The sequence below is a fragment of the Rhizobium sp. Leaf262 genome (assembly GCF_001422245.1).
Classification (GTDB): Bacteria; Pseudomonadota; Alphaproteobacteria; order Rhizobiales; family Rhizobiaceae; genus Agrobacterium.
On the sequence record NZ_LMMM01000001.1, the window covers coordinates 458,490 to 516,160 of the forward strand.

Sequence of the window (57,671 nt, forward strand, 5' to 3'; positions counted from 1 at the left end):
ACGCCGGGGCCTTTGATGAGGCCTGCGATGCGTTTGAACAGCGTGGATTTACCCGCCGCGTTGGGGCCGATTACGGCCGTGATGCTTCCGGCTTCCAGCATATCCATGCTGACATTGGACAGCACCGTGGTGCGACCGTATTGGGCACCGACGTCCTGAAGGGCAAGGGCTACCATGCGCGTCTCCTGTTGGAGAAGATGAGAACGAAGAAGAAGGGAACGCCAACCAGCGCCGTGATCACGCCAATCGGCAGGATCGCGCCGGGGATCAGCATCTTGCTGACGACGGAGGTGACGGAGAGCAGCAGCGCTCCGCAGATCACAGATCCCGGCAGGAAGAAGCGCTGGTCTTCCCCCACCACCATGCGGGCGATGTGGGGACCGACGAGACCGACGAAACCGATGGTGCCAACGAAGGAGACGGGAATGGCGGCCAGGAGGCTGACCGTCAGCATGGTCTGCAAACGCAGGCGGCGCACATTGACGCCCATGCTGGCGGCCTTGTCGTCGCCCAGCCGCAGCGCGGTCAAGGCCCAGGCGTTTTTCATGAACAGCGGCACGGTCAAAACCAGAATGGCTGCGGTCACATAGACCTTTGCCCATGTCGCTTTCGTCAGGCTACCCATGGTCCAGAACACCACGGCCGCCAGCGCCTGTTCAGACGCCAGATATTCCAGCAGCGAGAGGGCGGCATTGAAGGTGAAGACCAGCGCGATGCCGAGCAACACGATGGTTTCGACCGACACGCCGCGCATGGTCGAGGCAAAGTGGATGAACATGGCGGCCAGCATCGCCATCAGGAAGGCGTTGATGGGGACCATATATTCCACGGCACCGGGAAAAATCGCCACGCCGCCAACGAGCGCCAATGCTGCGCCGAAACTCGCCGCCGCCGAAATGCCCAGCGTAAAGGGGCTGGCCAGCGGGTTGGAGAGAATGGTCTGCATCTGCGCACCTGCAACTGACAGCGAGGCCCCGACGGTAACCGCCATCAGCGCAATCGGCATGCGGATGTCCCAGATGACGACGCGCAACTGGTTGGCAACGGCTGCAGGATCGAAGATCGCGCTGATGACCTCCGACAGCGAATAGCGCGCCGGGCCGAGCGCCATGTCGGTCGCAATGCTCAGACACAGCGCCACGACGAGGCCGACGAGGATCAGGATGCGCCGACCGGCCAGAGCGCGATATTGATCGCGCCCCGTCGTCTCGACCTGTGTTTCCGCGATGGGTGCCATTTAGTTCGAGCCTTTTTCAAGTGAAACGAAATATCCCGGCTTGTACGTCACCGGCAGGAATTTCTGGTGAAACTCTTCAAAATTCTTTTCCGGGTTCAGATCGGCAAAGAGGTCCGGGTGAAACCATTTTGCAAATTGCTGGATGGGGAAGAACTCGTAGGGCGCGCCATAAAACTGGTGCCAGACGGCGTGGACATTGCCTTTCTTCACCGCATCCAGTTCCGGGAAGGGCGTGCGCGTCATCAGTTTGGCCAGACGTTCGCGAGACAAGGCCATATCGGCACCCCGCCCCACCGGCACAAACTGGTTGATATCGCTTTCCGCCGCCCAGTTGGAACCGGTCACGATGACATGCTCGGGGTTGGACACCAGCAATTGCTCTGGGTTGAGATCACCGAAGGTGGTCTTTATGACATCTGCGGCAATATTATGCCCACCGGCCTCTTCCACCATGGTGCCGAAATTGACGGGACCGAAGGTGCGGCAGCAGGTGTTTTCGCCCGATATGCCCGGTGCCCGTTCAATGAAGACGCCGGGACGCTTGAGGTCCTTGACGGAGGCCAGCCTGTCGGTGACCAGCGCAATCTGGGCGCGACGATAGGCGATGAACTCTTCCGCACGTTGCCCGGCACCGAAAATCGTGCCGAGGACGCGGATGGAATTTTCGCTGTTCTTTTCCGGATCGAGGCGGAAGTCGATGTAGACGACCCTGATGCCGGCTGCTGCGGCCTTTTCCTCAAAGCCGCTTTCCTTGGCGGTTTTTTCCACCTCCAGATTGAGCGTGATGACATCGGGCGAGAGCGAGATTGCCTGTTCGAGGCTGAATTCGCCCTGTGGCAGGTAGCCGAAGAGCGGCAGTTTTTCGATCTGCGGAAAGCGCTCGACATAGGCCTTGTAGCTATCGGGGTCTTTCTTGATGAGATCGTCGCGCCAGCCGACGATCGTGTCGAACGTCTTGTCGCCCTTCAGCGCAGCGATCACATGCACCTGGCGTGCCTCGCCGACGATCACGCGTTTCGCCGGGCTGTCGATCTCGACCTTGCGACCGGCGGAATCGATGATCTCGGCTGACAGCGCGGGCGTTGCGATCAATGCAACGACGAGGGCGGCGATCCGCTTGAAAGTCCTGAACGGCATGGGCAATCCTTTCGATCTCAAATGCATTGTGGCGAAGCCACGCTTGCGGCTTCGCCCTATGTCCGATCAGCGCTCCCCCAACGCCGTTCGTCCGTTATTTGTCGTCCTTGAGCGACACGAAGTAGCCGGGCTTGTAGTCAAGCGGCAGGAAGCGGGCGTGCAGTTCCTTGAAGGTCGCTTCCGGGTCAAGGTCCTTGAAGAGATCAGGGTGCAGCCACTTGGCAATTTCCTGAATGGCCACGAACTGGTACGGATTGTTGTAGAACTGGTGCCAGATGGCGTGGACATTGCCGTCTTCGACAGCCTTGACGCCGGTAAAGGCCGGGCGCTTGGTCAGGTCTTCCAGCTTGCGACGGGCTTCTTTCAGGTCTGCGCCGTAACCAACACCCACCCACTTGCCGCCGGGAACATAGGCATCCCACTTGCCGCCGGTGATGATGATCTGGTCAGGATTGGAGGCGATGACCTGCTCGGGATTGACCGTGCCGAAGGTGCCGGGAATGATGTCCTTGGCCATGTTAATGCCACCGGCGATCTCGACCATCTTGCCGAAATTCTCGTTGCCGAAGGACATGCAGCAGTCATCGGAGTAACCACCGGCACGCTCGACGAAGACGACCGGGCGCTTGGGCTTTTCCTTCTCCAGAACGTCGGTCACGCGCTTGATGCTGTCGGCGCGGAACTTGATGAAGTCTTCGGCCACATCTTCCTTGCCCATCAGCTTGCCCATCACGCGCATGCTTGGCTCGGTGTTTTCCATCGGCTTTTCACGGAAGTCGACGTAAACGAGTGGAATGCCGACCTTGCCGAGTTTTTCGATGTAACCGGCTTCTTCGGTTGCCGTCTTGGCGTCGATGTTCATGAGGATGACGTCGGGCTTCAGCGCAACCGCCTGCTCGATATCGAAGGTGCCGTCCTTCATGCCGCCGAATGTTGGAAGCTTGGCGATATCGGGATATTTCGCAAGATAGGCCTGATAGGACTCAGGATCGGCCTTCGGCAGATCGTCGCGCCAGCCGACGACGTGTTCGAAAGGATTGTTCTTGTCGAGCGCGGCCAGAAAGTAAATCTGGCGGCCTTCACCCAAAATGACGTGCTTCACTGGCACATTCACTTCGACATCGCGCCCGGTCACGTCTTTGACGGTTACTTTTTCGGCAAAAGCGGGCAGAACGGTAGACACGAAAAGACCCATTGCAAGAATGGCGGATTTGCCTGTAATGCGCATCGAAATTGTTCTCCAGTAAAACTGTCCGCGCTTTATTATTTTATGATAAGCGTGGTCAAGTTTTATCTTTTAGAGTATTTCGAAACTGGCAATCGTGAAGGTTGGACGGCATGGATAGTGCAAACAATTACGGGAACAATTTCGGTCTGCGCGATGAAATCAAGGCCTATTGGTCGGCACGCGCAGCCACCTTCGACCTGTCTCCCGGCCATGAAATCTTCTCCGAAGACGAGCGGACTGCATGGCTGCGTCTGGTCGAGAAACATCTGGGGCGCGGCAACGGCAAAACTGCACTCGACCTTGCGTCCGGCACCGGTGTCATTTCGCATCTGATGGACGATCTCGGCTACCGCGTCACGGGTCTGGACTGGGCCGAACCGATGCTGGAGCGTGCCAAGGCAAAAGCCAGGAGCCGCAACCGTGCGATTACGTTCCGCATGGGCGACGCCGAAAACACCATGGAGCCGGATGCCGCCCACGACGTCATCATCAACCGCCATCTGGTCTGGACGCTGGTCGATCCGAAAGCGGCCTTTCAGGAATGGCTGCGCGTGCTGAAACCCGGCGGCAGACTGCTGATCGTCGACGGTGATTTCGTCAATGTCAGTCTTGCCGAAAAACTGCTCAAGAGCCTCGCGGCCAAGCTGCTCAAACTCGGCCTGCTGAAGGAGGAGCCGGTGCATATGCCAGCGGAGATGGCGGGCACGCACAACAGCATCCTGTCGCGGGTCTACTTCTCACAGGGCGCACGCGCCGAAGCGGTGGCAGCGCTGTTGCGGGAGGCGGGCTTCGAAAATGTGGTGATCGACACCGATTTGCGGGCCATTCACAAGACGCAGGCCAAGAACTGGAACGTGCTGAAGGCTGCGGCCAGAGGTATCCAGCATCGTTATGCGATCTGCGCGAGGAAGCCGGATTGAGGAGAGAGGCCGCGCGATCACCGCAGCCGCCATTCAGACAGGCTTCGCCGTTCACGCGGCACGATGTGCCCGTGGTGTGTTCTGACGTCTAAACCCGGAGAGCCACGCAAATGCGGTGAAGTCTCTGGTATGGTGGTCTGCGGCATCCGCATTTGCGTGGCCTTGGTCGTCCGGTCTTGCTTTTCTGGATTTCGTGCGTGGTGCCAGCCGTTTAACGTCCTGGTACCACGCACGTCCTCCAAAGTGTCATTCGCCTGACCGCACGCGCGCCCGTGCGGTCAGGTATAAAGGCAGTGTCCGGTCTCTTTTCGGGACCACCGGGCTTGCCAGATACTGGTGTTTCGAGAGCGAGCCGCACGTTACAGCCGCCAAGGCAACACCAACCTCCACACGCCACAATGTCTCGCGAACACATTATGGCGTTGGACGCAGGCGAATTATGCGGGCGGTCTAGCCGTCATTGAGAAAAAAACGGAGGTTTTTCGCGTTTTTCTTCGAAAAAATGACAAGTCTTTGAAATAAAATCAAAATTTCTTAAATGAGGAAGCCCGATTCAAAGTCGGGCTTCCTGAAGGTTTCAACCGGCCTTCGCCATCGTCTTTGCAGCCATACGGGCGCGGATGGACTCCACGTCTGCTTTGGGCGTGGCGGCAAAAAGGGTGCGGGTGTAGCTGTGTTGTGGATTTGAGAAGACATCCTCACGGGTGCCGTATTCCACCGCTTCGCCGAAATACATCACCATGACTTCGTCGGCGATGTACTTCACCACCGACAGATCGTGGGAAATGAAGACGTAGGTCAGGCCGAACTCGTCCTGAAGGTCGGACAGCAGGTTCAGCACCTGTGCCTGAACCGAAAGGTCGAGGGCCGAGACCGGCTCGTCCAGCACCAGAAGCTTCGGGTTCAGCATCAGTGCACGCGCAATGGCGATACGCTGGCGCTGGCCGCCGGAGAACATGTGCGGATAGCGGTTGTAATGCTCCGGTCCCAGACCGACGCGCACCAGCATGTCATTTGCCTTCTCACGACGTTCGGCAGCCGACATCTTGGTGTTGATCAGCAGCGGTTCGCCCAGGACATCGCCAATCTTCTGGCGCGGGTTGAGCGAACCATAGGGGTTCTGAAACACGATCTGCACCTTCTGGCGCATTTCTGCGGTCAGATGGCCCGGACGCGTGTCCACCTTCTGGCCGTCGATCAGCAACTCGCCTGATGTCGGCTCGTCGATGAAGGTCAGCATGCGGGCAAGCGTGGACTTGCCGCAGCCGCTTTCGCCGACGATGGCCAGTGTCTTGCCGGTTTCGAGCTTGAAGGACACGCCCTTGACTGCATGGATGGTCTTGGATGGCTTCATGAAGCCGCCAGCCATATGGTAATCGCGCTTCATATTGCGGATTTCAAGCATGGTGTTGCTATTGGTCATGCCGTTTCTCCCGCAACTGAAGGCGCTGGTGCCGGTGTGCCATCGAAGAATTGCGATACGGTGGTCAGGCGATCGCCCGTCGCGTTTTCCGGAAGGGCAGCCAGAAGCGCCTTGGTGTAATTGCTCTGCGGATTTTCAAACAGAGACAGCACGTCGGCTTCCTCCATCTTCTTGCCCTTGTACTGAACGACGACACGGTCGGCGGTTTCTGCCACCACGCCCATGTCGTGGGTGATCATGATGAGACCCATGCCGTTTTCGGCCTGAAGCTTCATCAAAAGGTCGAGGATCTGCTTCTGGATCGTGACGTCGAGCGCGGTCGTCGGCTCATCGGCGATGAGGAGCTTCGGATTGCAGGCGATGGCAATCGCGATCATGACGCGCTGGCATTGGCCGCCGGACATCTGGTGCGGGAAGTGCTTGAGCCGCTCCTCCGGGTCAGGCAATCCGACGAGCTTGAACAGCTCGATCGCGCGGGCGTGGCGCGTCTTCTTGTCCATGCCCATGTGAATGCGCAGCACTTCTTCCAGCTGGAAACCGACCGTAAAGCAAGGATTGAGGCTTGCCACCGGCTCCTGGAAGATCATGGCAACATCCTTGCCGATCAGCTTGCGGCGCTCAGCAGCGGTAAGCTTTTGGATGTCGCGACCTTCGAACAGCATGCGGTCGGCGGTGATCTTCGCCGTCCAGGGCAAAAGGCCCATCACGGCCAGCATCGAGACGGATTTGCCCGAACCGGATTCGCCGACAATGGCCAGAACCTCTCCCTTTTCGACGGAGACGGAGATGCCGTCGACAGCACGGAACCAGCCCGTGGCGGTTTCAAATTCGACGACGAGATTATCGATTTGCAGAAGTGCCATGTCAGGACCTCTTCAGTTTCGGGTCAAGCGCGTCGCGCAGACCATCGCCCACCAGATTGATGGCGAGAACGGTGACGAGAATGGCAATGCCGGGGAAGGTGACGACCCACCATGCGCGCAGAATGAATTCGCGTGCTTCGGCCAGCATCGTGCCCCATTCCGGGGCAGGGGGCTGTGCGCCCATGCCAAGGAAGCCGAGCGCGGCTGCATCGAGAATGGCGTTCGAAAACGACAGCGTTGCCTGAACGATCAGGGGTGCCGTGCAGTTGGGCAGAATGGTGCGGAACATCAAACGCAAAGGCCCTGCGCCTGCCAGCCGCGAGGCGGTGACGTAGTCCTTGGACTTTTCTGCCATGACAGCTGCGCGGGTCAGGCGCACGAAATGCGGCTGCAGAACCAGCGCAATCGCAATCATGCCGTTGGTCAGTCCCGGACCGAGGATCGCGACGAGAACCAGCGCGAGCAGCAGCGAGGGGAAGGCCAGGATGATGTCCATCAGACGCATGATGACCGTATCCAGCCAGCCGCGATAGTAACCGGCGAGAACGCCGATCACGACGCCTGTCGACAGCGACAGGGTGGTGACGAAGACGCCGATAAACAGCGAATATTGCGCACCATAGATGAGACGCGACAGGATATCGCGACCGACCGGGTCGGTGCCCAGAACATGCGACATGTTTCCGCCTTCCAGCCACACAGGCGGTAGAAGAACGGCGTCACGATACTGCTGGAACGGCGAATGCGGGGCGATGACGCCTGCAAAGACAGCGATGATGACGAGTGCGACGAAAACGTAGAGGCCGATAACGGCACCCTTGTTTTCGGAAAAATAGAACCAGAATTCCTTCAGCATCTGCTTGCGCATGGCGGAAGAGGAAACCGGCTCGGCTTTGTTGGTGATGGCGGTATCGGCCATGAAACGATCCTCTTCTTTAATGCCGGATGCGCGGATTGATGAGGCCATACATGAGGTCAACGATGAGGTTGACGACCATGATGATGCCTGCAATCAGCAGGAGACCGCCCTGAATGACAGGGTAGTCGCGGCGGAAGACGCTATCGACCATCCATTTGCCGATGCCCGGCCAGGAGAAGATCGTTTCGGTGAGGATCGCACCGGCCAGCATGACGCCGACCTGAAGGCCGATGGTGGTGATGACGGGGATCATGGCGTTGCGCAGCGCATGAATGCCGATGACGCGGAAGGGCGACAGGCCCTTGGCGCGGGCCGTGCGGACGTAATCTTCCGACAACACTTCCAGCATGGCAGAGCGCGTCTGACGCGCAATGACGGCCAGTGGAATGGTGGCAAGCACGATGGAGGGCAGCGCCAGATGGCTGAGCGCGGAGGCAAAGGCACCCTTCTGCCCCGACAGCAGCGAGTCGATCAGCATGAAGCCGGTGACCGGCGGGAAGAAGAACATCAAAGAGATGCGTCCCGAAACAGGCGTCCATTGCAGAATGCCCGAAAACAGGATGATCAGCAGCAGGCCCCACCAGAAGATCGGCATGGAGTAGCCGACCAGCGCTATGCCCATGACGCCCTGATCGAAGATCGACCCGCGCTTGATGGCAGCGATGACGCCGGCGGGAATGCCGATGACGATGGCCAGAAAGATGGCGCAGAACGACAGCTCGACGGTTGCCGGAAACAGCGCGAAGAACTGGTCGATGATCGGCGATTTGGAGACGATCGATGTGCCGAAGTCACCGTTGAGGATGCCCTTCAGATAATCGAAATACTGGATGACCAGCGGCCGGTCCATGCCTAGCGCAGCGCTGATCTGCGCGTGCCGCTCCGGCGACATGACGCGTTCGCCCGACAGAAGCGCCACGGGGTCGCCCGGCAGAAGCCGGATGAACAGGAACGCGATGATAGAAACCCCGATGAAGGTCGGGATGAGCACGGCGATACGCCGCACGAGAAAGCCAATCATGAAAAACCTTCGATCTGTTCCGCCTGGAACCTATGCGCTGGCAGTAGCGACCTTTTCGGTCTGCTTCTTTGTTGTTTAGGGATGTTTCAGAACGCAAGTGCCGCGCGCCTTGGAACAAGGCGCGCGGCATTTTTGTATGCGTAGAACTGTTACTCGGCAATATCCACGTTTTCGAACGTGAAGTCACCCAGCGGGCTCTGGACGAAGCCAGTGACTTCCTTGCGCATCGGAACGACGGACAGGGAGTGGTCGATGGTGGCCCAAGGTGCCTGCTTCTTGAAGACGACCTGTGCTTCTTCGTAGAGCTTGGTGCGCTCAGCCTGATCGGTGGTGATCTTGGCCTTCTTTACAAGAGCGTCGAAGTCCTTGTCGCACCACTGAGCACGGTTGTTGCCACCAACGGCATCGCAGCCGAGCAGCGTGTCGAGGAAGTTGTCCGGGTCACCATTGTCGCCGGTCCAGCCGAGGAACACGGCGCCGTCACGGTCCTTTGCCTTCGAACGGTCGAGATATTCGGCCCATTCGTAGGAAACGATCTCGACCTTCACGCCGATCTTGGCGAAATCATCCTGGATGACTTCGGCAGCGCGGCGGGCGTTGAGCATGTAAGGACGCGAAACGGGCATCGCCCAGACCTTCATCGACAGGTCCTTGACGCTTGCGTCTGTCAGCATCTTCTTGGCTGCTTCCAGATCGTATGTGTCGTCTTCGACCTTGTCGTTGTACGACCACATGGTTGGCGGCAGAGGGTTCTTGGCAGGTGTTGCCATGCCCTGGAACACGGCATCGACAATGGCCTTCTTGTTGATCGCCTTGTTCAGCGCCTTGCGGACTTCAGGCTTGTCGAAAGGAGCCTGCGTCGTGTTGTAGGCGAGGTAGGCAACGTTGAGGCCTTCCTGCTCCAGAACCGTCAGGGTCTTGTCTTCCTTCATCGACTTGACGTCGGCAGCGTTCGGGTAAGGCATCAGGTGGCATTCGCCAGCCTTTAGCTTCTGGAAACGAACGGCGGCATCTGTGGTGATGGCGAAAACGAGATCGTCGATCTTCGGTGCGCCGCCCCAATATTCCTTGTTCGCCTTGAAGCGGATGACGGCATCCTGCTGGTAACCGACGAAGGCGAAGGGACCGGTGCCGACAGGCATCTGGTTCAACTGTGCCTGCTTGCCTTCAGCGGCCAGCTTATCGGTGTATTCCTTCGACATGATCGAAGCGAACGGCATGGCGAGGTTGGCGAGGAACGGTGCTTCCGGGCGGTTCAACGTGAACTTGACCGTCATGTCGTCGACCTTTTCGACCGACTTGATCAGCTTGGGGAAGCCCATGCCTTCGGCATATTCCCAGGACGTGCCCGGTACATACTGGTGCCATGGATTGTCGGTCTTGATCTGGCGCTCGATGGAGAAGACGACGTCGTCGGCGTTCAATTCACGCGTTGGCGTGAAGAACTCGGTCGTCTGGAACTTTACGCCCTTGCGCAGCTTGAATGTGTAGACGGTGCCGTTCTCGGAAACTTCCCAGCTTTCGGCCAGGCCAGCAACAGGCTTGGTGGTGCCGGGTTCGAATTCCAGCAGGCGGCTGTAAACGGTGTGGGCCGAAGCATCGAATGTGGTGCCGGCGGTATAAAGGCCCGGGTCGAAACCTTCCGGGGAACCTTCAGAGCAATATACGAAGGTTTTTGCGCTTGCAGCGGCAGGTGCAAAGCACGTCGCCGAAAGCAAGGCTGCAGCGATTAGGCCAAGTTTGTATCTCATCAAAGAGCTCCCAATTTTTGTATCCGGCTCGCTTATTCCGCGACTACCGATGCAACGTGGTTATAAGAAACTTTGCACATACTCAAGCGGGCAACTGAAACGATTCAAGTCATTTTTGACCAAATGTTCAACTTCCCGCGATTTTGATACTAATTTAGGCGGAATGCTTAGAAACTTTGTCTAGCAAATTAGCGATTTATGACCGCATTTTTGTGCAGCGGCGCAATAGTACGACAAAAGCGCCCTCGGTAACCGGGGGCGCTTCCACAATGGCGGGCGTTGAAGGCGGGGTCAAGCCGCGGAAATCTTGTCTCCGACGACGCGCCAGTTGACGAGATTTTCCAGGACGACCTTGATGTGCTCCGGCTTACGGTTTTCGTAATCGACGTAATAGGCATGTTCCCAGATATCGATGCCGAGATAGGCGGGCCTGCCGACGGCCACCGGGTTGTTGGCATCCTCATAACCCACAAGCGCGAGCTTGTTGGCGTCATCGCGGGTCAGCCAGACCCAGCCCGTTCCGAAAACTTCGTCTGATGTGGCAACGGCCTTTTCGATAAATTTGTTATAGTCGCCAAAAGCAGCATTCAGTTCTTCGGCGGCCTTGCCTTCCGGGCGGTTGGGGCCACCGGGCGTGAATTGTTCCCAATAGACGACGTGATTCCAGGCCTGTGCGGCGTTGTTGAAAATCTTCTTGTCGGCAGTCTTGCCAGCGGAGGCCTTTACGATTTCTTCAAGCTCCATATCCGCGTAGGGGGTGCCCTTTGCCAGCGTGTTCAGCTTGTCGAAATAGGCCTTGTGATGTTTGCCGTAATGAAGGCTGACGGTTTTGGCGGAAATATGCGGGGCAAGCGCATCTTCGGCGAAGGGCAGCGCCGGTTGCTTAAGGGGCAGGGCGGCCCGCGCGATCGAGGGCGCGGACAGGGCAGATGCGGCGGCGGTGGCCGCTGTTGCCGCCATGATGGCGCGTCGTGTCAGTAACATGTGTCATTCTCCTCCGGTGGATTCCACTGGCAAACCGGCTCACTCCTGAAAAGTTGCTTTTGCGCCTTGCTTCTTTTCTCCATTTCGCGATTTTGTTACCCAAGCAGTTGCTGATACGAAATGAGGAGAAGGTCATGCAATCACAGACAAAGCCGGGTGAGGAGCGCGCACTCGTTCTGGAAGAGTTGGGCAAGCTGTCTCTGCGCCCGTTTCCAATCGATGAGCAGGTTGGTCCGCACGATGTCCGCATCGCCATTCACACCGTAGGCATTTGCGGCAGCGACGTGCATTATTACACACACGGCGCCATCGGCAATTTTGTCGTGCGCGAGCCGATGATTCTCGGCCATGAGGCGTCCGGCACCGTAACCGAAGTTGGCTCTGCCGTGACCAACCTGTCGGTGGGGGATCGTGTCTGCATGGAGCCGGGTATTCCCGACCCGATCAGCCGCGCAAGCCGCATCGGCCATTACAATCTCGATCCTGCCGTCCGTTTTTGGGCAACGCCGCCCATTCACGGTGTATTGCGGGCATCTGTCGTCCATCCCGCAGCCTATACGTTCAAGCTGCCTGACAATGTCTCCTTTGCCGCAGGCGCGATGGTGGAGCCGCTGGCTGTGGGCGTGCAGGCGGCAACTCAGGCCAAGGTCAAACCGGGCGATATCGCCGTCGTCATTGGCGCTGGTCCGATCGGTCTCGTCACCGTGCTGGCCGCGCTCGCCGCCGGTTGCGCCCGTGTAATCGTCTCCGATGTCGATCCGGTGAAGCTGGATATGGCGCGCGGTCTTGGACCTGTGGAAACGGTCAATGTGCGCGAGCACAATCTGGCCGAACAAGTGCTGAAATCGACAGACGGTTGGGGCGCGGACGTGATTTTCGAATGCTCCGGTGCCGAAGCCGCCATTACCCATGTGTTCGAACCACTGCGGCCCGCGGGCACCGTGGTCTTCGTGGGCATGCCGACCAAACTTGTGGCCTATGATGTGGTGGCCGCGCAAATTCGCGAAGCGCGTGTCGAACATGTCTTCCGTTATGCCAATGTGTTTGGCCGCTGCGTCGACATGCTGGCATCCGGTGCCATCGATGTCGCGCCGCTGATTACCCGTACGTTTGATTTCGAAGACAGCATCAAGGCCTTCGATCTGGCCGCATCGGCCCCTGCCGGAGAGGTCAAAATGCAGATTCTCATGCCGCAATGATGATTGAGGGTTGCACGAAAATTATCAGCCGTTAGCTTGAGCACCGGTGGCGGGTGGAGGCTCAAACCGCCTAACTGTATCGATGCAGGAGGATCAGTTCATGAAGACAATCAAAGGACCGGGGATTTTTCTCGGACAGTTCGCAGGCGATGCCGCGCCGTTCAACACGTGGGATGGCATCACCAAATGGGCGGCTGATAAGGGTTATCTCGGTGTGCAGGTGCCCACATGGGCCGGACAGTTGATCGACCTGAAAAAAGCGGCGGAATCCAAGGATTATTGCGACGAATTTGCCGGTGTCGCACGTCAGAACGGCGTTGAGGTCACCGAGCTTTCCACTCACTTGCAGGGCCAGCTGGTAGCGGTTCACCCGGCCTATGACGAAGCCTTTGACGGCTTTGCCGCACCCGAAGTGCGTGGCAACCCCAAGGCACGCCAGCAATGGGCCGTGGAGCAGGTCAAGCTTGCGCTGAAGGCATCGCGCAATCTGGGCATCAATGCCCATGCCACCTTCTCCGGCGCGCTGGCGTGGCCCTTTATCTACCCATGGCCGCAGCGCCCTGCCGGTCTTGTGGAAACGGCTTTCGATGAGCTTGCCAAGCGCTGGACGCCGATCCTCGATTATGCCGACGAGCAGGGCGTTGATGTTTGCTACGAGATTCATCCCGGTGAAGACCTGCATGATGGCGTGACCTTCGAGATGTTCCTGGAGCGCGTGAAGAACCACAAACGCGCCAACATGCTCTACGATCCCTCGCATTATGTGCTGCAATGCCTGGATTATCTCGACAATATCGACATCTACAAAGACCGCATCAAGATGTTCCACGTCAAGGACGCCGAGTTCAACCCGACGGGCCGTCAGGGTGTTTACGGCGGTTATCAGGGTTGGGTCGAACGGGCCGGACGCTTCCGTTCGCTCGGCGATGGGCAGGTGGATTTCGGCGCGGTCTTCTCGAAAATGGCCGCCAATGATTTCGACGGCTGGGCCGTGGTCGAGTGGGAATGCGCGTTGAAGCACCCGGAAGACGGTGCAGCGGAAGGCTCCGAATTTGTCAAGGCGCACATCATTCGCGTCACCGAAAAGGCGTTTGACGACTTCGCCTCTGGCGGCACTGATGATGCCGCCAATCGCCGCATGCTGGGCCTTTAAGAGAGTATTCGAGGATAATTCATGGCTATTGAAGGAAAGACGACCGACAAGGCGAGCAAACGCATCCGCCTTGGAATGGTGGGTGGCGGCGCAGGCGCCTTCATCGGCGGCGTGCACCGCATGGCGGCACGGCTGGATAACCGCTTCGAACTGGTGGCGGGCGCCTTGTCCTCCACCCCTGAAAAATCCAAGGCCTCCGGCCTGGAGCTTGGGCTGGATGAAGACCGTTGCTACGGCTCCTTCGAGGAGATGGCGGAAAAGGAAGCGGCACGCGAGGATGGCATCGAAGCCGTCGCCATCGTCACGCCCAACCATGTGCACTACCCGGCGGCAAAGGCCTTTCTGGAACGGGGCATCCACGTCATCTGCGACAAGCCGCTGACCTCCAATCTGGAGGACGCCAAGAAACTGAAGGCCGTGGCCGACAAGTCCGATGCGCTCTTCGTTCTGACGCATAATTACACCGGATACCCGATGGCGCGCCATGCGCGTGAGCTGGTGGAAAGCGGCGCGCTGGGCGATATCAGGCTCGTGCAGATGGAATATCCGCAGGACTGGCTGGCGGAACCCGTGGAGCAGACCGGTGCCAAGCAGGCGGTGTGGCGCACGGACCCGGCGCAATCCGGTGCCGGTGGATCAACCGGCGATATCGGCACCCACGCCTACAATCTCGGCTGCTTCATTTCCGGCCTCGAAGCCGATGAGCTGGCAGCGGATGTGCACACATTCGTGGACGGTCGCCGTCTTGATGATAACGCCCACGTCATGTTGCGCTTCAAGCCCAAGGACGGCAAAGCGCCTGCCAAGGGTCTGCTGTGGTGCAGCCAGGTGGCTGTGGGCAATGAGAACGGCCTGAAGGTTCGCATTTACGGCACCAAGGCTGGCATCGAGTGGACGCAAGCGGACCCGAACTATCTTTGGTTCACAAAGCTGGGCGAGCCGAAGCAGTTGATCACCCGTGGCGGAGCCGGTGCCGGTGCAGCCGCTGCCCGCGTCAGCCGCATTCCATCCGGTCACCCGGAAGGTTACCTCGAAGCTTTCGCGACCATCTACACCGAAGCCGCTAACGCCATCGATGCACGGCGCAACGGCACGGAACTGGACAAGGCCGTGATCTATCCGACCATCGACGATGGCGTCAAAGGCGTCGCCTTTGTCGAGGCATGCATTGCCTCCTCGAAGCAGAATGGTGGATGGGTAAAGTTGTGAGGTGAATGGGGTGGGTCACACCAACGGCACGTGATGTCAGGTGTGGCTTACCCCTTCCTTCTCACGGGCATCCCCTCTCACAGGGGAGATGCCCGGCAGGGTAGAACCCACGACCTTATCTATCCAGCGAAGCGTTCTAAATCACCGGATAGAGCGACCAGAAAAACAGCTCGTGTTCCTGATCACGATCATGCTGTTCCGACTCGTCCTTGACCTTCTGCTCTGGGTTGGAGCCGCGCTCGCGGCTCAACTTGTCTTCCTGGGCCTTGCGACCAAGTCCGAACAGGTCGAAGGAAAGCATATTGAAGCCAGCAACCATTTTCCGTTCCTCTTCGTCACAAACTTTAACAAGGTGTAAAGTTTTGCGCGTTGCCACGATTTCGTCAAGATTGCCGATGGAATTAGTCTGTTATATCAGTGGATGACTCGCGACATTTCATTCTCCTGAATGGCTAATATACAAAGTTTCATTCTTCGCTCTGGAATCGTCGCCGTCATCAGCTTTTTGGAACGCGGTAAATCTCCACGACCGCGCGTAGTCCCTGATCGAGATCATTGGGTTGATCGGCGGCATCGAGAGCGCGGCTGTAAGCGGTCAGATTTGCCAGGACTGACTCTTCATTTGCGCGTGGCCCGGTGTGATTGAGGCGTATCAGCCGTTCGGTTCCAGGACCGACGCCGGGGCTCAGATCTGCACCGGCGATAACGCGTCGAGACAGAAAGGTGTCGCGATCGATTGAGGATGGGAGCACGGCGGTGGTCACCAGGGCAGAAGCGGCATGGTCCTCTACCCACAATTGCGCGCCGAGCGCCGAGAGGCCGGAACGGGTCGCACGCTTTGCCAGATCGTGTCGCTTCACCACCTGCTCCATGCTTTCCGCTTCTATCCGGTCGAGTGCGGCCTGCAGGGCAAAGAACTCCAGTGGCGATGGTGTTCCGGGCAAGGCGAGACGACCGGTGTCCAACCATTGTTCTTTCTGGTCCATCAACGACAGTATGGAGCTGCGAGGTGCTGTATCACGTTGCAGATGCCGCCATGCCTTCGGGCTGATGGATAGCGCGGACAGGCCTGCCGGGCCGCCAAGGGATTTTTGTGGTCCGATGACCGCGATGTCGATGCCCAGCCGATCCACGGCAAGCGCGTGCCCGCCGATTGACGCCACCGCATCGACGATGGTGAGGATGCCACGCGCTCTGGCGAGTGTGACGATGTCCTCCAGCGGGTTGAGGATGCCGCTGGCCGACTCGGCATGCACAAGGGCAAGTACGGTGACGCCTGGATTTGCATCGAGCGCAGCCTGGACCGCCTGCGCGTCGACAGGGCGGCCTGCTTCTGCCGTGAGATTAACGACGTCGGATCCGCCACGTTGCAGCCAGTTGCCGAACCAAGTGCCATAGGGGCTGGTAACGATGTTGAGGGCGCTAAGCCCCGGCCGGGCAAGGCTTGTCGCCACCGCTTCCAGCGCGACCACAGCCTCGGCCTGTATCAGCAGCACGTCGTTCCTCGTGCCCATCAACGCGCCCAGCCGCTCCGCTACGGAAGCATATCGATCCGCAGGGAAGGTGGGGATGTCCAGAAGATGGCTCCAGTCACGGTTGGGCATGGTCGTGCTCCCTGTCGGTCGACAATCTCGGTACGGCTGCAATCAGACGCCGGGCGGTATCGGATTGCGGGGCGGAAACGACGCGCTTCGTTTCGCCATACTCCACGATCTCCCCGGCCTCCATGATGGCGACACGGTGGCAGACGGCGCGAATGACGGCAATGTCGTGCGAAACGAAAAGGCAGGCAAGTCCGGTTTCCTGCTGAATCGAAACCAGCAACTCAAGAATCTGGGCACGCACCGAAACATCGAGGGCGGATACGGCCTCGTCCATGACCAGAAGCGATGGCCGGGTTGCCAGTGCCCGGGCAATGGCCACCCGCTGGCGCTGTCCGCCTGACAGTTCGAGGACAGGGCGGCCTGCAAATGTCGGGGAAAGACCGACCCTTTCCAGCAACTGGCCAATCTCCGCGTCACGCGCCTGCCGTGCAACGATGTGGTGGATGCGTAAAGGCTCGGCTATGGCGGTTTCGACCGTGGAACGTGGGTTGAAGGCGGCGTGCGTATCCTGAAACACCATCTGCATGTGACGCCGCGCGTGGCGAAGCTGACTGCCCGACAGGTCCAGCCAGTCTTCACCACGGAAGATGACCTTGCCCGCATCGGGTTCGATCAAACGCATGACGAGGCGGGCCAGCGTGGATTTTCCACAGCCGGACGGGCCGGCGAGACCCAGCGTCTCTCCCATCCCTATGGAAAAGGACACATCGCGCACGGCACTGGTTTCCCGGGTTCCCGACCTGTAGGTTTTGCTCAGTGCTTCCACGGACAACAGCGCTGCCATCAGGGATTGCTCCTGATCAGCGGTGGGGTCGTCAAATCGAGATGCGCACCGAGCAGACTGTTGGTATAGGCATCCTTCGGATGAGACAGGATGGTGGAGGCGGGGCCGGTTTCCACCAGACGACCTGATTTCAACACGGCAATATCGTCCGCCAGTCGGGAGGCGAGCGCGATGTCGTGAGTGATGAAAATCAGCGTCATGCCATTTTGCTCGACCAGACGGTTTAGCAGTTGCGCGATCGCGGCCTGGGTAATGGTGTCGAGCGCACTTGTCGCTTCATCGGCAATCAGAATGCCGGGATTGGCGGCGATGGCGGCAGCAATGGCCACACGCTGCCGCTGGCCGCCGGAAAGCTGGTGCGGATATGCTTTCAACAACCCGCTGGGGTGGGGCAATTGCACCTCATCCAACAGATCGCGGGCGCGCGCAAATCCCTGTTGCCAGGACAGGGCCAGATGTCGAACGGCACCTTCGGCCACCTGCTCGCCAATGGTCAGAACCGGGTTGAGGCTGGCGCCGGGATCCTGAAAGACGTAGCCGATGTCACGCCCCGGTCGCGGCACGGCGTTGGACCACGAAACGGTTCCCGACAAGGTCGATCTTTGCGGTAAAAGACCCGCCAGCGCTTTTGCAAACGTGCTTTTCCCGGAGCCGCTTTCGCCGATGATGGCGAGCTTTCTTTTGGGCTGAAAGGACAGAGACAGGTCCTGTAAGGCGGGTCTGGACGCCCCCGGATAAGATACTGTCAGGTTCTGGATCGTGCAGAGCGGCGACTGACTCATGGTCGCGCCACCTGTCTGGCGAGCGCCTTGTTGATGCCTTCGGCAAGAAGATAGACGCCCAGAACCGTGATCAGCAGACCCAGGCCAGGAATGATGGAGAGATAGGCGGCGGAACGCAGGACGTTACGTCCTTCCGCAATCATCGAGCCCCAGGTGACGACATTGGGATCGCCGAGCCCCAGAAAGGAAAGTGCTGCTTCGGTGAGGATGGCGGCGGCGACGATGATGGCGGCAAGCGCCAGAACCGGCGGAAGGGCGTTCGGCAGGATCTGTCTCAACGCGATCTCCAGCGGATGCATGCCGATGGCTCTGGCGGACGCAACGTAGTCCCTTTCACGGATCGACAATACCTGTGCCCTTGTCAATCGGGCCGGATCGGCCCAGGCGCTGAGCGCAATGGCCAGAACCACGATGGGCGTGGATGCGCCGATGGTGCTGACAAAGGCGAGAGCGAGAAGGAAGCTGGGGACGATCTGGAATGCATCGGTGACCCGCATCAAGGCCTCATCGATGAGGCCACCGGCAAAACCGGCAAGGGTTCCCATGACTGTGCCGATGAAGAGGGCAGCGGCGGCGGCACTGATGCCGACGGTCAAGGATATGCGTGCGCCGTGGAGCAGCCCTGCGGCGACATCGCGACCAAGAGTGTCTGTGCCCAGCGGATATGCCGGGTTGGTGAAGGGCGCGATGAGCGGCTGAGCGACAATCGACAGCGGATCCTTCAGGAAAATCCAGGGGGCGAGGAGACCGGCACCTGCAATGGCGATGAGAATGAGCAGACCGAGAATGCCCTCGCCGCTGCGTGGAATATCTCGCAGCATTTTCATGACCTACCCCCGCGCGCGCCGACCCGTGGATCAAGCGCCCCGTAAAGAAGATCGACCACGAGGTTGACGAGGATGACGAAGACGGCACTGGTCAGAATGATACCCATCAAAAGCGGGGTGTCGCGTCCGCTTACGGCTTCCTGCGCCAGACGACCGAAACCGGGCACGGCGAACACGCTTTCGACAATGACGCTACCGCCCAGCATGGCAGCCGATTGAAGGCCGAGAACGGTGACAAGCGAGAGCGCCGCGTTGCGGGCGACGTGCCGAAGCACGATTCTTTGCTGCGACAGACCTTTCGAACGGGCAAAAGCCACGAAATCCAACCGCCAGATGTCCGCCATGGCGCTGCGCATGACCCGCAGGAACAGCGCCAGATAGATGAAACCGAGACTGGCGACGGGAAGGATGAGATGTCTGGCTATGTCGAATGCGCGCTCCAGCCCATGCTTGCCGGAAGCAATCGTTTCGATGCCCGATGTGGGGAACCAGCGCAGCTTGACGGAAAACGCGATGACCAGCACAAGCCCCAGCCAGAAGCCGGGCATGGCGTAGAGCGCGAGCGACAGTGTCGACAGACCCCGGTCGCGCAGGCTGCCGGGTTTTGCCCCGGCGATGATTCCGAGTGTGGAGCCCAGCGCAAAAGACAGCGCGGTGGCGCTGCCCATCAAAAGTAGGGTGTTGGGAAGACGTTCCAGAATGAGCGATAGGACCGGGCGGTCGAAGGTGACGGACCAGCCCAGGTCCAGTCGGGCAACCGAGGAGAGATAGAGCCAGAGCCGCGCCAGCATCGACTGGTCCAGTCCATACTGGCTTCGGAGCGTCTCCCGCAGGGCCGCATCGCCGCCACCAATGGAGACGAGATAGGCATCGACGGCATCGCCCGAGGCGTATTCGAGCAGCAGGAAGGTCAGAAGAAGAACGATGGCCAGCACGGGGATGGCGCTCAGGAGACGACGACCGATGATCCGTGTCGCACCTTTCACCGCTATGCCTGCAAGACCGTGTCTGCCCAGTTGGAAACGGCCCAGCGCGGATTGCTGGCAACGTTCTGGACGGTATCGCGCGCCACGGTGATAAAACCCCATTCCGCGACATTGATGAGCGGCAGGTCCTGTGTCACCTCTTGCTGGAATTGCTTGTAAAGCTCGGTACGCGCCTTTTCATCGATCGTTTCGGCAGCTTTGTCGATCAAAGCGTCCAGCTGCTTGTTTTCGTAGCCACCCTGATTGGAAAAGCCGACGCCCGCAGGGGTGCCGGATTTGACGAGAATGGTTGTGGAAATGGCGGGATCGCCGCGAAAAACCGGGGGTGCAACGGCCAGGTCGAAGGCGTGGTCGGTATAGACTGCCTTCTGGTGGGCGGCGGCATCATTATTGACGAGTTCAGCATCGATGCCGATTTCGGCCAGAGCCTGACGCAGATAAGCTCCGAACTGTTTGGTCTCGTTGAAATAGGGGGCGGGCAGCAGCTTCAGGGAAAAACGGGTGCCTTTGGCATCGCGCTTGTAACCGGCCTCATCCAGAAGAGCATTGGCCTTATCGACGTTGAAATCATAGATTTCGACTTCGGGCGTGTAGAATTGCGGTGCGTTTTTCGGCACCGGACCTGTCGATGCCTTGGCGTAACCGAGAAAGACGGTATCGACCACGAGCTTCTTGTCGATGGCGTGGGCAATGGCCCTGCGGACCTTGATGTCCGACAGCTCCTTGCGGCGATGATTGATTTCGACGACGAGCTGGTAGGTGAGCGCTTCATAACCATCCGTGATGACCTTGAGGCCGGGTTCCTTGGCGATGCGGGCAAGATCGGATAGTGGAACAGCGGAAAAGGCTGCCAGCTGTATCTCCTCGGCTTCTAGCGCGGAGGCCGCACCGGCGCGGTCAGGTAGCACGCGGTAGACAATCTCCTCAAGCTTGGGCGCGTCCTTGGCCCAGTACGTATCGTTACGCGTCAGGCGGTAATATTCGCCGGGTTTGTATTCTGCAAAGACGAAGGGCCCTGTGCCGACGGGTTTTGTGTTGGCCGGGTTGGTGGCAATATCGGTGCCTTCGTAAAGATGTTTGGGAATGACGCTTGTCACCACCGGCAGCGCATTGCGCAGAAGCTGGAAAGGCGTCGGCTTTGAAAAGCGGAAGATGGCGGTATGCTCATCTGGCGTATCGACCGTCTCCAGATTGGCGAAGATGAGGCGGCCCAGATTCTGGAGAGGTTTCCAGACCGAGAGGGCGGAAAAGGCGACATCGGCCGAAGTGAACGGCTTGCCATCATGCCACGTGACGCCTTCACGCAGCTTGAATGTTGCGCTGAGCCCATCGGCAGACCCTTCCCATGACGTCGCAAGTCGCGGCTCCAGCCCGTTTTCGCCCTTGTACGACGCCTCGGCAAGTGGCTCCACGATCTTGCTGGAAATGTAGAAGACGCCATTTGACGCGACGATAGCCGGATTGAGATTCTTCGGCTCGGAGTCTGCCGCCACGACAAGACGTCCACCCCCTTCTGCCGCCCATGCTGAGCCCGGTCTCACCAAGGTGGTCGACGCCGCCAGCAGGGCTGCGGTCTTGATGAGGGAGCGACGGGAGAGCGAGGTGAGCGGCATGGATAACTCCGGAAATGGAACGGGCATGGGTAAGGCCACGGGGTGCAGTGTAAGGCTTCGGCAAGCCCAGTGTCCACGAGAATCCAAAGGCGCGACAGCAATGTTTTATTCGGCTTTGGTAGCGCCGGGATCAATCTTGCCAAGGCTTTCACGAAAAGGGAATTGTTTTACCAGGAGAGATGCGGTGCGATGACGGTGGCCCTTGGCAGTCCCGGAACGGGTCATCTCGGACGGAGTCGGAGAAGAAATATTAGTTATCGCTAATTATTAGTCTTCTAAATTACAGTGAATGCTTATATATTATTTCTCCCAGTGGGTTAGATTACAGTCAATGTCAACATGCCCACAAGGAGGAGGAAAAAATCATGAGGAACTTAACGTCTACCTTGTTAGTGACCGCCTGTCTTGTTCTTCCATTAAACGCCCATGCTCTGGATGTGAGCGTGGGCGGAGTGAGCGCCAGCGTTGGCGGAAATGATAGCGGCGGCGTTAGTGCCAGCGCTTCCGTGGGAGGAAGCGGCGGTGTCAACGCCGGTGCAGATATCGGTGGTCGAAGCGGCGGGGGGCTGGGTGCCGACGTCAATGCCTCGGTGGGCGGCGCGGGCGGCATCAACGCCAATACCAGTGCCAGTGTTGGCGGCAGGAGCGGCGTGAATGCCGATGTCAACGCGTCCGTCGGCAATGTAAACGCCACGGCGAATGGCGGGCTGGGACGTTCCACCGGTGTCGGCGTGAATGTTGGCATAGGCACGCCGGGCACACCCAGCGGGCCGATCAGCCCCGGCGCGACGCCTCCGGGAGCCGTGCGAGATGCCATCATCTCCTATAACAACATGTCCCGGTCTCAGCAGGTAAGGTTGTCGAAGCGTTGCGTGGATATTCTGGGCGGCGGCTACGATGCTGCTTTGACGCAGCTGTGCAAAATGATCCGCACCGCGTCTCGTTAAAGAAATCAGAATGTAAAAAGGGGCGTTCGCGCCCCTTTTCCATGCCCGTGGTTATGCACCGCTATTCTTGCGGCCAATGGACATAATGCGTTCGCGCAGCACTTTTGCGAGATTGCGGGTGTTGCGATACATGTGGACCTGCGCTGCGACCTGCCGCACATCGCGGTCGCTGTTTTGCGTCAGCCCGATCACCAGAGTTCCCATCGCTGCTTTTTCAGCCCAGAAACCGTCCAGCGCGCCGTCTTCATCGGCCCCGCAGCTGTCCGTGCGCAAAATATTGGCGTCATCCAGATGCCATTCCGTGAGCCGTTGCAGCAGGAGCTTGTCAACCGCATGACGCTGGTGCGTCTCATTGACAGCCAACTTCCAGACATAAGCCTCACCCATCGTCATGAAGACGACCGCAGAGGCGATCGCGACTCCATCGAGATTGAGCGTGTGGATGCGCACTGCGTCTATCTCGGCCAGATTGGTGATGGCCTCACGGGCGAAGGCCGCCCGATATCTGTCGCTGACCAGTGCCGAACGCTTGCGGCCTTTCGAACCGCTGGCTTCCAGCGCCAGAAACTCTTCCGTGCGCAGCCTTATGTCCTGCGGCTGTCTGGCGATATCGTGCGAAAGAGTTCCGGCTCCGGTCGCCTCGAGCTGCTTCCAGTGGCTTTGCAATGTCTGCAATTGTTGCGGCGACAGCGTCTGTTGAAGATAGAGGGTGGCATCGACCTTGCTTTCCAACATCATGCGTCCGTGTGGCTCGGCGGTGGCAAGCGGCAGGTTGCGGCTAAGCGCGATCGCCTTGATCATGCGCACGAAAGCGCCGTTGAGGCGCAACTGCGGCAGAACCAGAATGTCCGGCAGGCGCAGCTCTGGCTGGGAAAGCGCATCGAGTAGATTGTCTATGGTCTCGGCAGCACCTTCCGAATCCACCAACGGTGTGCCGAGAGGACCAAACGGATTGGCCCATGCTCTCAAAATCGAAGGACCCACGGAAAAGCCCGGCTTTTCCACGGTGAAGGGCATGAGAAAACGCATGCGGCTGCGCGCTCCGTTTTCGTCGCGCATCAGGGCAAAGCGGACGGATTTTTCGTCCACACGCGGCATTGCGGGCGCCAGAAGCTTTCCAGTGAAGAAAATATTGGGTTCCATCACCCGGTTGGAAAGGAAATCCAGCTCTTCCTGCAGCTCATAACCTAGCTGGGCAGGGTAAACGCAGAACTCGCGTCCTGCGCGACCGACACGAATGCTGCTGTCCGCTGCCGGACGATCGGACACGGTCTTTGCCAGCAGCAACGCGAAACGGCTGTCTCGCATATCTGGATCGTTGGGATCGCTTGCCATGCCTGCCTTATACCGTCTCTGTCACATCTTCCATGACAATATAGTTGCCCAAAGCAGCGCGTTGAATAAGGCACGGCGATTTTCTGCGACAACCGATGATCACCGGATTGTCGTCCGGTGAAGTTTCACACTGTTTCAATCATACATCGAAACATTAGCAATGTTGAGAGTGGGGATGCAGTAAATTAACCGTGTTTGCCACAGCATTTACGCGTCAGTTAGCGTCAAGGCAATATCAACGCATTTTTTCGCCTTGGATAAAGTCCCAGAACCAATGCACAACCCAGGATAATGACACCCGCGCCCAAAAGCTGGATGGCAGAGAGTGGCTCGTCCAGCACCACCGCACCCACAATGACCGCGATGATCGTCACCACGAATTCCACGCTGATCGTCTTCGTCGCCCCGATCAGGGAGACCAGCCGGAAATAGGTGATGTAGGTCAGCGCGCTCATGAAGATGGCGAGGCCGAAGAGGTAAGCGACGTCGAAGATGTCAGGCATACGCGGTATCGGAATGACGAAGAGAAGTGGCAGTGTCAGCAGCCCACCTGCCAGAAAGGAGCCTATGGTGATTTCCCATGCGCCTGACCCTTTGAGATATCGGCTGGCGTAATTGCTCCCGAATGCGGCGCAGATGCACCCGAACAGGCACGCAGCGCAGCCCAGTATGAAACCGTTCGTGACGGGAACGGCGGGAAAACCGACCAGAATAACGATGCCGCCGAAGCCCAGCACCATGCCGAACATGCTTTGCAGGGTTATTTTCTCGAGCCCCCACAATTGGCCGATCAGCATGGAAAACAAGGGAATGCTGGCCACGATAATGGCCGCCATGGCCGTGCCGATGATGGGGGTCGCAAAGGAGAGCCCGATCAGCTGTCCGGCAACCGTGGTGGCGCCCACAACGGCAAAGGCCCGCCAGCCTGCGCTGAAATCGAGCTTGCGTCCGGACAGCCGGGCAACGGCCAGCAGTGCGAGGCTGGCAATGAAACAGCGCAAGGTGACGGCGCCGACCCAGCCGAAGGCGGCCACCGCGTGCAAAACGAGCAGAAAGGAAAGCCCCCAAGCCACGGCAAGGAAGAGATAGGCGGCAAGCTCCGAGGGTTTCATGGTCTGCCCGTTTGCAGGAGGTTTTTACAGAAGGTCTTGAAGGTAGGGGATGAGCGGTTCATCGGCAGGCGGCATCGGGTAGTCCCGCAGCGCCTGCGGCTTGACCCATTTGATGGCCTGTCCCTCCGCGCCGCGCGGAATACCTTCGTAACGGCGGCAGACATATAGCGGCATCAGCAGGTGAAAGCTTTCATAGCTATGGCTGGCAAAGGTCAGCGGTGCAAGACATGCGACCTTGGTCCTGATGCCAAGCTCTTCCTCGAGTTCGCGGATCAGGGTTTCCTCAGGTGTTTCTCCTGCCTCGACCTTGCCGCCTGGGAACTCCCACAGGCCAGCCAGTGACTTGCCCTCCGGTCGCTGGGCCAGAAGGATGCGACCGTCCGTATCAACGAGTGCGCAGGCGGCCACCAGAAGTATCTTCCTACCAATCTCGGCCATTAGGCGGCATCCTTGCGCCAGTAGCGATAGGTATAGGCTGTGGAAAAACCGAATTTTTCATAGAGCGCAATGGCCGGGCGATTGGTAGAGACCACCTGAAGCCACGCTGTTTTCGCGCCACTGATGCGTGCCCAGCGAAGTGCGGAAGTCAGAATTTGCGTACCGGTGCCCTGACGCCTGAGATTGAGCGCGACATCCAGCGACAGAATGCCCGCCAGATCATTGTCCTGAACGCAGATCACTGTCGCCTGCGGTTCGCCTTCGATCTCTTCCTTGGTGAAAAGACCGAGTGTCGGCTTGATCGAGCTGACGATTTCAGCGATGGCGGATCGCAAGGATGTATCTTCCCCGCTGATCTTCAGGCTGGCCTCGACGAAGCGACCGATATCATGACTGGGGATATGCGCAACGGTCTCGGGCAGTTCGGCATTGGCAATGTCCGCCGTCATGACGTCGACTTGTTCGAAGACGCTCCAGCCATCGGCGATCAGATGTTCCCGCAGTTGAGGCGGCATCAGTGTCGTTTCGCGAACGATCAGCGGGCGACCGAAATCTTCGAACCGTTTGCGTGCCTTTTCGAGGCGCAGGGCGCAATTGGCGTAGTCCGAAGGATCAAGCGGCACGACGCAATTGATGCGCTTGGACGGATGCGACCCCGTCAGTCTGATCTGCCAGCTACCATCATAGACGACGGAGGACGCTGGCCAGGCCCGGAAGCTGACAGCTTCCAGCCGCCGCACCAGCGGAAGATTGACGGCAGGATTACCCATTTCGAAAGACCCCACCGATCAGCTCCGGTAATCGCCGTTGATCTCGACATATTCCTTGGTGAGATCACAGGTCCAGACGGTTGCCTGCCCGTTGCCGAGGCCGATGTCGACCTTCACCGTGATATCTTCCTGCTTCATCACCGCGCTGGCATCGGCTTCGGAATAGGCAGGGTCGCGTTCGCCATTGACGGCCACGCGCACATTGCCGAACCAGATCGCCAGACGATCGCGATCGGCCATTTCGCCCGACTTGCCGACAGCCATCACAACGCGGCCCCAATTGGCGTCTTCACCGGCCACGGCGGTCTTGACCAGCGGGGAGTTGGCGATCGACAGCGCGATTGTCTTGGCAGCGCCATTGTTCTCGGCGCCGGTGACGGTGATTTCCACCATCTTGCGCGCGCCTTCGCCATCCCGGACAACCTGAAGCGCAAGATCCTTCAAGAGATCGTTCAGCGCCTCGCGGAAGCTGCCGAGGCGGGCATCGTCTGCGCTCTCCACGCGTGCCTGTCCTGCGTCTGCGGCAGCGCCGGTTGCAAACAGCATCAGCGTATCAGAGGTGGACGTATCGCTGTCGACGGTGACGGAGTTGAATGTCCGGCCGACGCCCGCGGAAAGAAGCGACTGGAGCACGTCAGGTGCGATATCCGCATCGGTCACGACGAAGGAAAGCATGGTCGCCATATCCGGCGCAATCATCCCGGCACCCTTGGCGATGCCATTGATGGTGACCGTAACGCCGCCAATATCAGCCTTGCGCGTCGCGACCTTCGGATAGGTATCCGTGGTCATGATCGCCTTGGCTGCTTCCTGCCAGAAATCGCCGGTGGCATCGGCATGCATCTGACCCAAAACGCCTGCGAATTTGGTGGCGTCGAGCGGTTCGCCGATGACGCCGGTAGACGCGAGGAACACTTCGCTTGTTGCGCATCCCACAGCGTCTGCCGCAGATTTTCCGGTCAATTCGGTCGCGGCTTTGCCTTTGACGCCGGTAAAGGCGTTGGCATTACCCGAATTCACGACGACTGCGCGGGCAACGCCGCCTGGCAGGTTGGCGCGGCAGAAATCCACCGGTGCAGACGGGCATTTGGATTTCGTGAAAACGCCTGCCACGCTGGCGGGCTTGTCGAACACCATCAACAAAACGTCCGTGCGGTTCTTGTACTTGATGCCCGCGGCAGCCGTGGCCATGCGTACCCCGGCAAGGGCGGGCATGTCAGGATATGATTTGGGGGCAAGCGGAGAAACGGCAGCGGACATGGTGACGGAACCTGCATTGAGAGATGGATGTGGATATGAAAACGGGGCGGCTCATCGCCGCCCCATGTCTTCGAGATGCGATTACTGCTGTGCAGGTGGCTCGGCGGGCGCTTCTGCCTGCTGCTTGCTGGCTTCTTCATAAGCCTTGCGCATCGCCTCGTCTGGGATGTCGATCTTCTGCTCGGCCTTGGCCTTCTCGATCAGGGCGACGTACTTGTCACGCATGACGAGCTGGCGAACCTGCGCTTCGACCTGATCGAATGCCGGTGGCGGGGCAACGCGCTTGTCTTCCAGCTTGATGACGTGGAAGCCGAACTGCGACTTCACAGGCTCCTTGGTGTAGGCACCCTTTTCGAGCTTGAATGCAGCTTCTTCGAATTCAGGAACCATGCGGCCCTTGCCGAACCAGCCCAGATCGCCGCCGTCATCCTTGTTGGAATCAGTGGACTTTTCCTTGGCCAGCGCCGCGAAATCCTTGCCGCCATCCAGCTGCTTGATCACATCCTTGGCTTCCTCTTCGGTCGCAACCAGAATATGGGCAGCCTTGACTTCTTCTTCCTTTGGCAGGGCCGCGACTTCCTTGTCGTAACGCGCCTTCACTTCAGCATCGGTGACGGCGTCGACGACGTGCTTGCGGAAATAGGCGTTATGCAGCTCACGATCGGTGATGAAGGCGAGGCGCTTCTTGAAATCGTCGGTCTTTTCCAGACCTTCAGCAGTCGCATCTTTCACCAGCAGCTTCACGTCGATAGCGCCGGAGAGGGCCGCGACTTTCTTCTGCTCGTCAGGAAGCTGGGCAAGCTGCGGATCGAGATTGCTCATGGCCAGGTCGAGTTCGGACTGGCGGATTTCCAGATCGCCGACCTTGGCGACAACGGCATCTTCCTGCGCGAAAGCGGGAAACTGAAGACCAAGGGTGGCCACGATCACAGCAGCCGCAATTCTATTATAGCGCAACATATTAAACCTTTCGGAGACAATGCCGGCTCCAGACGTGGTTTTCCGGCTGAAAAACTTCCAAACACCGGAATGTGGCCATTCTGTAACGGGCAGAACCGTTGACATCATTTGCCCCCCCTCTTATCTGTCGCGTAACCTCGCGTCCAGATACGTTTCAGGGCCAAGTCTGTCATTTGTGCTTTATTGCGATGTCAGACCTCAAAGTCCTGGAAAAAACGGAATTTCAGAAAGGGCCACTAAGATGGTCAGTCTCGGCGGAATAGCCCGCAAGTTGTTCGGTTCGGCAAATGAACGCCGTGTCCGCTCCTATCGTAGCAATATCAACGCCATAGGTGCGCTGGAAGAAGAGATGAAGGCGCTCTCCGACGAGGCGCTAAAGGCAAAGACTGTGGAGTTCCGCCAGCAGCTTGCCGAAGGTAAAACGCTGGACAGCATTCTCGTTCCGGCTTTTGCCGTTGCGCGGGAAGCGTCGCGCCGTGTGCTCGGCATGCGCCCCTTCGATGTCCAGCTGACCGGCGGCATGATTCTTCACTCCGGTGCTATTTCGGAAATGAAGACGGGTGAAGGTAAGACGCTTGTTGCAACGCTGGCGGTTTATCTCAATGCGCTCGAAGGCAAAGGTGTCCACGTCGTAACCGTCAACGACTATCTGGCCCAGCGCGACGCGGCGACCATGGCGCGTCTCTACAGCTTCCTCGGACTGACCACCGGCGTCATCGTCCATGGTCTTGATGACGACCAGCGCCGCGAGGCTTATGCCTGCGACATAACCTACGCCACCAACAACGAACTCGGCTTCGATTATCTTCGCGACAACATGAAGTATGACAAGCCACAGATGGTGCAGCGCGGGCATCACTATGCCATCGTCGACGAAGTGGACTCCATTCTGGTGGATGAGGCGCGCACCCCGCTCATCATCTCCGGTCCGCTGGATGACCGCTCCGATCTTTACAACACGATCGATGCCTTCATTCCGATGCTAACGCCGGACGATTACGAAATCGACGAGAAGCAGCGCTCGGCCAACTTTTCTGAGGATGGTACGGAGAAACTCGAGAACCTGTTGCGTGACGCAGGTCTGCTCAAAGGCGAATCGCTATACGACGTCGAGAATGTCGCGATCGTTCACCACATCAATAACGCTCTGAAGGCTCACAAGCTGTTCCAGCGCGACAAGGACTACATCGTCCGCAACGGTGAGATAGTCATCATCGACGAATTCACGGGCCGCATGATGCCCGGCCGCCGTTATTCCGAAGGTCAGCACCAGGCGCTTGAGGCCAAGGAAAAGGTGCAGATTCAACCGGAAAACCAGACGCTGTCTTCCGTTACCTTCCAGAACTATTTCCGCATGTACAAGAAGCTTGCGGGCATGACCGGTACGGCATCCACCGAAGCCGAAGAGTTCAACAACATCTATGGCCTCGACGTCATCGAAGTGCCAACCAACCTGCCGATCCAGCGTATCGACGAAGACGACGAAGTCTACCGGACCGGCGAAGAAAAGTTCAAGGCGATCATTGAAGAGATCAAGGCTGCGCATGAGCGTAACCAGCCGGTTCTCGTCGGTACGACCTCGATTGAAAAGTCAGAACTTCTGGCCACAATGCTGCGCCAGACGGGCTTTGAGAACTTCCAGGTTCTGAATGCTCGTTATCACGAGCAGGAAGCCTATATCGTTTCGCAGGCCGGTGTACCGGGTGCAGTCACCATCGCCACCAACATGGCTGGTCGCGGTACCGACATCCAGCTGGGTGGTAACGTCGAGATGCGTCTGGAGCGTGAACTCGAAGGCATCGAGGACGAGGAAGAGCGCCGCGCGACGGAAAAAGTCGTTCGCGACGAGATCAAGGTCCTGAAGGAAAAGGCACTTGCTGCCGGTGGGCTGTTCGTCATTGCGACGGAACGCCATGAAAGCCGTCGTATCGACAACCAGCTGCGTGGCCGTTCCGGTCGTCAGGGTGACCCGGGTCGCTCGAAATTCTATCTGTCGCTTCAGGACGATCTGATGCGCATCTTCGGCTCCGACCGTATGGATTCGATGCTGCAGAAGCTTGGCCTCAAGGAAGGCGAAGCGATCGTGCATCCTTGGATCAACAAGGCCCTGGAACGCGCCCAGAAGAAGGTCGAGGCTCGCAACTTCGAAACCCGTAAGAACCTTCTGAAGTATGACGACGTGCTGAACGATCAGCGCAAGGTCATTTTCGACCAGCGTCTGGAACTGATGGAAGCCAACAATATCGGCGAAACCGCAGCAGATATGCGCAACGAGGTCATCGAGGCGCTGGTCGCCAAGCATGTTCCTGAAAACGCATATGCCGAGCAATGGGATATCGTCGGTCTTAAGGCTGCCATCGAACAGTCGCTCAACCTTGATCTGCCGGTCGATGAGTGGGCGAAGGAAGAGGGCATCGCCGAAGACGATATTCTTCAGCGTGTCACCGAAGCCGCTGAAAAAGTCGTCGCTGACAAGACAGAGCGCTTCGGCCCCGAAGTGATGACTTATGTCGAGCGTTCCGTCATTCTACAGACCATCGATCATCTGTGGCGTGAGCACATCGTCAATCTCGATCACCTCCGCTCCGTCGTTGGCTTCCGCGGCTATGCGCAGCGCGATCCGTTGCAGGAATACAAGGCCGAGGCATTCGAGCTGTTCCAGGCTCTTCTTGCCAACCTGCGTGAGGCGGTAACGGCTCAGCTGATGCGCGTCGAACTGGTTCGCGACCCCCCGCAGCCCGAGCTGCCGGAAATGACTGCCCATCATCTCGATCCGCTGACTGGTGAAGACGAGTTTGCAGGCAACCAGCAAGACGCCCCTGCCATGTTCGTGCCACCAGAGCAGCGCGACCCCAACAACCCCGCTACTTGGGGCAAGATCGGTCGCAACGAAGCCTGCCCCTGCGGCTCTGGCAAGAAATACAAACATTGCCACGGAATTTTTGAGCAGGCGTGAGAACGTCGAGGTCAATGATAATAACCAGCCCGCAGGCTTTGTTTGCGGGCTGTCTCGATTTTAGATGTGGCAAGGTCGCGTGCGGCCAAAAATGGTCAAGCTATCCTACGACCAACCCCTTACCGACAGCGATTTTTGTGCATAAGAGAAATCCATCTTAAATACATGGCAGGTGGATCATTATGCATTATTTCAAGCTTTCCTTTCTTGCGACTGCTGTCCTAGTTGCTGTTACTACGCCGTCCATGGCCGAAGATTTGGTCTTCACCTTGAAGAACGGTACGAATTCGGTTCTCACCCATTTTTTCACATCGCCGGTGAATGAAAATAGCTGGGAAGGCGACGTGTTTGGGAACCAGACACTGGGGCCTGGCGAAAGCATGCGGATTACGATCGCCGATGGTCGCGAGGTCTGCAGATACGATATGCGTTTCGAATTTCAGGATAGTCCGGATCTCGACACGACCACCGACACGCAGGACCTCTGCGAATTGGGTGAATATACGATCGAAGAATAGTCGACGTTTTCAGCGAGCGGGTGTCCAACATTCTGCCGGACGCCCGTCTTCATGCCAGAGGGCGCTTGCCGGCGGGGCCTACGCGTCGGGTCCGCGCTATATTTTGATTTACGCATAATGAATAATCCCGGGCTTTTCCCGTCCGAAACGTCTCGAAACGGGGCGATATTAACCTTTCGTTCAGCACCCTCTGGCAAATTCATAGGCTGAAGATTTGGTAAATGGCGCGTAGCGAGGCCGGGATATGAACGAGGATTTCTGGAAGACAGTCGAGGATCGCCAATCCTATTCAGAAAAATCGCGTCGGATCGGCGTATTGAACGTCGCTCTTCTGTTCGGCATGGTTGCCATCGCTCTTTCGCTCATCCTCACACCCATGCTTGCGGGAAAGACGCCACCGGCGCGTTTTGCGCAGACGCCTGACAGCTTCGACATGATCAGCACAGGCTCGATCAACCGTATCGAACAACCTCCCAAATCCTACAGCATCCGCCGAAGCGTGACCCAGCCAATGCCCGGTTCGGTCTGCATCGTCGATGGCTATGCCAACGGGCGGAATTGCTAAGCGTTTTTCATTTCACCAGAAGCGAACTGGACAGAGACAACAAAACATATAGGCCGCAGAGATGATCTGCGGCCTATATGTTTGAGGGTGGTACGTCTCAAGAGCTCGCGGGTTTCGTCTCCGTAGGGCTTTCGCTTTCCTCTTCCGGGCGTTTTGTCCGCATCAGTTTGAGAACGAAGACGAAGAAGGCCGGAACGAAGAAAACGGCCAGAACAGTGGCCGAGATCATGCCACCCAGAACACCGGTGCCGATGGCATTCTGGCTGGCTGCGCTGGGGCCGGTGGCGATGGCGAGCGGCACCACGCCAAGCGTGAAGGCGAGCGAGGTCATGATGATCGGTCGGAAACGGACCTTTGCAGCCAGCACGGCGGATTCCAGCAGCGATTTTCCTTCGGCATAGTAGTCCTTGGCGAATTCCACGATAAGAATCGCGTTCTTTGCCGAGAGACCGATGATCGCGATGAGGCCCACCTTAAAGTAGATGTCATTGGGCATATCGCGCAGGATGACCGCCAGCACCGAACCAATGACACCCAACGGCACGACCAGCATGACGGCGAGCGGGATGGACCAGCTTTCGTAAAGACCTGCCAGAAGCAGGAATACGAAGAGAATGCTGAGGCCGAACAGGAACGGAGCCTGCGAGCCGGACTTCAGTTCTTCCAATGCCTGTCCGGTCCACTCGTAGCCGATGCCGCCTGGAAGCTCCGATGCAATACGTTCCATTTCGGCAATGGCGGCGCCGGTGGAGTTGCCTGGGGCAGGGGAGCCGGAGATACGGATGGTCGGATAACCATTGTAGCCCACCACCTGCGGCGAACCCTTCTGCCATTGTGCGATGGCAAATGAGCTCAAAGGCAACATGCCGCCGCTGGCATTGCGGACGTTAAGCTTCAACAAGTCCTCGACCTGAAGTCGATCTCGGTCTTGCGCCTGAACGACCACGCGCTGCATCCGCCCGGAATTCGGGAAGTCGTTGATATAGGACGAGCCGAGGTTGGCAGTAATGGTATTGTTGATATCCGCGAAGGTGACACCGAAGGTGTTGGCCTTTTCACGGTCGATGACCAGCATGATCTGGGCTGCGTCGGGCAAGCCTTCGATACGCATTCCGGCCAGAACCGGACTTTGGCTTGCCTTCTGCATCAACTCGCCAGCCGCGGCCGAAAGAGCGGCCTGGCCGATGCCGTTACGGTCCTGAAGGCGGAAGGAAAATCCACCTGACGTGCCGAAACCTTCAATGGGCGGCGGAGACAGCGCGAAAGTCTGCGCATCCTTCAGTCCGAACAGCTTCATGTTGGCGCGATTTGCGATATCCTGCGCCGAATTGTCGGCTCCACGTTCACTCCAGTCCTTCAAGGTGATGAAGGCGAGAGCGGCATTTGCGCCGTTACCGGAGAAGCTGAAGCCCTGAATGGCAACGACATCCTTGACTGAAGGCTCGTCCTTGAAGATTTTTTCGATCTGCTCGATGGAGGCCACGGTGCGGTTTGCACTGGCTTCGGGCGGTCCCTGAATATCCACGATCAGAAAGCCCTGATCCTCATCCGGCACGAAGGCGCTAGGGAGGTTGACGAAAAGGTAGCCTAGACCTGCAACGAGCGCCAGATAGATGACCATCATCCGCCCGGCACGGCGAGCACCACCTGTGGCGGCCCTGGTGTAGCCATCCGTCAAGCCATCGAACTTGCGGTTGAACCAGCCGCCAAGACCGCGCTTCTCATGGTGCCCCTGCTTGATGGGCTTCAGGAAGGTCGCGCAGAGCGCCGGTGTGAGCGACAGCGCCAGAAAAGCCGAGAACAGGATGGAGACGACCATCGTCAAACTGAACTGACGGTAGATGATGCCGGTCGACCCCGGGAAGAACGCCATGGGAATGAAGACGCAGGACAGAACCAGCGTGATGCCTAGAATGGCTCCGGTGATCTGCTTCATGGCCTTTTGCGTTGCCGCTTTCGGTGACAACCCTTCTTCTGCCATGATGCGTTCGACATTTTCAACGACGACGATGGCGTCATCCACGAGGATGCCGATGGCCAGCACCATGGCGAACATGGTGAGCACGTTGATCGAAAAGCCGGTGGCATACATGACTGCACACGTACCCAGCAGCGCCACGGGTACGACGAGCGTGGGAATGACCGTGTAACGGAAGTTCTGGAGGAAGACGAACATCACCACGAAGACCAGCACGATGGCTTCGATCAACGTGTGCAGCACTTTTTCGATGGAGGCCGAAACGAAGGGGCTGGTGTCATAAGGCACCGCATAGGCAACGCCCTCCGGGAAGAAGCGCGACAGTTCCTCAAGCTTGGCCGAAACAGCTTTCGAAGTGGCAACGGCGTTGCCGGTGGAGGAAAGCTGAATACCGACGGCAGCGCTGGCCTGACCGTTCAGGCGGCTGGAGAAGTTGTAGGTTTCGGCGCCAAGTTCAATGCGGGCGACGTCTTTCAAGCGCACACTGCTACCATCTGGGTTGGCGCGCAGCACGATATTGCCGAATTCCGCAGGGTCGGTCAGCTGACCCTTGACGAGCACGGTGGCCGTCAAATCCTGACTGACGGGATTGGGCGCAGCACCGATCTGGCCCGCAGCAACCTGTGCATTCTGGGCGGTGATGGCGCTGTTGATATCGCCTGCCGTGAGGTTGAGGCCGACCAACTTGTCGGCGTCGATCCATACGCGCATGGCGCGCTGGGACGAGAAAAGCTGTGCTCGTCCCACGCCCTCGATACGGCGAAGCTCGCCCAGAACGTTGCGGTTCAGATAGTCGCCAAGCGCGACTTCGTCCATGCTGCCGTCAGTGGAGGTCAGCGTGATGAACATCAGGAAGCCGGAGGCGGCCTCCTCCACTGTCACGCCCTGGGCGGCAACGGCAGAGGGAAGACGGGCTTCGACGCGGCGAATGGCGTTCTGCACATCCACGGATGCCTGATTGATGTTGGTGCCCGCCTCAAACGTAGCATTAATCGAGACCTGTCCCGACGTGTCGGAGGTGGACTCGAAATACATCAGTCCTTCGACACCGTTCAACTCGTCTTCGATGAGACGTGTGACGCCTTGGTAGATATCCTGCGGCGAGGCACCGGGATAGGTGGTGGAGATCGTCAACTGCGGCGGAGCGACCTTGGGATATTGCGCAATCGGCAGAAAAGGCAGGGCGATGACACCGGCTATCGAAATGAACAGCGCGAAAACCCAGGCCAGAATAGGCCGTCTAATGAAGAGCTGTGCCATGGATGTACCTTACTGCTTCGGTGCTTGCGCGGCTGTGTCGGCGGCCTTTTCAGGCTGCCACGGTTCCGGCTTGATCTTGCCGCCCGGCTGAACCTTCTGGGCACCATCGACGACGATTTTTTCACCGGCGGAAAGGCCGCTTTCGACCACCCACTCGGTCTCGAGCGCCTGCCCGAGTGTGACAGGACGTGCTTCAGCTGTGTCGTCCTTGACCACGTAGACCAACGCTTTTCCTTCGGCGTTACGGATAATGGAGCGCTGCGGCACGGTCACGGCGTTTTCACGGACGGCTTGCTCGATCCTTACACGGACATACATACCAGGCAGCAGATCGCGGCGGGCATTGGGAAACTCTGCCCGGAGCGTGACCTGACCGGTTGTGGCATCGACACTGGCGCTGGCAAAAAGAAGCCGACCGGCATCCGGGTAGACCGAACCGTCATCGAAGACCAGCCGGACGCTGGCCTGATCGGGAGCTGGGCTTGCCAGTTTTCCTTCGGCGACGGCGCGGCGCAGTGCCATCATGTCCTGGGCAGACTGGGTGAAGTCGGCATAGCTTGGATCGATCTGCTGGATCAGGGCAAGGTTCTGCGTGCCGTCGGCGGTGACGAGGGCACCTTCGGTTACCAAAGCACCGCCGATGATGCCGGTGATGGGCGCGCGAACCTCTGTATATTCCAGGTTGATGCGGGCCTCATCCAGCGCAGCCTGCTGAAGCGCCACATCGGCATCGGCCTGGGCGAGATTGACGGCTGCCGTGTCGTAATCGATGCCAGTGGACACGTTGCGTTCCCGCAGGTTTTTCTGACGTTCCAGCTGCTGACGGGCATTGCTCTGGGTGGCTTGTGCCCGTTGCAAAGCAGCTTCGGCACTTTCGACGCGAACTTTGAAAAGACGCGGGTCGATGCGGTAGAGAACGTCATCCTTCTGGACCAGCGTTCCCTGTTCGAATACGCGTTCCAGCAGGATGCCCGATACCCGTGCGCGCACTTCGGCAACGCGTGTGGCCGCAATACGTCCGGGAAGTTCATTGACGACCGGCACCGATTTGGCGGTCAACTCCAGCACACCGACAGCCGGTGGCGGCATCTGCCCGCCTTCCTGAGCGTGAACGGCAGCCGGTGCCGCCAGCAGGAATGCGGCAGTCATCAGGGTCAGCAATCGCGGCAGAGAATGTCTGCTGTGCATTTCATGGTCCTCGTCATATCGCCCGCAGGCAATCATCATGTTTCGTCGGGAAAATTGGTGTAGATAGCGCGAATACCATCAAGGATCGCCAGCCTGTCCTCTGGCTCCCATTGATGGAAATTGAAATATTCCGTGCAGCAGAAGCCCGTGAGCGCCAGATAGGCCAGCATTGCTGCCTTTGGCCTCTTACCCTTGTTCATGGCGGTCAGATCCTTGCGGGTCCAGTCGCTCATTCGGTCGTGAATTCTGTCTTCACTGGACATGGCCGCGCTGATGGCAAGGCACACGGCCTTGTCGGTATCGTCGGGCACTTTTTCAGCCACCGCAATGCGGCCGAACAGTTCGGGGTGGGCCAGATGGCTGCTATCTGTGACCGCGGTCTGCACTCGCTCTTCTTCGGCGGCCAGACGGCGTTCGATCAGAGCTTCGAGAAGGGCAGACTTAGACTTGTGATCGTAAACGACGCGGGATTTGCTGACACCCGCCTCCTGCGCGACGGCATCAATGGAAAAACCGGTCGCGCCGGCCCGCAGAACAACCCGTTCGGCGGCGTCCAGAATATCGTCTGCACTGATTTTACGTGTTCTTGCCATTATGCTAAAGTCCTAAAGTGAGTTTTAAATACGAACGTTCGTGTTTTTAAGCAAGTGTAAAACGTTCACGATATATTGTGTATTAAAATCAATGTATTGATGGATTTCACCGCGGTTGCAAACGGCTCGCTCTTTCGCGCATGCGATCCGTCGACCCTCTGATGACCCCGGCTATTTCATCCAGATGCCTGCTGAGCGGGGTCGAGTTTCGCCATATCATGCCGATGCTGCGCACCGGTGCCGGCGCCTCGAAATGAGAGACGGACACATGTGCCGAGCGCGTTTCCATCGGCACCGCCATTTCCGGGATGAGCGTGATGCCGATGCCTGCGCTGACCATCTGGACAAGCGTTGAAAGCGAACTGCCTTCCATGACTTCGCGTGGTTGCGAGGAGCCGACATGGCAGAAGGACAGCGCCTGATCGCGGAAGCAATGCCCCTCTTCCAGAAGCAGCAGGCGCATCTTGGGTAGCGCGGTTCGCTCCGGCACGGGTTTGCCTTCGTCCTCACGACCTCTCACAAGCACGAATTCTTCATCGAAGAGCTTCAGCTCGGTCAATGCAGGTTCGGAAATCGGCAGGGCAACGATGGCAAGGTCGAGATCGCCCTGTTTGAGTTCCTCGATCAGGCGCGCAGTCTGGGTTTCGCGCACCTGAATTTCGATTCCGTCGAAGTTCCTGTTGAGGTCGTTGATGATGGTTGGAAGGAGATAGGGTGCCACCGTAGGAATGACGCCGATCCGCAGACGCGACAGGAATGTGTTTTTCGAGGCGCGTGCCAGTTCGGCGAGCTCGTCCACGGCCCTCAATATTTCGCGTGCCCGTGCAGCAAATGTTTCGCCGAATGCGGTGAGCATGATGTCCTTCGCGCTGCGTTCGAACAGTTCATGGCCTACATCCGCCTCCAGCTCCTTGATCTGCATGGACAGCGCTGGCTGCGAGATTGCGCAGGCATCGGCAGCGACGCCGAAACGGCGATGGCGGACAAGCGCCTCGAAATACCGAAGTTGTTTCAATGTCAGGTTCTTCATAAGAGTAGCTTATATCGTCGATCAGTAAATCCAACTTAAATTTATGGAACCTAGTCGTTAAAAGGTCTTGAGGCGAGGTTACATTTTCCTCGGGTCGCGTCGACGCGCGATCAAGGTCGACTGAAATCATGTAATTTTAACAGCACGAGCCTTTTGAAAAGCCCACTCAAAAAGAGACATGGAGACCATTATGGACCAGAAAACCGACAGTGCGGGTCAATGTCCCGTCGCCCACGGCCAGACACCAAAGGCCGCACGCTCAAATCGGGATTGGTGGCCAAATCAGCTCAATATCCAGATCTTGCACAATGGATCGTCCCTCTCGGACCCGTTGGGCAAAGATTTCGACTATGCCGAAGCGTTCAAGGCGCTCGATCTGAATGCCGTGAAGGCCGATCTGCATGCGCTGATGACCGATTCGCAGGACTGGTGGCCAGCGGATTTCGGTCACTATGGCGGTCTCTTCATCCGTATGGCCTGGCACAGTGCAGGCACCTACCGTATCACCGATGGTCGTGGCGGCGCAGGCGCCGGTCAGCAGCGTTTCGCACCGCTCAACAGCTGGCCTGACAACGCCAACCTCGACAAGGCGCGCCGCCTGCTGTGGCCGATCAAGCAGAAATACGGCAACAGCATTTCCTGGGCCGACCTGATGATCTTGACCGGTAACGTCGCTCTGGAATCCATGGGCTTCAAGACCTTCGGTTTTGCTGGCGGTCGTGCCGATGTGTGGGAGCCGGAAGAACTGTTCTGGGGACCGGAAGGCACATGGCTGGGCGATGAGCGCTACAGCGGCGAGCGTGAGCTGGCCGAACCGCTGGGTGCCGTGCAGATGGGCCTGATCTACGTGAACCCGGAAGGCCCGAACGGCAATCCCGACCCGTTGGCGTCCGCCCGCGATATTCGCGCCACCTTCGCCCGCATGGCCATGGACGATGAGGAAACCGTTGCACTGATTGCTGGCGGACATACCTTTGGTAAGACCCATGGTGCAGGCGACCCGTCGCTGATCGGGGCTGAGCCCGAGGGCGGCGAACTTGAAGCGCAGGGTCTTGGCTGGAAAAGCTCGTTCGGCACCGGCGTCGGCAAGGACGCCATCACCGGCGGGCCGGAAGTGACCTGGACACAGACACCGACGCAGTGGAGCAACTTCTTCTTCGAAAATCTCTTTGCCTTCGAATGGGAACTGACCACAAGCCCAGCGGGTGCGAAGCAATGGGTCGCCAAGAATGCCGAGCCTTCCATTCCAGATGCTTACGACACCACGAGGAAGCATCGTCCAACCATGCTGACATCGGATCTGGCGCTGCGTTTCGACCCTGCCTACGAGAAGATTTCACGTCGCTTCCTGGAAAATCCAGATCAGTTCGCCGATGCGTTCGCCCGCGCCTGGTTCAAGCTGACTCACCGCGACATGGGTCCTAAGGCTCGGTATCTCGGACCGGACGTTCCAGCCGAAGACCTGATCTGGCAGGATGTCGTACCTGAGGTCGATCATCCGCTTGTCGATGATGCCGATATTGCAAATCTCAAGGCAAAGGTGCTTGCAACGGGTCTCAGCGTGCAGGAACTTGTGTCCACCGCCTGGGCGTCTGCATCGTCCTTCCGCGGTTCGGACAAGCGTGGCGGAGCCAATGGCGCGCGTATCCGTCTGGAGCCGCAGAAGAACTGGGAAGCCAACCAGCCACAGCAACTTGCCAAGGTTCTCGGTGTGCTTGAGGGCGTTCAGCGCGACTTCAATGCCGCCCAAAGCGGCGGCAAGAAGATTTCGCTCGCCGATCTGATCGTTCTGGCCGGTGCAGCCGGTGTGGAGAAGGCGGCAAAGGCAGGCGGGACCGATATTACCGTGCCATTTACGCCTGGCCGTACGGATGCCTCGCAGGAGCAGACAGATGCTGAGTCCTTTGCTGCACTGGAGCCACGCGCCGACGGCTTCCGCAACTACGTCAACAAGGCCCGTCATCAATTCATGAAGCCGGAAGAAGCCCTTGTCGACCGCGCCCAGCTTCTGACGTTGACCGGTCCGCAGATGACCGTTCTCGTCGGTGGGCTTCGGGTGTTGAATGTCGGCGAGCCCGAGCACGGCGTCTTTACGGGTCGCCCGGAAGTTCTGACCAACGACTTCTTCGTCAATCTGCTGGACATGGATCTGGAATGGTCGCCGGTAGCGGGCAAGAACGGTGTTTACGAAGCCCGCAGCCGCAAATCGCGGGAACCGAAGTGGACGGGTACGCGCGTCGACCTGATTTTCGGTTCGCACTCCCAGCTTCGTGCGCTGGCGGAAGTCTATGCTTCTTCCGACGCCAAGCAGAAGTTCGTGAAGGATTTCGTGGCGGCCTGGAACAAGGTCATGAACGCAGACCGCTTCGATCTGGTCTGACGCAAAGGTGATTCGCGACTTGTATCGTTGCTGGAAACAGCGATGCAGTTTGACCCTTTCGATTTAACCGTAGATAGCACCGGACGTGGCGTCTGCCACGCCCGGTGTTTATGTCTTTAATTTTCCTCAACCATTTTCAAATTTATTGACGATTTCGCTAACCACAATCCAAAACTTTGGATAACCGTTACTGTGCTTTGGCTTGACCAAAGTCATGGCTGTTTGCTCGATCGTGTGTCCGGTTCCAGCCCTGCACCACCTACTAAAAATCTCAGTACGCATATTACACAAAATGCTGATATAAGGTTTTAGCAGGCCTCTGGTTTGGCTTACGGTAGCCGGACAAGTTGTATCGAGGGACAAGATGATGCGTTTCGTGCGGTTCATTCTCAGCGCCATTGCAGCGCTTACATGGCTTTCCTGTGCTCATGCTGGTGGCTTGCCACAGCCAGTAGGTAAACCCATTTTGACGATTTCGGGCAATATTGCCAATACCAACGGTAAAGGGACGGCAACATTCGACCGCGATATGTTGGAAGCTGTCGGTCTCGTGACAGTGGAGACGCATTCGCCGTGGTATGACGGGTTGACCCGATTCGAGGGTGTTCCCCTCAAGAAACTGATGGAATATGTAGGTGCAAAGGGTACGGTGGTTACGGCGGTGGCGCTGAACGATTACGTCAGTACGCTTCCCATGTCTGATATTGAAAAATTCAATGTTATATTGGCAATGAAACGGGATGGAAATTACATGGAGGTGCGCGAAAAAGGTCCACTCTTCGTGATATATCCCTATGATACAGCTGCGGAACTTCAAACGCAGACATATTACACCCGCTCCGCTTGGCAGGTGGCAAAGCTTATTGTCGAATAAAGGTGCCGATTGCGCAAAGTATTGGCGGTCATCATTTGCTGCTTCGTGTTGGCGACAGGCTACATCGCCTATGTCATCGCGCAACGGCAAACCGCGCTACAGAAATTTGCAAGATACAATGATTCCTGGGCGGTCAGTCAGACCGTCTCGGAATATCTGAGACTTCAGAACAATCTCTATGGTTTCGTCCTCGACCCTGAACGGGTAACGCGTGACGATCTACGCCTGCGCATGGACTTGATGCTCGGCAGACTGGAGCTTCTCAAACAGGGCAATCTCGGCGCTTTCATTGCCGAGCGGCCCGAATGGAAAGAACTTGTCAGCACGCTGAGCGCAATTCTCACCGATCTCGATGGGAAGATCGAGACGTTGCAGCCGCAGGCGGTCACCCCGATACTCGAGACGATGCGCAGCCTCGACGGGCCTTTGACGACGCTCGCCTCCTCCTCCGTTGCCTACGATGTGGGCGTCGTGGACAACGCTCATTCCGAAGTACGCGAACTCCACATGATTTTCACCGGCCTGGCGGGCGGGTTGATCGTGTGCGGTGTCGCGCTCATTCTGCTGCTCAACCGCCACAACAATCTGCTCGACCGCGCCCACAAGGACATGCGTGGCCTGACCGATGATCTGCGGGCTGCCACACTGGAGTTGAAGGAAAACAATGCCCGCCTCGAGCATGACGCCTATCATGATGCGCTGACCGAACTGCCCAATCGTTCGCTTTTCCGCAGGGAGTTGAACGAACGGCTTGCATCGCCAGATGGCCAGTCTGCGGTCATTCATCTGCTCGATCTCGACGGTTTCAAAGAGATTAACGATACGCTGGGGCACGATGTCGGCGATGCATTGTTGCAGGCCGTCGGCACCCGTCTGTCGTCACTGTTAAAAGATGACGACATGGTTTGCCGGTTGGGCGGAGACGAGTTTGCGGTCATCACCAGTGGCCTTGGCGAAGGCGAAGCGCTTACCTTTGCCGACACGCTGATTTCGCAGATCAGCCAGCCCTATAATCTCGGCGACCTCGAAATCAAGATCGGAACCTGTGTCGGCATTGCGGTTTCCAGCGACGTGACGAATGCCGACGAACTGTTCAAGCGTGCCGACCTGGCGCTTTACGAGTCGAAACGGCTCGGCCCCGGACGCGTCAGCGTCTTCAAGGTACATATGCAGCAGCAACTCACCGAGAAGCGCTCCTTCGAGGCGGATTTGCAAATGGCCGTCCAGAACAATGAGATGGAGGTCTATTACCAGCCGCAGATGCTCACGAAGAGCCGGGAAATCTGCGGCTTTGAAGCTTTGTTGAGATGGACCCACCCGGTGCGTGGAAAGGTCCCTCCCTCCGAGTTTATTCCCGTTGCGGAGCGAACCGGCCTGATCCATTCGCTGGGCAAATGGGCCATGGATGCGGCCTGTCAGGAAGCCAAATCCTGGAAAGGCAATCTGAAGGTCGCGATCAACCTGTCGCCGGTTCAGTTTCACAGCACCGGCCTCATCAACAGCGTGGTCGACGCGCTGGAAAAGACCGGCCTCGACCCCAGCCGTCTGGAGCTGGAAATCACCGAATCCGTTCTGCTCAACAAGAGCGAACAGACCATCGAGACACTCGAAAAGCTGAAGGATGTCGGCATCAAGATTGCCATGGATGATTTCGGAACCGGATATTCCTCGCTTGGAAATCTGCGTGGCGTGCCCTTTGACAAGATCAAGATCGATCAGTCGTTCTTGCGCGATGTCGCGACCGATAGCGATGCGCTGGCAATCGTGGAATTTGTCGTCGGCATGGCGAAAAGCCTACGCATGACGACGATTGCCGAGGGTATCGAAACGGAAGAGCAATTCGAGTGCATGACGCGCCTTGGCTGCGACCAGATGCAAGGTTATCTGATTGGCAGACCAGCGCCTGCCGAAAAGCTCAATGTTTTTCGCCGAGTGATTTGAAACATCGATATCTGACCTATGTTCGGGCGTGGCCCCAAAAGGATTTTTGACAATGGAACGGCTTGACGTGCATGGCGTGAAACTCGATTTGGCAAGAAGCGAGGTTTCGCCCGTCATCTGGAAGGCATTGGAAGACGGCAGCTATGAAGCCAAGGAAGCCCGCAGCATTCTCAAAGCCATCAAGCCGGGCGACCGCGTTCTTGAACTCGGATCAGGCATCGGCATCATAACGTCCATCATTGCCAGCATAAAGGATGTTTCCGTCTGGGCCTTCGAGGCAAATCCCGGCACGGCTGCGCTGGCGGAACGGGTCATCAAGGCCAATTGCCCTGATAACGTCGTCTTCTCTCAAGGTTTGTTGACGGCGCATGCGCCGCACGTGCATTCCTTCTATGTCCGCAAGGACCTATGGATGTCGTCCATGGATGAAAACCAGGGGCCTTACGAGCATCGGATCGAGATTCCGTCCGAAAACATCGATGAATTTATTGCGCGTCACAGTATCAACGCGCTCGTCATGGATATCGAAGGTGCCGAGCACGACCTGTTGCAGAATGCCCGACTGGATGGCGTCGAACGGATCTTCGTCGAGTTGCACGATCACCTCTACCATCTGGCCGGTATTCGCGACATCACGCAGGCGCTGGCGCTGAAAGGCTACTCCTACGATCCACGCGGATCGCGCGGTCCATGCGTGCTGTTTTCCAAGGATGACGAACCGCGTGAATACGATCCCGACATCGACTAGATGCCAGACGGCTCCGAAACAGGGAGCCCTCTAAAGGCGACGCAGGACGTTTTTCACGCGTTTGCGCCTTCATATTCCAGTGATGCGCCGATCAGTTCGCGCGCATAGGGGTGCGTCGCGCCGTTTCCGGCAATGGCCTGACGCGGAAGGATTTCGGTGACTTCACCTCGTAGCATGACCGCGAAGCGATCACACATGTGGTCGACGACCGCGAGGTCGTGGGTCACCATGATGTAGGTGAAGCCGCGTTCTTCACGCAGTCGCTGGAGCAGGTTGAGGATTTCTGCCTGCACGGAGACGTCGAGCGCCGATGTCGGCTCATCCAGAAGAAGCAGCGACGGCTCGAGTATGAGAGCGCGAGCAATCGCCACGCGCTGGCGTTGCCCGCCGGAAAGCTGGTGCGGAAAGCGGTCGAGAAACGAGACCGGCAGGCCGACATCGGTAATGGCTTTGCGCATCCGCTCTTCCTTGTCGCCAAGCTTGTGGATGGTCAAAGGTTCGTTGAGAACGGTGCGTACCGACTGACGGGGGTGGAGGGAGCCGTAAGGGTCCTGAAACACCATCTGCAGAGTGCGGCAGCGATCGATGAGGGGCATATCGCGAACCGATTTGCCATCGATCAGAACTTCACCCTTCCAGAAATCGGTCAGCATGGAAACGCAGCGCAAAACGGTGGACTTGCCCGAGCCGGACTCCCCCACCAGACCGAAGCACTCGCCCGGCTCTACGGAAAAGGACACCGAAGGCAGCACTTTCACGGCGGCAGGGCCTTCACCGAAGCTGATCGACAAATCACGGATTTCGACGGAAACTGACATCAGGCTTTTTCCTCCAGCCATTCCGGGCGGCGATCGAGCACGGCAAGGGGCGCACGACTGCCTCCAATGCGGGGCTGCGCTGCCAGCAGACCACGTGTATAGGGGTGCTGCGCGCCGTCAAGATCGCGTGCCGACAGGGTTTCAACGACCTGACCGGCATACATGATGAGGACGCGGTCACAGAAATTGCGGACCAGATTGAGATCGTGACTGATCATGATGAGGCCGAGACCGCGATCTCGCACCAGGCTGTCGAGAATGTTCAGCACTTGCAGCCGTACCGTGACGTCGAGAGCCGATGTCGGTTCATCGGCGATCACAAGGTCCGGATCTGCCAGAAGCATCATAGCGATCATCACGCGCTGGCCCATGCCGCCCGAGATTTCATGCGGATATTGGGCAAAGACACGCTCGGGATCACGGATTTTGACCGCTTCCAGCATCGCCAATGCCTTTACCTTGGCATCGGATTTCGAGCATTTGAAATGACGCAGATAGGTTTCCGCCACCTGATCGCCCACGCGCCTGATGGGGTTGAGCGAGAACTTCGGGTCCTGAAGGATCATCGACATGCGTCTGCCGCGCACCTTCAACATTTCTTTTTCGGACAGCGATAATAGATCGACATTGTCGAAGCGGAGCGCATCGGCGGTGATAGTGGCGCCTGGCAGCAGGCGCAACAGAGCGCGCCCGACGGTGGATTTGCCCGATCCGCTTTCCCCGACGATGCCGAGCCGCTCGCGGCCAAGGGTAAAGGACACGCCGCGCACAGCCTCCGTGGTGGAGCCGCCATAGCGAATACGAAGATTTTCAACGTCCAGAATGGTCCGTTCCATGGCTTATCTCCGGTTCATCTGCTTGGGATCGAGCGCATCGCGCAATCCGTCACCCAGAAGGTTGAAGGCAAGGCTGACGGAGAGGATCGAAACACCAGGGAATGTTACCAGCCACCAATTGTCCAGCATGTAGCGGCGACCTGTTGCGATCATTGCGCCCCACTCCGGCAGAGGAGGTTGTGCACCAAGGCCTAGAAACCCCAGGCCGGCAGCGGTCAGAATGACTGTCGCCATGTTCAGGGTCAGGCGGATCAGAACCGAGGGCAGGCACATGGGCATGATGGATTTGATGATGATGCGGATGGGAGATGCTCCCTGAAGGCGGGCGGCAGCAATGTAATCGGCATTGCGAAAGGTCATGGCTTCGGCCCGTGCAAGACGTGCAATGGGCGGCCACGAGGTCAGTGCGATGGCGATGATGGCGTTGTTGAGGCTTGGGCCCAGAGCCGCAACGAAGGCCAGCGACAGGATGAGGCTGGGGAACGAAAGGAAGATATCGGTGATGCGCATCATGACCGTATCGAACTTGCCACCGAGATAACCCGACGCGGTGCCGATGATGAGGCCGATGGGCCCAACCACGATGGAAACCAGAAAGATGATGGTGAGCGTTATGCGGGCACCGAAGATGAGGCGGCTGAAAATATCACGGCCCAGTTCGTCTGTGCCGAACAAGTGGCCGTCGCCCGGCGCTTTCAGAACATTCGTCAAATCCTGGACATAGGGATCATGTGTAGCGATTAGCGGCGCAAAGATCGCAGCCAGAATGAGAATGGCGAGAACCAGCAGGCCGAAGGTGGAGGTGGGGCTGCGCAAAAGAAAGAGGAAGATGTTCTTCAACGCGTTGACGGAGGCTGGAAGCCTGATTTTTTCTGCTTGCGCGGTCATCAGCGTGTCCTCGGATCGAAGAAGCGATAAAGAATGTCGGACAGGAGATTGAGCCCGATGAAGATGACGCCGACGATGAGCACGCAGGTCATGACGGCGTTCATGTCACCGATGATCAGGTTGCTGGTCAGATACTGACCAAATCCCGGCCAGGCAAAAACCGTCTCGATCAACACTGCCCCTTCCAGAAGTGAACCATAGGCAAGAGCGACGATGGTAACCAGCTGGACGCGAATGTTGGCAAAGGCATGCCGCCAGATCGTCTGCCTGCTGGACAGGCCTTTCACCCGCGCCGTGGTGACATATTCCTGTCCCAACTGGTCCAGCATGAAGCTGCGGGTCATGCGGGTGATATAGGCAGAGGAGGAGTATCCGAGAAGCGAAGCGGGCAGAATGAGGTGGTTGACGGCTGACCAGAAGACATCCATGTCGCCTGCCAACAGGCTGTCGATGAGCAAAAAGCCGGTCCTCTCATCCACCAGGCCGATATAGAATTGATCCATGCGACCGCTGCCGCCAACAAGATCGAGCTTGGCGTAAAAGACGATCAGCGCGATCATGCCTGTCCAGAAGATCGGCATGGAGTGGCCGAAGAGACTGACGACGCGCACGAGGTGGTCAGGCCAGCGATCCTTGTTGACAGCCGCGAAGACGCCCATCGGCACGCCAAGACCAGCGCCGATCATGATCGCGAAGGTCGCCAGCTCGATCGTTGCGGGCATGACATGCAGAATATCCTGAATGACAGGTTGGCCGGTTCTGATCGATGTACCGAAATTTCCGGTGAAAACGTCACCGAGATAATAGAAGAACTGCTGCCAGATAGGCTTGTCGAGACCCAGAGAGCGGAAAACCTGCTCATAGGTTTCGCGGGTCGCATCTTCACCGACGATGGCGCGGACAGGGTCCGCAGGCATCAGTCGTCCGATAAAGAAGGTGAGCAAAAGCAGGCCGAGCAGGGTGATGGCGATGGTGCCGAGTTGCCCGACCGCGCCGGAAAGGCGCGGGCTCCGAATGGTCATAGTTCCTCCCTCTGTCAGTCCTTCGAAGTTGATTGCTTCATGTCTGACAAGTTTCATGAAACCTGTCACATGTCATCTTATCTGTCAAGCGAAGGTCTTGGATGTAAATCGCCGTTGAGGGCTGTGAGAGATGGGCGCGCAGGCGCTTAGCGGGCGGCATGACAAAGAGTGATCTCACGGCAATATTGGATCGCGCCAGGAATCAGTGCCAAGCGACTATGCGTGGTCAGCGGTCTGTTCAGCCCTTGTCTTCGGCATGCGCGGTTTTAGACCGCAAAAGAACCTTGTAACGCTCCAGGCTGCCGCGCAGGTGGATACGCATCTGTTCGCGAGCCCCTTCCGCGTCACCTTCTATAATCGCATCGACGATGCGGGCATGCTCTTCCTGAAGATGGAGATTGTAATCTTTTGGTCGGGAGCCGGGTTCGGCACCCTGCAACTCGCCGCGCGGAATGATGCCAGACCGAATGAGGCGAAGAAACTCCGGGAAGCGCCGGTTTTGCGTGGCTTCGGCGATCTTGAAATGAAGGTCGAAGTCGCTGTCGCGCGTCGGACTCCCCTGTGCCAGACATTCGCCGATCCTGTTGTGCGCGTCGAGAATGGCTTCTATCTGGGTGGCGGAACGGCGAGAGGCCGCAAGCCCGGCGGATTCGACTTCGAAGACCGTGCGCAGTTCCAGAAGTTCGATGACGGACGAAATCCGCTCCGTGGTCAAATCCTTGAACGGTTCGTCCTTCTCCTGACGCACCGGAAGTGCAAAGACGCCCGCACCTTTGCGTGCCTCGACCAGACCATCGGCACGCAGGATCGCTATGGCTTCCCGCACGACTGTCCGGCTGACGGAATATTCGCGGGTGAGTGCGCTTTCACTCGGCAATCTGTCGCCCGGACGAAAGACGCCGCCGACAAGATCACGCCGCAACGCGGTACTGATCTTGGCTGCGAGAGATGTTCCCCGCTCAATCGTGCGCACAGCGTCCATATTTGCCTCACCTGCCTGTTACCTGTCTGGCATGTTAGCGACTCATCGCAGCAATGCAAGTTTTCTTGTCTACCTCAATTTCTACTGACACGGTATGAGGGTTTACAGCGACGTCCGCGCACGACTACCCTGATCATGCGCTGGCGAGCTCAAATCGGCCTGTTGACTGGCTTTTGAGCAGCGCTATCGCGATCCTCTTTCCCGGTTGGGCCCGGGATGACCATGGTCGCGAATGATTGCGGACGATCTGGATGGCCGCAATCGTAAAATATATTGCTTGAGCCCACGGAATTTAAGCTTGGTCGAATTTTCGAAGCAGGCACCGTCGCAGCGTGAGGCTGTTGCGGTTGCTCCTGCTATCAAATGGGTTATCGCTGCCACAGCCGTCATCAGCGGTGTCGTCAATCTTCTGGCGCTCACCTCGCCGCTTTTCATGTTGCAGGTCTATGATAGGGTCCTCGCCAGCGGAAGCATTCCTACGCTGGTAGGGCTTGCCATTCTGGCGGCGGCGATGCTGACGGTGCAGTCCGCGCTGGAAATCATTCGCGCCCGCGTTCTGCTGCGGATCGGTGAGCAATTCGACAATTATCTGTCCGGTCGTGTGCATGATGCTGTGGTCAGGCTACCGCTTTTGACGCGCATGCCGGGCGACGGATTACAGCCTTTGCGGGATCTGGACAATGTCCGAGGCTTCCTGTCCGGGCAGGGCCCGAATGCGCTTTTCGATCTGCCCTGGATGCCGCTCTATCTTTGCATCTGCTTTCTGTTCCACGTGTGGATAGGGACGACGGCGCTGGTTGGCGCGCTCATCCTCGTTGGACTGGCGCTGATAACCAACGGCCTTTCCCGCCATCCGGTGCGTGAGACGATGGCGCATAATATGCGCCGCAATGCCCTACTCGAATCGGCAAGACGTAATGCCGAGGTCATAAGGGCTATGGGCATGGACCGGCGGATCGCCTCGCGCTGGGCCGTGTCCAACAGGGATTATCTTTCGACCAGCCGCAGGGCGGGCGATATCGCCAACGGACTTGGCGGAATGTCCAGAACGCTGCGTATCATGCTGCAATCGGCGATCCTCGGTGTTGGCGCCTATCTGGTCATTCAACAGGAAGCGACCGGAGGCATCATGATCGCCAGTTCCATCATGATGGGGCGTGCGCTTGCTCCCGTCGATCTGGCGATCGCCAACTGGAAACCGCTTCTTATGGCGCGACAAAGCTGGTCGCGTTTGCAGGACCTGTTGGCAAGCGTGCCCCAAGACCCGCCTTTGATGGCGCTGCCACCGCCGGTCAGAGACCTTCGTGTCGAAGCGCTCGCCATCGTGCCGCCAGGCGAAAAGCGCGTGACTGTCGCGGGTATCAGCTTGGTGGTGCAGGCTGGAAGCGCGCTTGGCATCATCGGGGCGTCCGGCTCAGGCAAATCGACGCTGGCCCGTGCGCTTGTCAATGCCTGGGCGCCCGCCTCCGGCAAGGTCCGCATAGACGGCGCAAGCCTTGATCAGTGGGATCGGGACATGCTGGGTCGCCATATCGGCTATCTGCCGCAAGGCGTTGAACTTTTTGATGGCACCATCGCCGACAACATTGCCCGTTTCGAAGAGGATGCACACGCCAAGGCCATTGTCGATGCCGCCAAGGCCGCGGGCGTACATGATCTCATCCTGCGCTTCGACAAGGGTTACGAGACACCTATCGGAGAGGCTGGCTCGTCGCTGTCTGCCGGTCAGCGGCAGCGGATAGGGCTTGCGCGCGCGCTTTACCGGTCACCATTCCTGATCGTGCTGGATGAACCCAACGCCAATCTGGATGCCGAAGGGGAGGCGGGCGTGGTCAACGCCATCGCCGCCGTTCGCGCCCGCGGTGGCATTGCCGTGGTGATTGCGCATCGGCCCAGCGCAATGGCTGTCGTCGACATGGTGCTGGTCATGGAAAACGGGCAGCAAAAAGCCTTCGGCCCTCGCGACGAGGTTCTCTCCAAAGTGCTGAAGGGGGCGGCCCCGCTCGCATCGACAGCCAGGGGGTATCCGGTAACGGCCCATGGTGTCGAGCCCCTCCGCGCGGCGGCGAACAGAGGTTTAGAGGCAGGCGACGCGGCGCGATCCCTCAAAGCCAGAGAGTGGGATGATGCAAAAAACTAGCCCTTTCGACGTCTCCCGCTCGATCCGCCGTCATCTTCTGGCGGGGATTGTTGTGGGTGTGGTCCTCGTGGGCGGTGCGGGTGCCTGGGCGGCTGCGATCTCGCTGTCAGGCGCGGTCGTCGCACCCGGCCATTTCGTCGTCGATTCCTATGTTAAGACGGTGCAGCATCCTACGGGTGGTGTGGTCGGAGACATATTGGTCAAGGAGGGCGATGTCGTCAAAGCGGGTGACGTTGTCATGCGGCTGGATGCGACCCAGACCCGCGCCAACCTGGCCATCGTGACGAAACGTCTGGATGAACTGGCGGCGCGGCTGGCGCGTTTGCAGGCCGAACGTGACGACCTCCCAAGCATTCCCTTTCCCGATGACATTGCGACACGCGGCGGCGAGCCGGATGTTGCCGCCGCGATCCACAGCGAAGCCAGGCTCTTCGAATTTCGCCGGCAATCCCGCGAAGGCAAGAAAGCGCAATTGTTGGAGCGCATCGCGCAGTTCGAACATGAGATCGAGGGGTTGAAGGCGCAGGAGAGTGCATACGCGCAGGGCATAGATGTCCTCAGTACGGAAATTGCGTCCCTGAGTGGCCTCAAGCAACAGGGCATCGTTTCCGATCAGCGTTTGAACGGATTGCGAACCCAGGTGGCGACGTTTGGCGGCGAACGTGGTGAAAAGATCGCCTATCAGGCACAGGTGGCAGGCCGTATTTCCGAGACGCGGCTGCAGATTCTCCAGATAGATCAGGATCTGAAATCTGAAGTCGGACGCGAACTGAGCGAGGTTCAGGCCCAAATGGGCGAGTATGTCGAGCGGCGGATTTCCGCAGAGGACAGTCTCAAGCGTATCGACATCATCGCTCCGCAGTCGGGGATCGTGCATCAACTTGAAGTTCATACGGTCGGCGGGGTCATCAGCCCGGCAGAAGCGATCATGTCCATCGTGCCGGAAGGCGATGACCTGGCACTGGAAGTGCAGATCGCACCCAAGGACATAGACCAGATTGCGCTTGGTCACGACGCCATGCTGCGCATGTCGGCCTTCAGCCAGAGAACGACGCCGCAACTCAAGGCCCATGTAACGCGGATTGCTGCCGATCTCGCATCGAACGAACGCACCGGCGCATCCTATTATGTCGTGCGTCTTGCAGTTGCTGACACGGAGCTGACAAAATTGAAGGATTTGCGGATCGTTCCCGGCATGCCAGCCGAAGCCATGATCAAGACACAGGACCGGACGGCACTTTCCTACCTCGTCAAACCTTTGTCGGATCAGATCAGCCGGGCGTTTCGAGAAGAGTAAGGCGAACGCATTTTCGACGTTGAAAACATTCTGAATTTCGACTTTTGAGCCCCCGAAAAACGGCGTCGAACTCACGTAACGTAAGCATATGTCGTTTGGTTGAATTAGAGGCCTCTGACCTAACCATATTGAATACATTGGGTTATTTTTTGAAACTTGCGTTTTGTTAACTTCGTTGAAACAAAGCGGCTTTTATAAGTGATGCTTCACAGTCGCTTCATGACGAAGTGCCCTCTGGCCTGGCAGCACGATGGCAATCGCACGCTCGTAGAAGAGCGTGACGGGTGTGCTTTGCCGGTTTGCTCGAAGTGCTTTCCGAGGAACAATGTCTTTCCTGCAAAATGCGAAAATCCGCACCAAGATACTCTCGCTTATCATACCGGTTGCAATTACAGGTTTAGTCGGTGTTGGCGTCGTCGCAACGAATTACAAGCAAGCCGATGACGACTATTCGAATTTCATCGACAAGAATGCCATTGGTTCGACGGAACTGTTCCGTGCCAACACGGCACTTGTTTCGATCGGTTACGACGCGACACTTGGCCTGATGATGCGTGAGCAATCGGCTGATACGGCCCGCGTCGAACAGAGCTACAAGACCGACTACGAGACCGTGATCCGGCGTCTTGAAAATGCAAAGAGATTGCTGCCGGAATTGAGCAGCGACATCGACGCCTTCATCACAAGAACCAATGCGATCAAGGATGCCACCGACAAGGTCTGGCAGGGTGCAAAGACAGGCGATTTTCGCACGGCACGCAAGCAGCTCATCGAAGTCGGCCCGCAGATCGAACAGTGGCGCAGCGATATCCGTGTGATCAGCGAACGCAATCTCGCAATCGTCTCGGAAAAATCCGATGCGCTGACGGCACAGACGAATTCAACCATCTTCACATCCCTGATGGTTCTGGGGCTGCTGTTCATGGCGGCAATCGTTGTCGCCCTTCTTGTTTCCGCCCGTGGCATTACCGGACCGATCGACCGTCTGCGGACACGGATGGTTTCTCTTGCCAGTGGCGAAGCTGAGGCAGAAGTCGAGGGTATGACGCGACGCGACGAGGTCGGCCAGATGGCCCAGGCAGTTGCCGTTTTCCGCAACAACGCCATCGAGCGTGCACGGTTGGAAACGGAAGCCGAAGCCAATCGTTCGCTGTCGGAAAAGGAGCGGATCGCCCGCGAAGAACAGAAGGCAAGGGAAGCCGCAGATACGAGCTACGCCGTCGATAATCTGGCCGATGCCCTGTCGCGGCTTGCCGAGGGTGATGTCTCCTATCGCATCAGCCAGCCTTTCGTGCAGCATCTGGATGCAGTGCGCTCCAACTTCAACGCCTCTGCCGAAAAGCTGCAGTCGGCGCTGAGCCGGGTGGCGCAAAACGCTCGCGGCATCGATGCCGGTGCCAACGAAATCCGCTCGGCTGCCGACGATCTGGCCAAGCGCACCGAACAGCAGGCTGCATCGGTGGAAGAAACCGCAGCAGCGCTGGAGCAGATCACCACGACCGTGAAGGACTCAACCAAGCGTGCGCAGGAGGCNGCGCACCGAACAGCAGGCTGCATCGGTGGAAGAAACCGCAGCAGCGCTGGAGCAGATCACCACGACCGTGAAGGACTCAACCAAGCGTGCGCAGGAGGCAGGTCACCTCGTGGCCAGAGCCCGCACCGGTGCCGAACAATCCGGCAATGTCGTGCGCAAGGCCGTGGTTGCCATGGAGCAGATCGAAAAGTCGTCGTCTGAAATCTCCAACATCATCAGCGTCATCGACGAGATCGCCTTCCAGACCAACCTTCTGGCGCTCAATGCCGGTGTGGAAGCGGCGCGTGCCGGTGAGGCAGGCAAGGGCTTTGCAGTCGTCGCGCAGGAAGTGCGTGAACTGGCGCAGCGGTCTGCCAGCGCTGCCAAGGACATCAAGGCACTGATCACCACATCGAATGCGCAGGTTCAGGAGGGCGTGCAGCTTGTCGGCGAGACCGGTCGTGCTCTGGAGACCATCGTTACCGAAGTGCAGGAAATCAACCGTCACGTGGTGGCGATCGTGGATGCGGCGCAGGAGCAGTCCTCCGGCCTGCAGCAGATCAACACGGCGGTCAACCAGATGGATCAGGACACGCAGAAGAACGCTGCCATGGTGNTTGAAGCCACCCCCATCGTTACCGAAGTGCAGGAAATCAACCGTCACGTGGTGGCGATCGTGGATGCGGCGCAGGAGCAGTCCTCCGGCCTGCAGCAGATCAACACGGCGGTCAACCAGATGGATCAGGACACGCAGAAGAACGCTGCCATGGTGGAAGAGCAGACGGCAGCCAGCCACGGCCTTGCGAAGGAAGCAGCCTCGCTGAACCATCTTCTGGGGCAGTTCAAGCTGGGTCATGACGGGCAGGGCGCCTACAGCGCCGCGCCGGTTCGGACGGCCACGGCCAGCGAACGTCCGGCGGCATCGCCTGCACGTGCGCTGGGCCGCAAGATCGCNGACACGCAGAAGAACGCTGCCATGGTGGAAGAGCAGACGGCGGCCAGCCACGGCCTTGCGAAGGAAGCAGCCTCGCTGAACCATCTTCTGGGGCAGTTCAAGYTGGGTCATGACGGGCAGGGCGCCTACAGCGCCGCGCCGGTTCGGACGGCCACGGCCAGCGAACGTCCGGCGGCATCGCCTGCACGTGCGCTGGGCCGCAAGATCGCGTCTGCCTTCAACGGCAATGCGGCAGTCAAGGCGGACTGGGAAGAGTTCTGAAACGGTTGAAGTGCTGCCGAAACAAGCCGCCCGCGATCACCGCGGGCGGCTTTTGTTTTGGATGATATCAGGCAGGGTTGGCTTCCGCTGTTCCGGCGGTGGTGCTCTGGCTGTTGCGATTCCGGAGCCTGTCGAGCAGCAGATAGATAACCGGCGTCGTGTACAGGGTCAGCAACTGGCTGACGAGCAAGCCACCGACGATGGCATAGCCAAGCGGCTGCCGCAGTTCGGAGCCGGACCCGTGACCGATGGCCAGCGGCAGACCGCCCAGCAGTGCGGCCATCGTCGTCATCAGGATCGGCCTAAATCGCATATGCGCGGCCTTCATGATCGCGTCTTCACTGCTCAGCCCCTCGTCTCTTTCAGCCTGAATGGCAAAGTCGACCAGCATGATGCCGTTTTTCTTGACGATACCGATCAGCAGGATGACACCGATCATCGCGACCAGCCCGAAGTCGAAGCCCGCGATCTGCAGCGCAAGGAGCGCACCAAGTCCGGCGGATGGCAGGGTGGACAGAATGGTCAACGGATGGATCAGGCTTTCATAGAGAACGCCGAGAATAATGTAGACGACGATCAGCGACGCCAGGATGAGCAGCGGCACGGTGCCCAGGGAGTCCTTGAAGGCTTTGGCGCTTCCCGAAAAATTCGTCTGCAGGGATGCCGGAGGCTGCATCTGTGTGACGGCGCTCTCAATGGCGGATGTAGCCTGCCCCAACGCCACATTTGGTGCCAGGTTGAACGAAACTGTCACGGCCGGTGACTGTCCCTGATGCGAGATCGATACCGGTGAAACGCCATTGGTCGACCATTTCGCGACTACAGAAAGAGGCACCAGCGTTCCGTTGCTGGCCCGCACCGACAATCGTTCGAGCGTTGCGATATCACGCTGCAAGTTCGGCAGGATTTCGAGAATGACGCGGAATGTATCGGTCTGTGTGGAATAGGAGGCGACCTGCCGCTGGCCGAAAGCATCGTAGAGCGTATCGTCTATGGTCGATGGCAGGACACCGTAGAGGGTAGCGGCGGCACGGTCGATCTTGATGGAAAGATTGGGTGCTTCGGCTTGTTGGTCGCTGCCGACATCGCGCAGTTCCGACAGACCCTGAAGGCGACTGGTCACTTTGCCGGCCCAGTCTCCCAGTTCGTCGATATTGGCGTCCTGGAGGGTGAACTGATATTGCGTCTTTGCCGGGCGGGCTCCGATATTGATGTCCTGAGCAGACTGCATGAACAGTTTGATGCCCTGCTGCGCATTGAGAGCGGAACTGAGCCTGTCGATCACCTGCTTGGCACTGGCGTCACGCTCCTCCAGGGGCTTCAGGGTAATGTTGACATGCCCCTGGTTCAGCGCGTTCCCGCCGTTGCCACCGCCAATATCCATGAAGACGCTGTAGACTGCCGGATCCTTCATGATGATGGCACTGACACGTTCCTGCAATTTGGCCATTTCGGTGAAGGAAATATCGGGCGATGCCTGGGACAGCCCGGCAATGAAGCCTGTATCCTGTTCCGGAAAGAAACCTTTCGGGGCGATGACGAAGAGATAGCCGGTCAAGCCGATGGTGGCGAGGAAGACGGCAAGCGTGATGTATCTGTGACGAATGACGGGTTTGAGGCTGCGAATGTAGAGCGCGGTCAGGCGTTCGAAAAATGCTTCGCCCGCCGTGTAGAACCTGCCTCGTTTGCCCTCCTCGACGGGCCTAATGAAGCGTGAGGCGAGCATCGGCGTCAAGGTCAACGAAACTATGGCGGAAATGATGATGGCGAGCGTCAACGTGACCGCAAATTCGCGGAACAGCCGCCCGACGATGCCGCCCATCAGCAGAATGGGAATGAGAACGGCGATCAGCGAAAGGCTGATCGAAATGATCGTAAAGCCGATTTCACCGGCACCCTTGCGCGCCGCTTGCAACGGTTCCATGCCGTCTTCGATATGACGTGTTATGTTTTCCAGCATGACGATCGCATCATCCACCACGAAACCCACAGCGACGACCAATGCCATCAAGGAGAGATTGTCGAGACTGAAGCCGAGCACCCACATCGGCGCAAGGGCGCCAACCAGCGCGATAGGCAGGGTGAGAACGGGGATGATGGTGGCGCGAAGATTGCGAAGGAAAAGAAAGATGACGACCACGACGAGGCCGATCGTCAGCATCAGGGTAAATTGAACGTCTTCCACCGATGCACGGATCGTCGTCGTTCTGTCGGTTACCAGTTCCAGCTTGACCGATTTGGGCAGTGACGCCTGCAAGGCCGGAAGCTGTTCTTTCACCGCATCGACGACGGCGATCACATTGGCGCCGGGCTGGCGGAATACGTCCAGGGCGATTCCGCGCTCTCCATTGGTCCAATGCGCCATCTTGTTGTCCTCGGCACCGTTGACGGCTTGCCCGATGTCGCGGATGCGGACCGGGCCACCATTGCGATAGGCGATGACAGCGTCGTTCCATTCGGCACTGC

At 58.3% G+C, this 57,671-nt stretch carries 48 protein-coding genes and 2 pseudogenes (2 of these 50 cut by a window edge); 17 read left to right on the forward strand and 33 right to left on the reverse strand.

Annotated elements, in window-relative coordinates; translation table 11 throughout:
* The 4 genes from ASF29_RS02085 to ASF29_RS02100 form a co-directional block, all read right to left on the reverse strand.
* Positions 1-176: the 5' end (the start) of an ABC transporter ATP-binding protein gene (locus tag ASF29_RS02085; RefSeq protein ID WP_062448069.1), read on the reverse strand. It extends 577 nt beyond the left edge of the window; only the first 176 of its 753 coding nucleotides appear in the window; it begins with the start codon at positions 174-176; the stop codon falls past the left edge of the window.
* Positions 170-1,237, reverse strand: a complete 1,068-nt coding sequence (locus tag ASF29_RS02090) for an iron ABC transporter permease (protein WP_062448071.1) — start codon at positions 1,235-1,237, stop codon at positions 170-172. The genes ASF29_RS02085 and ASF29_RS02090 overlap by 7 nt, the downstream gene beginning before the upstream one ends.
* Complete coding sequence (locus ASF29_RS02095) at positions 1,238-2,374, reverse strand: ABC transporter substrate-binding protein (protein WP_062448073.1); 1,137 nt, start codon at positions 2,372-2,374, stop codon at positions 1,238-1,240.
* A 94-nt stretch (positions 2,375-2,468) separates the two neighbouring features.
* Positions 2,469-3,602 (reverse strand): ABC transporter substrate-binding protein, encoded by a 1,134-nt coding sequence (locus ASF29_RS02100; protein WP_062448074.1) that lies wholly within the window; start codon positions 3,600-3,602, stop codon positions 2,469-2,471.
* Between the two features lie 110 nt (positions 3,603-3,712).
* Here ASF29_RS02100 and ASF29_RS02105 point away from each other — a divergent pair, with 110 nt between their 5' ends.
* Entirely contained in the window at positions 3,713-4,522 is an 810-nt protein-coding gene (locus tag ASF29_RS02105) for a class I SAM-dependent methyltransferase (RefSeq protein WP_062448076.1), read from the forward strand.
* Between the two features lie 577 nt (positions 4,523-5,099).
* On the opposite strand, the gene ASF29_RS02110 is transcribed toward ASF29_RS02105, so the two are convergent.
* From ASF29_RS02110 to ASF29_RS02135, 6 genes are all read right to left on the reverse strand, one after another.
* The gene (locus ASF29_RS02110) at positions 5,100-5,945 is read right to left on the reverse strand and encodes a dipeptide ABC transporter ATP-binding protein (RefSeq protein ID WP_062448078.1); all 846 of its coding nucleotides are present in this window, start codon (positions 5,943-5,945) and stop codon (positions 5,100-5,102) included.
* Entirely contained in the window at positions 5,942-6,808 is an 867-nt protein-coding gene (locus ASF29_RS02115) for an ABC transporter ATP-binding protein (protein WP_082453340.1), read from the reverse strand. The genes ASF29_RS02110 and ASF29_RS02115 overlap by 4 nt, the downstream gene beginning before the upstream one ends.
* Before the next feature lies 1 nt (position 6,809).
* Positions 6,810-7,676: an ABC transporter permease subunit gene (locus ASF29_RS02120; protein WP_244473474.1), complete on the reverse strand. Its 867-nt coding sequence runs from the start codon at positions 7,674-7,676 to the stop codon at positions 6,810-6,812.
* A gap of 67 nt (positions 7,677-7,743) precedes the next feature.
* Positions 7,744-8,748, reverse strand: a complete 1,005-nt coding sequence (locus ASF29_RS02125; RefSeq protein WP_062448081.1) for an ABC transporter permease subunit — start codon at positions 8,746-8,748, stop codon at positions 7,744-7,746.
* A 149-nt stretch (positions 8,749-8,897) separates the two neighbouring features.
* Complete coding sequence (locus ASF29_RS02130) at positions 8,898-10,499, reverse strand: ABC transporter substrate-binding protein (protein ID WP_062448084.1); 1,602 nt, start codon at positions 10,497-10,499, stop codon at positions 8,898-8,900.
* Positions 10,500-10,790: 291 nt separating this feature from the next.
* Positions 10,791-11,483, reverse strand: a complete 693-nt coding sequence (locus ASF29_RS02135) for a superoxide dismutase (protein ID WP_062448086.1) — start codon at positions 11,481-11,483, stop codon at positions 10,791-10,793.
* Positions 11,484-11,617: 134 nt separating this feature from the next.
* Between ASF29_RS02135 and ASF29_RS02140 the strand changes: the two genes are divergently transcribed.
* The 3 genes from ASF29_RS02140 to ASF29_RS02150 all read left to right on the forward strand — a co-directional run bounded on the left by ASF29_RS02140 (position 11,618) and on the right by ASF29_RS02150 (position 15,044).
* Entirely contained in the window at positions 11,618-12,682 is a 1,065-nt protein-coding gene (locus ASF29_RS02140) for an NAD(P)-dependent alcohol dehydrogenase (protein ID WP_062448632.1), read from the forward strand.
* A 100-nt stretch (positions 12,683-12,782) separates the two neighbouring features.
* The gene (locus ASF29_RS02145) at positions 12,783-13,835 is read left to right on the forward strand and encodes a sugar phosphate isomerase/epimerase (protein WP_062448633.1); all 1,053 of its coding nucleotides are present in this window, start codon (positions 12,783-12,785) and stop codon (positions 13,833-13,835) included.
* Positions 13,836-13,856: 21 nt separating this feature from the next.
* Positions 13,857-15,044 carry a Gfo/Idh/MocA family oxidoreductase gene (locus ASF29_RS02150; RefSeq protein ID WP_062448087.1) on the forward strand — a complete coding sequence of 396 codons (1,188 nt, stop codon included), beginning with the start codon at positions 13,857-13,859 and terminating at the stop codon, positions 15,042-15,044.
* Between the two features lie 136 nt (positions 15,045-15,180).
* Here the strand turns inward: ASF29_RS02150 and ASF29_RS02155 are convergent, their stop codons facing one another.
* The 7 genes from ASF29_RS02155 to ASF29_RS02185 form a co-directional block, all read right to left on the reverse strand.
* On the reverse strand, positions 15,181-15,363 hold the full coding sequence (locus tag ASF29_RS02155) for a hypothetical protein (protein ID WP_062448089.1): 183 nt from the start codon (positions 15,361-15,363) through the stop codon (positions 15,181-15,183).
* Positions 15,364-15,541: 178 nt separating this feature from the next.
* Entirely contained in the window at positions 15,542-16,648 is a 1,107-nt protein-coding gene (locus ASF29_RS02160) for an aminotransferase class V-fold PLP-dependent enzyme (RefSeq protein ID WP_062448090.1), read from the reverse strand.
* Complete coding sequence (locus ASF29_RS02165) at positions 16,635-17,435, reverse strand: ATP-binding cassette domain-containing protein (protein WP_156462497.1); 801 nt, start codon at positions 17,433-17,435, stop codon at positions 16,635-16,637. The genes ASF29_RS02160 and ASF29_RS02165 overlap by 14 nt, the downstream gene beginning before the upstream one ends.
* Complete coding sequence (locus tag ASF29_RS02170) at positions 17,432-18,214, reverse strand: ABC transporter ATP-binding protein (protein WP_062448093.1); 783 nt, start codon at positions 18,212-18,214, stop codon at positions 17,432-17,434. Before ASF29_RS02170 ends, ASF29_RS02165 begins: the two co-directional genes overlap by 4 nt.
* Complete coding sequence (locus ASF29_RS02175; RefSeq protein ID WP_062448096.1) at positions 18,211-19,041, reverse strand: ABC transporter permease; 831 nt, start codon at positions 19,039-19,041, stop codon at positions 18,211-18,213. Before ASF29_RS02175 ends, ASF29_RS02170 begins: the two co-directional genes overlap by 4 nt.
* Entirely contained in the window at positions 19,038-20,027 is a 990-nt protein-coding gene (locus tag ASF29_RS02180) for an ABC transporter permease (protein WP_062448098.1), read from the reverse strand. The genes ASF29_RS02175 and ASF29_RS02180 overlap by 4 nt, the downstream gene beginning before the upstream one ends.
* A gap of 2 nt (positions 20,028-20,029) precedes the next feature.
* On the reverse strand, positions 20,030-21,640 hold the full coding sequence (locus ASF29_RS02185) for an ABC transporter substrate-binding protein (RefSeq protein WP_062448099.1): 1,611 nt from the start codon (positions 21,638-21,640) through the stop codon (positions 20,030-20,032).
* A gap of 365 nt (positions 21,641-22,005) precedes the next feature.
* On the opposite strand from ASF29_RS02185, the gene ASF29_RS02190 reads away from it, so the two are divergent.
* Positions 22,006-22,587, forward strand: a complete 582-nt coding sequence (locus ASF29_RS02190) for a hypothetical protein (RefSeq protein WP_062448102.1) — start codon at positions 22,006-22,008, stop codon at positions 22,585-22,587.
* A 51-nt stretch (positions 22,588-22,638) separates the two neighbouring features.
* Here the strand turns inward: ASF29_RS02190 and ASF29_RS02195 are convergent, their stop codons facing one another.
* From ASF29_RS02195 to ASF29_RS02220, 6 genes are all read right to left on the reverse strand, one after another.
* Positions 22,639-23,922 carry a GNAT family N-acetyltransferase gene (locus tag ASF29_RS02195; protein ID WP_062448104.1) on the reverse strand — a complete coding sequence of 428 codons (1,284 nt, stop codon included), beginning with the start codon at positions 23,920-23,922 and terminating at the stop codon, positions 22,639-22,641.
* A gap of 224 nt (positions 23,923-24,146) precedes the next feature.
* Positions 24,147-25,034, reverse strand: a complete 888-nt coding sequence (locus ASF29_RS02200) for a DMT family transporter (RefSeq protein WP_062448106.1) — start codon at positions 25,032-25,034, stop codon at positions 24,147-24,149.
* A gap of 24 nt (positions 25,035-25,058) precedes the next feature.
* Positions 25,059-25,472 (reverse strand): 8-oxo-dGTP diphosphatase MutT, encoded by a 414-nt coding sequence (gene mutT, locus ASF29_RS02205; RefSeq protein WP_062448108.1) that lies wholly within the window; start codon positions 25,470-25,472, stop codon positions 25,059-25,061.
* Positions 25,472-26,242 carry a GNAT family N-acetyltransferase gene (locus ASF29_RS02210; protein WP_062448109.1) on the reverse strand — a complete coding sequence of 257 codons (771 nt, stop codon included), beginning with the start codon at positions 26,240-26,242 and terminating at the stop codon, positions 25,472-25,474. The genes mutT and ASF29_RS02210 overlap by 1 nt, the downstream gene beginning before the upstream one ends.
* Positions 26,243-26,260: 18 nt before the next feature.
* Positions 26,261-27,502 carry a bifunctional glutamate N-acetyltransferase/amino-acid acetyltransferase ArgJ gene (gene argJ, locus ASF29_RS02215; protein ID WP_062448112.1) on the reverse strand — a complete coding sequence of 414 codons (1,242 nt, stop codon included), beginning with the start codon at positions 27,500-27,502 and terminating at the stop codon, positions 26,261-26,263.
* An 81-nt stretch (positions 27,503-27,583) separates the two neighbouring features.
* On the reverse strand, positions 27,584-28,462 hold the full coding sequence (locus ASF29_RS02220) for a peptidylprolyl isomerase (RefSeq protein WP_062448635.1): 879 nt from the start codon (positions 28,460-28,462) through the stop codon (positions 27,584-27,586).
* Between the two features lie 241 nt (positions 28,463-28,703).
* Between ASF29_RS02220 and secA the strand changes: the two genes are divergently transcribed.
* The 3 genes from secA to ASF29_RS02235 all read left to right on the forward strand — a co-directional run bounded on the left by secA (position 28,704) and on the right by ASF29_RS02235 (position 32,501).
* Positions 28,704-31,418, forward strand: coding sequence for a preprotein translocase subunit SecA (secA, locus tag ASF29_RS02225; protein ID WP_062448113.1), 2,715 nt, complete (start codon positions 28,704-28,706; stop codon positions 31,416-31,418).
* Positions 31,419-31,600: 182 nt separating this feature from the next.
* Positions 31,601-31,936 (forward strand): hypothetical protein, encoded by a 336-nt coding sequence (locus ASF29_RS02230; RefSeq protein ID WP_062448115.1) that lies wholly within the window; start codon positions 31,601-31,603, stop codon positions 31,934-31,936.
* Between the two features lie 244 nt (positions 31,937-32,180).
* A complete protein-coding gene (locus ASF29_RS02235) occupies positions 32,181-32,501 on the forward strand; it encodes a hypothetical protein (RefSeq protein ID WP_062448117.1) in 321 nt (106 codons plus the stop codon).
* Positions 32,502-32,598: 97 nt separating this feature from the next.
* Here ASF29_RS02235 and ASF29_RS02240 read toward each other — a convergent pair whose 3' ends face one another.
* The 4 genes from ASF29_RS02240 to ASF29_RS02255 form a co-directional block, all read right to left on the reverse strand.
* Positions 32,599-35,739, reverse strand: coding sequence for an efflux RND transporter permease subunit (locus tag ASF29_RS02240; RefSeq protein WP_062448119.1), 3,141 nt, complete (start codon positions 35,737-35,739; stop codon positions 32,599-32,601).
* Positions 35,740-35,748: 9 nt separating this feature from the next.
* Positions 35,749-36,888: an efflux RND transporter periplasmic adaptor subunit gene (locus ASF29_RS02245; protein ID WP_062448637.1), complete on the reverse strand. Its 1,140-nt coding sequence runs from the start codon at positions 36,886-36,888 to the stop codon at positions 35,749-35,751.
* A 74-nt stretch (positions 36,889-36,962) separates the two neighbouring features.
* Positions 36,963-37,520, reverse strand: a complete 558-nt coding sequence (locus ASF29_RS02250) for a TetR/AcrR family transcriptional regulator (protein WP_062448121.1) — start codon at positions 37,518-37,520, stop codon at positions 36,963-36,965.
* Between the two features lie 106 nt (positions 37,521-37,626).
* Positions 37,627-38,550: a hydrogen peroxide-inducible genes activator gene (locus ASF29_RS02255; RefSeq protein WP_062448122.1), complete on the reverse strand. Its 924-nt coding sequence runs from the start codon at positions 38,548-38,550 to the stop codon at positions 37,627-37,629.
* A gap of 190 nt (positions 38,551-38,740) precedes the next feature.
* Here ASF29_RS02255 and katG point away from each other — a divergent pair, with 190 nt between their 5' ends.
* The 4 genes from katG (at position 38,741) to ASF29_RS02275 (ending at position 44,493) form a co-directional block, all read left to right on the forward strand.
* The gene (gene katG / locus ASF29_RS02260) at positions 38,741-40,930 is read left to right on the forward strand and encodes a catalase/peroxidase HPI (protein ID WP_062448638.1); all 2,190 of its coding nucleotides are present in this window, start codon (positions 38,741-38,743) and stop codon (positions 40,928-40,930) included.
* 367 nt (positions 40,931-41,297) lie between these two features.
* Positions 41,298-41,804 carry an oxidoreductase gene (locus tag ASF29_RS02265; protein WP_062448124.1) on the forward strand — a complete coding sequence of 169 codons (507 nt, stop codon included), beginning with the start codon at positions 41,298-41,300 and terminating at the stop codon, positions 41,802-41,804.
* Positions 41,805-41,813: 9 nt separating this feature from the next.
* Positions 41,814-43,745 carry an EAL domain-containing protein gene (locus ASF29_RS02270; RefSeq protein WP_062448125.1) on the forward strand — a complete coding sequence of 644 codons (1,932 nt, stop codon included), beginning with the start codon at positions 41,814-41,816 and terminating at the stop codon, positions 43,743-43,745.
* A gap of 52 nt (positions 43,746-43,797) precedes the next feature.
* Entirely contained in the window at positions 43,798-44,493 is a 696-nt protein-coding gene (locus tag ASF29_RS02275) for an FkbM family methyltransferase (RefSeq protein WP_062448127.1), read from the forward strand.
* A 53-nt stretch (positions 44,494-44,546) separates the two neighbouring features.
* Here the strand turns inward: ASF29_RS02275 and ASF29_RS02280 are convergent, their stop codons facing one another.
* From ASF29_RS02280 to ASF29_RS02300, 5 genes are all read right to left on the reverse strand, one after another.
* Complete coding sequence (locus ASF29_RS02280; RefSeq protein WP_062448129.1) at positions 44,547-45,311, reverse strand: ABC transporter ATP-binding protein; 765 nt, start codon at positions 45,309-45,311, stop codon at positions 44,547-44,549.
* Positions 45,311-46,147, reverse strand: a complete 837-nt coding sequence (locus ASF29_RS02285; protein ID WP_062448130.1) for an ABC transporter ATP-binding protein — start codon at positions 46,145-46,147, stop codon at positions 45,311-45,313. Before ASF29_RS02285 ends, ASF29_RS02280 begins: the two co-directional genes overlap by 1 nt.
* 3 nt (positions 46,148-46,150) lie before the next feature.
* Positions 46,151-47,035: an ABC transporter permease gene (locus ASF29_RS02290; protein WP_062448131.1), complete on the reverse strand. Its 885-nt coding sequence runs from the start codon at positions 47,033-47,035 to the stop codon at positions 46,151-46,153.
* Positions 47,035-48,057 (reverse strand): ABC transporter permease, encoded by a 1,023-nt coding sequence (locus tag ASF29_RS02295; protein ID WP_062448133.1) that lies wholly within the window; start codon positions 48,055-48,057, stop codon positions 47,035-47,037. Before ASF29_RS02295 ends, ASF29_RS02290 begins: the two co-directional genes overlap by 1 nt.
* Before the next feature lie 238 nt (positions 48,058-48,295).
* On the reverse strand, positions 48,296-49,039 hold the full coding sequence (locus ASF29_RS02300; protein ID WP_062448134.1) for a FadR/GntR family transcriptional regulator: 744 nt from the start codon (positions 49,037-49,039) through the stop codon (positions 48,296-48,298).
* A 298-nt stretch (positions 49,040-49,337) separates the two neighbouring features.
* Between ASF29_RS02300 and ASF29_RS02305 the strand changes: the two genes are divergently transcribed.
* From ASF29_RS02305 to ASF29_RS24820, 5 genes and pseudogenes are all read left to right on the forward strand, one after another.
* Positions 49,338-51,179 carry a type I secretion system permease/ATPase gene (locus ASF29_RS02305; protein WP_062448640.1) on the forward strand — a complete coding sequence of 614 codons (1,842 nt, stop codon included), beginning with the start codon at positions 49,338-49,340 and terminating at the stop codon, positions 51,177-51,179.
* A complete protein-coding gene (locus ASF29_RS02310; protein ID WP_156462498.1) occupies positions 51,166-52,476 on the forward strand; it encodes an HlyD family type I secretion periplasmic adaptor subunit in 1,311 nt (436 codons plus the stop codon). Before ASF29_RS02305 ends, ASF29_RS02310 begins: the two co-directional genes overlap by 14 nt.
* Positions 52,477-53,473: 997 nt before the next feature.
* On the forward strand, positions 53,474-54,009 hold a 536-nt coding region (locus ASF29_RS25015), incomplete at its 3' end, for a methyl-accepting chemotaxis protein (RefSeq protein ID WP_280136416.1).
* A 1-nt stretch (position 54,010) separates the two neighbouring features.
* Positions 54,011-54,605 (forward strand): annotated as a pseudogene (locus ASF29_RS24815) (methyl-accepting chemotaxis protein); the annotation flags it as partial.
* 1 nt (position 54,606) lies between these two features.
* Positions 54,607-54,943, forward strand: a pseudogene (locus ASF29_RS24820) (methyl-accepting chemotaxis protein); the annotation flags it as partial.
* Positions 54,944-55,272: 329 nt separating this feature from the next.
* Here ASF29_RS24820 and ASF29_RS02320 read toward each other — a convergent pair.
* Positions 55,273-57,671 carry the 3' portion of an efflux RND transporter permease subunit gene (locus tag ASF29_RS02320; RefSeq protein ID WP_062448137.1) on the reverse strand. 748 nt of this gene lie beyond the right edge of the window, so the window shows 2,399 of its 3,147 coding nt (coding positions 749-3,147); its start codon lies beyond the right edge, outside the window; it ends in the stop codon at positions 55,273-55,275.

Bases quoted from the DNA above. Each gene is read 5' to 3' on its own strand.
- ASF29_RS02090 (WP_062448071.1), bottom strand. From the start codon at position 1,237: ATGGCACCCATCGCGGAAACACAGGTCGAGACGACGGGGCGCGATCAA.
- ASF29_RS02095 (WP_062448073.1), bottom strand. From the start codon at position 2,374: ATGCCGTTCAGGACTTTCAAGCGGATCGCCGCCCTCGTCGTTGCATTG.
- ASF29_RS02100 (WP_062448074.1), bottom strand. From the start codon at position 3,602: ATGCGCATTACAGGCAAATCCGCCATTCTTGCAATGGGTCTTTTCGTG.
- ASF29_RS02105 (WP_062448076.1), top strand. From the start codon at position 3,713: ATGGATAGTGCAAACAATTACGGGAACAATTTCGGTCTGCGCGATGAA.
- ASF29_RS02110 (WP_062448078.1), bottom strand. From the start codon at position 5,945: ATGACCAATAGCAACACCATGCTTGAAATCCGCAATATGAAGCGCGAT.
- ASF29_RS02115 (WP_082453340.1), bottom strand. From the start codon at position 6,808: ATGGCACTTCTGCAAATCGATAATCTCGTCGTCGAATTTGAAACCGCC.
- ASF29_RS02120 (WP_244473474.1), bottom strand. From the start codon at position 7,676: ATGCGCAAGCAGATGCTGAAGGAATTCTGGTTCTATTTTTCCGAAAAC.
- ASF29_RS02125 (WP_062448081.1), bottom strand. From the start codon at position 8,748: ATGATTGGCTTTCTCGTGCGGCGTATCGCCGTGCTCATCCCGACCTTC.
- ASF29_RS02130 (WP_062448084.1), bottom strand. From the start codon at position 10,499: ATGAGATACAAACTTGGCCTAATCGCTGCAGCCTTGCTTTCGGCGACG.
- ASF29_RS02135 (WP_062448086.1), bottom strand. From the start codon at position 11,483: ATGTTACTGACACGACGCGCCATCATGGCGGCAACAGCGGCCACCGCC.
- ASF29_RS02140 (WP_062448632.1), top strand. From the start codon at position 11,618: ATGCAATCACAGACAAAGCCGGGTGAGGAGCGCGCACTCGTTCTGGAA.
- ASF29_RS02145 (WP_062448633.1), top strand. From the start codon at position 12,783: ATGAAGACAATCAAAGGACCGGGGATTTTTCTCGGACAGTTCGCAGGC.
- ASF29_RS02150 (WP_062448087.1), top strand. From the start codon at position 13,857: ATGGCTATTGAAGGAAAGACGACCGACAAGGCGAGCAAACGCATCCGC.
- ASF29_RS02155 (WP_062448089.1), bottom strand. From the start codon at position 15,363: ATGGTTGCTGGCTTCAATATGCTTTCCTTCGACCTGTTCGGACTTGGT.
- ASF29_RS02160 (WP_062448090.1), bottom strand. From the start codon at position 16,648: ATGCCCAACCGTGACTGGAGCCATCTTCTGGACATCCCCACCTTCCCT.
- ASF29_RS02170 (WP_062448093.1), bottom strand. From the start codon at position 18,214: ATGAGTCAGTCGCCGCTCTGCACGATCCAGAACCTGACAGTATCTTAT.
- ASF29_RS02175 (WP_062448096.1), bottom strand. From the start codon at position 19,041: ATGAAAATGCTGCGAGATATTCCACGCAGCGGCGAGGGCATTCTCGGT.
- ASF29_RS02185 (WP_062448099.1), bottom strand. From the start codon at position 21,640: ATGCCGCTCACCTCGCTCTCCCGTCGCTCCCTCATCAAGACCGCAGCC.
- ASF29_RS02190 (WP_062448102.1), top strand. From the start codon at position 22,006: ATGAGGAACTTAACGTCTACCTTGTTAGTGACCGCCTGTCTTGTTCTT.
- ASF29_RS02195 (WP_062448104.1), bottom strand. From the start codon at position 23,922: ATGGCAAGCGATCCCAACGATCCAGATATGCGAGACAGCCGTTTCGCG.
- ASF29_RS02200 (WP_062448106.1), bottom strand. From the start codon at position 25,034: ATGAAACCCTCGGAGCTTGCCGCCTATCTCTTCCTTGCCGTGGCTTGG.
- mutT (WP_062448108.1), bottom strand. From the start codon at position 25,472: ATGGCCGAGATTGGTAGGAAGATACTTCTGGTGGCCGCCTGCGCACTC.
- ASF29_RS02210 (WP_062448109.1), bottom strand. From the start codon at position 26,242: ATGGGTAATCCTGCCGTCAATCTTCCGCTGGTGCGGCGGCTGGAAGCT.
- argJ (WP_062448112.1), bottom strand. From the start codon at position 27,502: ATGTCCGCTGCCGTTTCTCCGCTTGCCCCCAAATCATATCCTGACATG.
- ASF29_RS02220 (WP_062448635.1), bottom strand. From the start codon at position 28,462: ATGTTGCGCTATAATAGAATTGCGGCTGCTGTGATCGTGGCCACCCTT.
- secA (WP_062448113.1), top strand. From the start codon at position 28,704: ATGGTCAGTCTCGGCGGAATAGCCCGCAAGTTGTTCGGTTCGGCAAAT.
- ASF29_RS02230 (WP_062448115.1), top strand. From the start codon at position 31,601: ATGCATTATTTCAAGCTTTCCTTTCTTGCGACTGCTGTCCTAGTTGCT.
- ASF29_RS02235 (WP_062448117.1), top strand. From the start codon at position 32,181: ATGAACGAGGATTTCTGGAAGACAGTCGAGGATCGCCAATCCTATTCA.
- ASF29_RS02240 (WP_062448119.1), bottom strand. From the start codon at position 35,739: ATGGCACAGCTCTTCATTAGACGGCCTATTCTGGCCTGGGTTTTCGCG.
- ASF29_RS02245 (WP_062448637.1), bottom strand. From the start codon at position 36,888: ATGACTGCCGCATTCCTGCTGGCGGCACCGGCTGCCGTTCACGCTCAG.
- ASF29_RS02250 (WP_062448121.1), bottom strand. From the start codon at position 37,520: ATGGCAAGAACACGTAAAATCAGTGCAGACGATATTCTGGACGCCGCC.
- ASF29_RS02255 (WP_062448122.1), bottom strand. From the start codon at position 38,550: ATGAAGAACCTGACATTGAAACAACTTCGGTATTTCGAGGCGCTTGTC.
- katG (WP_062448638.1), top strand. From the start codon at position 38,741: ATGGACCAGAAAACCGACAGTGCGGGTCAATGTCCCGTCGCCCACGGC.
- ASF29_RS02265 (WP_062448124.1), top strand. From the start codon at position 41,298: ATGCGTTTCGTGCGGTTCATTCTCAGCGCCATTGCAGCGCTTACATGG.
- ASF29_RS02275 (WP_062448127.1), top strand. From the start codon at position 43,798: ATGGAACGGCTTGACGTGCATGGCGTGAAACTCGATTTGGCAAGAAGC.
- ASF29_RS02280 (WP_062448129.1), bottom strand. From the start codon at position 45,311: ATGTCAGTTTCCGTCGAAATCCGTGATTTGTCGATCAGCTTCGGTGAA.
- ASF29_RS02285 (WP_062448130.1), bottom strand. From the start codon at position 46,147: ATGGAACGGACCATTCTGGACGTTGAAAATCTTCGTATTCGCTATGGC.
- ASF29_RS02290 (WP_062448131.1), bottom strand. From the start codon at position 47,035: ATGACCGCGCAAGCAGAAAAAATCAGGCTTCCAGCCTCCGTCAACGCG.
- ASF29_RS02295 (WP_062448133.1), bottom strand. From the start codon at position 48,057: ATGACCATTCGGAGCCCGCGCCTTTCCGGCGCGGTCGGGCAACTCGGC.
- ASF29_RS02300 (WP_062448134.1), bottom strand. From the start codon at position 49,039: ATGGACGCTGTGCGCACGATTGAGCGGGGAACATCTCTCGCAGCCAAG.
- ASF29_RS02310 (WP_156462498.1), top strand. From the start codon at position 51,166: ATGCAAAAAACTAGCCCTTTCGACGTCTCCCGCTCGATCCGCCGTCAT.